Here is a 55,775-nt window from a genome sequence, read left to right as displayed (position 1 = left end):
ATTGCAGCACTTGAAGGAAGGCGACGAGATCATCATCAGCAAAAAACCGACAGGCACCCTGGTGCTTGACGATTTGAAGCCGGGCAAGCACCTGTACCTGCTCAGCACCGGTACTGGCCTTGCTCCGTTCATGAGCGTGATCCAGGACCCGGAAACCTACGAGCGTTTCGAAAAAGTGATCCTGTGCCACGGCGTGCGTTACGTCAATGAAGTCGCCTACCGCGAATTCATCACCGAGCACCTGCCGCAGAACGAGTTCTTCGGCGAAGCCCTGCGTGACAAGTTGATCTACTACCCAACCGTGACCCGCGAGCCGTTCGAAAATGAAGGCCGCCTGACCGACCTGATGCGCAGCGGCAAGCTGTTCACCGACATCGGCCTGCCTCCGATCAACCCCGAGGACGACCGCGCCATGCTGTGCGGCAGCCCAAGCATGTTGGACGAGACCAGCGAAGTGCTGAACAGCTTCGGCCTGAAAGTTTCGCCGCGCATGCGTGAGCCGGGTGACTACTTGATCGAGCGTGCGTTCGTCGAGAAGTGACCTCGGGTCACTTGTAGGAGCGAGCTTGCTCGCGAAGGTCGTCAACGATAACGCTGGCGTCCTGGACTAACTCGGTGAGTTTGCGTTTTTCGCGAGCGAGCTCGCTCCTACAGAGAATGCATTCGCAAAAAAGCCCGCGCAGCCTTCACAGGCCGCGCGGGCTTTTTCGTGTGTGCGAGTTACTGAGCTGGAAGCACTTCCAGCACACAAATCAGCCCAGCCTCGGGATAGTGCCAACGCACATCCACATCCCAGAACTGCGCGCCATACTCCCGCTCAGGCCCAGGCGTCTGATACGCCGGCCGTGGATCTTGCGCCAAACACTGCTCAATCAGCGCCACCAACGGCTCATCCAGCCGCTGGGCGTGGCTTTGTGCCTGGTGCAGTGCGGTCTTGAGCCACTGCACGGGAATCAACGTGGGCGCGCCACTGGCCATGTCATTGGTTGCGGTATCGATGATGTCGGCGTACGGCACATACGGCTTGATATCCAGCACCGGCGTGCCATCGAGCAGGTCAATTCCGGAAATCCACAGCTTGCCAGGCTCGACCTTGTCCAGCTTCACCACCGACTGGCCGATGCCATTGGGCCGGTGCGTCGCACGGGTGGCAAACACGCCCATGGACGTATTGCCACCCAGGCGCGGCGGGCGCACTTTCAGGCGTGGCTTGTCTTCCAGGGCCTGGTGGAACAGAAACAGCAGCCACACATGGCTGACCTGCTCCAGACCCTGCACGGCCTCACCGCCGTCAAACGGCGCCACCAGTTCCAGCACACCACGGGCGGCGGGCGCCAGTTGCGGTTGGCGCGGGATAGCGAACTTCTCCTTGAAACAGGAGCGCACGAAACCAACGGGCGAGACGTTGTAGCTCATGGCTTAGGTACGCACCCGCAGCGTCAGGCCCTTGAGGAAATTGCGCAGCAATTGGTCGCCGCACGTACGGTAGTTGGTGTGGCCAAACTTGCGGAACAACGCGCTCAGTTCCGGCTTGGATACCGGGAACTCTGCAGCCTTGAGAATTGCGTGCATGTCGTCTTCTTTCAGTTCGAAGGCCACGCGCAGTTTCTTGAGGATGATGTTGTTGGTCACCGGCGTTTCGATCGGCTGAGGCGGGCGGCTTTCGTCCTTGCCACGCTTGAAGATCACCAGGCCATCAAGGAAGTGCGCCATGACGTCGTCCGGGCAGAACACGAAGCCTTCTTCCTCATCTTTCTTGAGGTACGTGAGCAGGTCTTCGTTGGTCACGTCCATGCCGCCGAGCTTGATGATCTCGACCATCTTGTTGTCGCTGATGTCGAGCATGTAGCGCACGCTGCGCAGTACGTCGTTGTGAATCATGGTGGGCAATCCTGGTATTGAACGGGGGACACCGCCGAATCAGGCGGTATCTAAAAAAAGGGGCAGCGGCTTAGAACTTCTCTTTGCCGGACAGGTAGCGCCATTGGCCGACCGGCACTTTGCCGATGGACACGCCGCCGATGCGGATGCGACGAATAGCGATGACCTTCAGGCCAACCGCTTCGCAGAACAGTGCAATCACGCCCGGCTGCGGGTTTTTCATCGCAAAGCGCAGGCGGTTTTCGTTCTGCCAGCTGGCTTTGACTGCCGGCAGTTCCTTGCCTTTGTAAGTCAGGCCATGGTTGAGGCGGTTGAGGCCATGGGCAACCATGTCGCCTTCGACTTCCACCACGTATTCCTGCTCGATCTTGGCGGCATCGGCGGTCAACTTGCGCAGAATCTTCCAGTCCTGGGTAAACACCAGCAGGCCGCTGGCCTTGGGCTGCAGGTCGGCGCTGGCGGTCAGGCGCAGGAAGTGGCCCTTGAGCGGGCGCTTGCCGAAGCGGTGTTCTTCGGACAGCGTCTCGGCGCTGATCGTGGCCAGGGCGGTTTCGGCGTCCACGCCGGCAGGAGCGTGCATCAGGATGGTCACCGGCTCCGGCGCGGTGGCCTTGGCTTCGGGGTCGAGTTCGACCTTTTGGGTGGTGACCTTGAACTGCGGCTCGTCGATCACTTCACCGTCCACCGAGACCCAGCCGCCTTCGATAAACAGCTCAGCCTCCCGACGGGAGCAACCGACCAGTTCGATAAGGCGTTTGGAGAGGCGTATGGGGTCAGTCATGACAAGGGCCGTAACAAAAGGGGGCGGCTATTGTACCTGTGTGGGGCCGGTTAATCCCGGCTCCATTTCAATTAGCCCTGGCGAGCTTGTTGCTGCGCCTGGCGCAAACGCATGTGCAGCAACGGATAAGGTTGCCCCAGGCCATCCTGTTCCGTACGTCCGATCACCTCGAACCCTTGCTTGAAGTAAAAGCCCAGCGCTTGTGGGTTCTGTTCGTTGACGTCCAGCTCATCGGCATTCATGTGTTCGATGGCGTATTTCAACAATTGTCGGCCAAGCCCCTGGCCCCGATGCGGCGGGTCGATAAACAGCATCTCCACCTTGCCCGCCGCCACGCCGGCAAACCCGGTAATGCGCTGGCGCAGGTCCTTGGTGCAGATCAACATCACGCAATCGAGGTAGCGGGTCAGCACCAGGTTTTTGAGCAACAGGATGTAGCTGTCCGGCAAAAAGTCATGGGTCGCCCTTACCGAGGCCTCCCAAATCCGCGCCAACTCGGTGTAGTCGCTGGTTTTAGGTGTGTGGATAACCGAATGCTGACGCATGCCCGCTGCCCCTTGCCGATGATGATTGGCGTTGATGGGCAAAACGATAGACGTAAAAAAGCCCCGCTTCTTGTCCAGAGGCGGGGCTTTTTGAATCTTTACAGATTTAGTCGCGCTTTTCGGCCCACAAGTCGTACTCGTCGGCGTCTGTCACGGTGCACCAGACCTTGTCACCTGGCTTCAAACCGCTGGCATCGTCGATAAACACGTTACCGTCGATCTCCGGCGCGTCGAAGAAGCAACGGCCAACCGCGCCTTGCTCGTCGACTTCGTCGATCAGCACTTCGATTTCCTTGCCGATGCGCAGTTGCAGGCGCGCCGAGCTGATGGCCTGCTGGTGCGCCATGAAACGCTCCCAACGGTCCTGCTTGACGTCATCCGGTACCACGGCCAGGTCCAACAGGTTGGCGGGGGCGCCTTCAACCGGCGAGTACTGGAAGCAGCCGACGCGGTCCAGTTGGGCTTCGGTGAGCCAGTCCAGCAGGTACTGGAAGTCTTCTTCGGTTTCGCCAGGGAAACCCACGATGAAGGTGGAGCGGATGATCAGTTCCGGGCAGATCTCGCGCCAGTTCTTGATGCGCGCCAGGGTCTTGTCTTCGAACGCCGGGCGTTTCATCGCCTTGAGCACTTTCGGGCTGGCGTGCTGGAACGGGATGTCCAGGTACGGCAGGATCTTGCCGGCGGCCATCAACGGGATCAGCTCATCAACGTGCGGGTACGGGTAAACGTAGTGCAGGCGCACCCACACACCCAGGCTGCTCAGGGCTTCGCAGAGTTCGGTCATGCGGGTTTTCACCGGCGCGCCGTTCCAGAAGCCGGTGCGGTATTTCACATCGACGCCATAGGCGCTGGTGTCCTGGGAGATCACCAACAGTTCCTTCACGCCGGATTTGACCAGGCGCTGGGCCTCGTCCAGCACATCGCCGACCGGGCGGCTGACCAGCTTGCCGCGCATCGACGGGATGATGCAGAAGCTGCAGCTGTGGTTGCAGCCTTCGGAAATCTTCAGGTACGCGTAGTGACGCGGGGTCAGCTTGATGCCTTGGGGCGGCACCAGGTCGATCAGCGGGTTGTGATCCTGACGCGGCGGCACCACTTCGTGCACGGCATTGACCACCTGCTCGTACTGCTGCGGACCGGTCACCGCCAGCACGCTCGGGTGCACGTTGCGGATATTGCCTTCTTCCACACCCATGCAGCCGGTCACGATGACCTTGCCGTTTTCCTTGATGGCTTCGCCGATCACTTCCAGGGATTCGGCCTTGGCCGAGTCGATGAAGCCACAGGTGTTGACCACCACCACGTCCGCGTCCTGGTAAGTGGACACGACGTCGTAACCTTCCATACGCAGTTGCGTAAGGATGCGCTCGGAATCGACGAGTGCCTTCGGGCACCCCAGGGAAACAAAGCCAACCTTGGGGTTGGCTTTTGCGATGGTGGTGGACATGTCTAACCTCGGTATTGAATGACGCCGCCAGTCGGGCACGACAAGGCGGTAGACGGGCACTTGGTGTGCCTCTGATCAAAAAGTGCGCAATTCTAGCGACGGGCAACGCACTTGACCAGCTTTATGCGGGGAAATGCGACGAGTGCTGCGCTATGCTTCGCGCCGTTGCACACGGGTAGAACCCCGAGGTCAATAAAACGTCTGTTACGAGAAGTAAAACAGCGCATGCTAGGTTCAACTCAGAAGCGCTGTTTATAAAAGACCTCAGGTCAAAAGGCAGGAGTGGTTGATGGGTCAGGCAAGTAGTCCGGCGGCAGGCGCCGAGCATTCCACCGCGAAGCCGATTGGCATGCTGGTGGCAGCGGTCGGGGTGGTTTACGGTGATATCGGGACCAGCCCGCTCTATACCCTCAAAGAGGTGTTCAACGGCGGGTATGGGGTGCAGGTCAACCATGACGGCGTCTTGGGGATTCTGGCGCTGATCTTTTGGTCGCTGATCTGGGTCGTGTCGATCAAATACATGCTGTTTGTGCTGCGTGCCGACAACCAGGGCGAAGGCGGCATCATGGCCCTGACGGCGTTGGCGCGACGGGCGGCGGGGGAGCGCAAGAAGTTGCGCAGCTTCCTGGTGGTGTGCGGCCTGTGCGGGGCCGCGCTGTTCTACGGTGACAGCATGATCACCCCGGCGATTTCCGTGCTGTCGGCCGTTGAAGGCCTGGAGCTGGCGTTTGACGGCCTGGAGAAATGGGTCGTGCCCATCGCCCTGGTGGTGCTGGTGGCGCTGTTCCTGATCCAAAAACACGGCACCGACCAGATCGGCAAGCTGTTCGGGCCCGTCATGGTGACCTGGTTCCTGGTGCTCGGTGGCCTGGGCGTATACGGCATCACCCTGCATCCTGAAGTGCTCAGCGCCATGAACCCGATGTGGGCTGTGCGCTTTTTCGAGGCACATCCGGGCATTGGCGTGGCCATCCTCGGGGCGGTGGTGCTGGCACTGACCGGCGCCGAAGCGCTGTACGCCGACATGGGCCACTTCGGCCGCAAACCCATTGCCCGTGCCTGGTTCATCCTGGTGCTGCCGGCGCTGGTGCTCAACTATTTTGGCCAGGGCGCGATGCTGCTGGGCGACCCGGAAGCGGCACGCAACCCGTTCTACCTGCTGGCACCGAGTTGGGCACTGATCCCGCTGGTGGTGTTGTCCACCCTGGCCACGGTGATCGCGTCCCAGGCGGTCATCTCCGGCGCGTTCTCCCTGACCCGCCAGGCGATCCAGCTGGGTTACATCCCGCGTATGCATATCCAGCACACCTCCAGTGCCGAGCAGGGCCAGATCTATATCGGTGCGGTGAACTGGTCGCTGATGGTCGGCGTGATTTTGCTGGTGCTGGGCTTCGAGTCGTCCAACGCCCTGGCCTCGGCGTACGGCGTAGCGGTGACCGGGACCATGCTGATGACCACCATCCTGGTGTCGGCGGTGATGCTGCTGCTGTGGAAATGGCCACCGATACTGGCGGTGCCGGTGTTGGTCTGCTGCCTGTTGGTGGACGGCCTGTACTTTGCCGCCAACGTGCCCAAGATCATCCAGGGCGGTGCCTTCCCGGTGCTGGCGGGGATTGTGTTGTTTGTGCTGATGACCACCTGGAAACGCGGCAAGCAATTGCTGGTGGAGCGCCTCGACGAAGGCGGCCTGCCGCTGCCGATCTTTATCGGCAGTATTCGCGTGCAACCGCCCCATCGCGTGCAGGGCACGGCGGTGTTCCTCACGGCGCGCCCGGATGCAGTGCCCCACGCGCTGTTGCACAACCTGCTGCATAACCAGGTGCTGCACGAGCAAGTGGTGCTGCTGACAGTGGTCTACGAAGACATCCCGCGGGTGCCGGCTGCGCGGCGTTTCGAGGTGGACGCCTTCGGTGACGGCTTCTTCCGGGTCATCCTGCATTTCGGTTTTACCGACGAGCCGGATGTGCCCGAAGCGCTGAAATTGTGCCACTTGGATGACCTGGACTTCAGCCCGATGCGCACCACCTATTTTCTCAGTCGCGAGACGGTGATTGCTTCGCGCATCAAGGGTATGGCGCGCTGGCGCGAAAGCCTGTTCGCCTTCATGTTGAAGAACGCCAACGGCAACCTGCGCTTCTTCAAACTCCCGGTAAACCGGGTGATCGAGCTGGGCACCCAGGTCGAAATGTAAGCGCTGGCAGCACGGGAGCCGGCAATCGGCTCCCGCTTTGCGTCTGAACCCTGTGCAATCGGGCGTTGTCGACTAGGCTCTGTAGGAGCGAGCGTGCTCGCGAAAAACGTCAACGGTAACGCGTAAATCCTGGATGGACGCGGCGACATTGAGGCCTTCGCGAGCAAGCTCGCTCCTACAGAAGTGCCCACAGAACCCAGAAGAGGTGCGCCATGAGTCAGCTGCTCGAACCCTATACCCTGCGCCAATTGACCCTGCTCAACCGCATTGCGGTGTCGCCCATGTGCCAGTACTCCGCTGAAGAAGGCCTGGCCAATGACTGGCACCTGGTGCACCTCGGCAGCCGTGCCGTGGGCGGTGCCGGGCTGATTTTCACCGAAGCCACCGCCGTGACCGCCGATGGCCGCATCACCGCCCAGGACCTGGGACTGTGGCACGACGCCCAGATCGAACCGCTGCAACGCATCACCCGTTTTATCGCCGCCCAGGGCGCAGTGGCCGGGATCCAGTTGGCCCACGCCGGGCGCAAGGCCAGCACCCATCGGCCATGGATCGGCAAGCATGGCAGCGTCAAGGTGCAAGACGGCGGCTGGACCCCGGTAGGCCCCTCACCGATTGCCTTCGACCCCCAGCACACCCAGCCCAAACCCTTGGACGAAGGCCAGATCCAGCAAGTGATCGCCGACTTTGTCGCCGCGGCCAAGCGCGCGTTGACCGCCGGGTTTGAGGTGGTCGAGATCCACGCCGCCCACGGCTATTTGCTGCATCAATTCCTTTCGCCCATCAGTAACCAGCGCCAGGACCAGTACGGTGGCTCGTTTGAAAACCGTATCCGTCTCGTGCTGCAGGTGACCAAGGCCGTGCGTGACGTCTGGCCGCAAGAGCTGCCGCTGTTTGTGCGCGTCTCCGCCACCGACTGGGTCGAAGACGGCTGGAACCCCGATGAAACCGTGGAACTGGCGCGCCGCCTGAAGGACCTTGGCGTGGACCTGATCGATGTGTCCTCCGGTGGCACCGCCGCCAATGCCGAGATCCCCACCGGCCCGGGTTACCAGACCCGCTTCGCCGAGCGCGTGCGCAAGGAGTCCGGCATCGCCACCGGCACCGTCGGCATGATCACAGAGCCCGCCCAGGCCGAGCACATCCTGCGTACTTGCCAGGCCGATATCATCTTCCTGGCCCGTGAGCTGCTGCGTGATCCGTACTGGCCCTTGCACGCCGACGATGACTTGGGCGGGCGCAAGGCAATATGGCCGGCGCAGTACCAGCGCGCCACCCATCGTGACCAGCCGATCCATGAGTCTGACCTGAGGGATTGAGCCCACAGGGCGCAGCACCCGAACCCACCCTGACCCGGTGGGTTTTTTTACGCCCATAGGGTGGGATATGCCTGTAGGTCTTTGTTACCGCGATAGTTTTTTAAGTGAATACTCTAAAAAAATCCCACAGGTGGCGAGATAGTTTCTACGCTTAGGGTAAGTCTGATTTCTGGCCCAGGGAGTCAGTCTGTTTGTCCACGGAGGCATTGCGCTTCACGGGAGGCAGGTGATGGGCACAAGGAGTGTTTGATTGATATCAGGAGTAGCAGTCCATGACCAAGTCCTATGGTGTGGCGGGTGCAGTGGCGTCATTTCTCACCCGCAGGTTGTCTTTGCGTGGTCGCAGGTTGAGTTTGGAAGAGGCGGAGTTGGTGGAGCAGTACCGTGCGTTGACCGAGAGTGATCAGGTGGCGATGCGGTATTTGATTGGGGCAATGAAGAGTGTGTCGCGGTTTTAGAGGCAGGGCTGGACAATGTGGGAGAGGGCAAGCCCCCTCCCATATTGAATCTTAGGTGTACTTGCGCTGTTCGGGGGCTGGCGGGAAGTACTGATACAACCAGGTTTCACTCAGCGTGCGGTCCTGGGTACGGATGAACAGCCGCAGCTCCACCGGCTCCACGCTGTCGCTGGTGGGGTACCAGTCAAACAGGATGCGGTAGCCCTTGATGTTGTCGAGCACCAGCACGCTGAAATCCTTCACCTGGCCGTGGGAGCAGGTCACCACCGGCTCGATCCCGGTGCCGGCCGGCAGTCGGTCCAGGCCACCGCCCTTGAAGTCCACGGCAAAACGACGGGCCCACACCTCGGGGTAATGCTCCCCCGGTGCCCAGCCTTCGGTAAAACCGCCCATGCCGGAGCGGGTCGCATCCACCTGCGCCAACGGCGTGCTCACCGGCGGCAATGCGCTCCAGTACAACTTGTAGCCATAGTTGAGCGAGTCGCCGGCGGCCACGGGTTTCTTCGGGGTCCAGAAGGCCACGATGTTGTCCAGGGTTTCGCCGGTGGTAGGGATTTCCAGCAAATCGATGGAGCCTTCGCCCCAGGCGGTGGTGGGTTCGACCCACAGGCTTGGGCGCTTGCTGTACCAGTCCACCGTGTCCTGGTAGCTGGCGAACTCATGGTCGGTCTGCACCAGGCCGAAGCCCTTCGGGTCTTTGTCGGCAAACGCGTTGAACTGCAATTTGGCCGGGTTGTTCAGCGGACGGCAGATCCATTCGCCATTGCCGCGCCACATGGCCAGGCGGTCCGAGTCATGGATTTGCGGGTGGATGGTGTCGCACATGCGGCGCTCATGGGTGCCACAGCTGAACATGCTGGTCATCGGTGCGATGCCCAGTTGTTCGATGGTGGTGCGCGCATTGATATGGGCATCGATGGCCATCACCACTTGGCTGGCCTGGCAGTCGATATCGAAGCGATAGGCGCCAGTGGCGCTTGGCGAGTCGAGCAAGGCATAGACCACGAAGCGGGTGGCGTCCTTGTCCGGGGTTTCGAACCAGAACTGGGTGAAATCGGGGAACTCCTCGCGTTTTTTCGCGTAGGTATCGATGGCCAGGCCACGGGCCGAAAGGCCGTATTGGCCTGTGGCGTCCACTGCGCGGAAGTAACTGGCGCCGAGGAACGACAGCACGTCATGGCGATCCAGCTCCGGGGCCTTGAACAGCTTGAAGCCAGAAAACCCCAGGTCGCCGGTCAACTGCTTGGTGTCTACCGTGGTTTTTTCATAGTTGAACAGCGAAGGACGAAAGTGCACCTCGCGGGATGCGCGGGTCTTGGGGTCGACACTGTGCATGCGCACCGGCGTCTTGAAGCCCATGCCGACGTGGAAGAACTGCACATCCAACTGACCGTTCAATTCTTTCCACAGCGAATGCTGGCCGTCATAGCCGATGGCATTGAAATTCTGCGGGGTCATGGTCGCCAGGGTCGGTGGCAGTACCTGCTTGGTGTCTTTATAGGCGGTCCCGGCCAGTTGCTTGGCCTGGGCCTTCAGCGTTTCAAAATCGAACGACACGGCCTTGCCATCGGCTGCGCGGTTCCCGGCCCACGCCTGCGCAGCGAGCAGACCGCTGGCCGATAAACCGGTGTAAGCCGCAATGGCCATGGACGCTTTGAGCAAATTCCTGCGGTGCATAGAGACAACCTGTCGTGAGCAAATCCCGCGCCGTTCCTGGCACGTACTGGATAAGAAATTACGGTTCGGACATGCCTTCGGCCAAACGCAACGGACAATAAACAGACGCCGGATAGCTTAAGCGGTTCGATGACGTAGGAAAAATGATTGATAGCGGGGTGATGGCGCTGCATATGAAACAAGACGTTTCCGGCTACTGGTAGGAACACGGTATCTATTAAATGTGAAGATCCAATGTGGGAGCGAGCTTGCTCGCTCCCACATACAGCAGTTCTGCGCTGTGTCAGTGCTTGAACATGACGTGCCGCACGGTGGTGTAATCCTCCAACCCATACATCGACATATCCTTGCCATACCCTGACAGTTTCTGACCGCCGTGTGGCATTTCACTGACCAGCATGAAGTGGGTGTTCACCCAGGTGCAGCCGTACTGCAACCGCGCCGCCAATCGATGGGCACGGCCTACATCAGCGGTCCATACCGATGACGCCAGCCCGTAGTCCGAATCGTTGGCCCAGCCCAGCACCTGCGCTTCATCGCTGAATTGGGTCACCGACACCACCGGCCCGAACACCTCGCGACGCACAATCTCATCGTCCTGTTGCGCATCGGCCAGCACGGTTGGCTCAAAGAAGAATCCATCGCCCGCCACCGCCTTGCCACCCGTTACCAGCCGGATATGCGGCTGCGCCACGGCACGTTCCACAAACCCCGCCACGCGGTCACGGTGTTGCGCGGTAATCAGCGGGCCCAACTCGGTGTTTGGGTCGTCCTGCAAGCCGTACTTGAGGGTGGAAACTGCCGCGCCAAGCTTTTCGACAAATGCGTCATAGATATCGGCCTGGGCATAAATCCGACACGCCGCCGTGCAATCCTGCCCGGCGTTGTAGAAACCAAAGGTGCGAATGCCTTCAACGGCCGCGTCGATATCCGCATCATTGAAGATGATCACCGGCGCCTTGCCGCCCAGTTCCATGTGCAGACGCTTCACGCTGTCGGCGGTGTTGGAAATGATATTCGCGCCAGTGGCGATAGAGCCGGTCAGCGACACCATGCGCACTTTAGGGTGGTTCACCAGCGGGCTACCCACGCTGGGGCCACGGCCGAACACCAGGTTGAGTACACCCGCCGGGAAAATCTCCGACGCCAACTCCACCAAGCGCATCGCGGTCAGCGGGGTTTGTTCCGACGGCTTGAGCACCACGGTATTACCGGCGGCCAAGGCGGGTGCGATTTTCCAGGCGACCATCATCAAGGGGTAGTTCCACGGCGCAATCGAGGCGATCACACCCACCGGATCACGACGGATCATCGACGTATGCCCCGGCAAGTATTCGCCACCGGCCGAACCACTCATGCAGCGGCTGGCGCCGGCAAAGAAGCGGAACACGTCGGCAATTGCCGGGATCTCATCGTTCAGCGCTGCGCTGTAGGGCTTGCCGCAGTTATCCGACTCCAACCTGGCCAGTTCTTCGCTGTGGGCTTCGATCGCGTCTGCCAGTTTCAACAGTAGCAGCGAGCGATCCTTGGGCGCCGTTTGCGACCAGCTTTCGAACGCCGCATCCGCAGCACGCACGGCGGCATCCACCTGGGCTTCGCTGGCCTCGTTGATGTGTACGATCACTTGGCCCAACGAGGGGTTCAACACCGGCTGGGCCGCGCCTTCGCCGGCCACCAACTGGCCGTTGATCAGCAATTGGGTTTGCATGGTTCAGCTCTCCTCTGAGCGACTGTTTACCCCTGACGAAACCGGATCTGCATGTGGGTTCCTCCAGTGGCATCGTTATTTACCACCACTGCCCGCCACGCTTTCACCACCGCGTGTCAGGTAGTAGGCACCGAGAATCGGGAACATCGTCACCCCCATCACCAGCATGGCGACCACGTTGGTGACAGGCACATCCCGAGGGCGACTCAACTGGTTGAGCAGCCACAGCGGCAAGGTGCGCTCGTGACCGGCCGTGAAGGTGGTCACGATGATTTCGTCGAACGACAGCGCAAAGGCGAGCATGCCGCCGGCCAGCAGCGCCGAGCCCAGGTTGGGCAGGATGATGTAACGGAAGGTCTGCCAGCCGTCGGCGCCCAGGTCCATCGAGGCTTCGATGAGGCTGTGGGAAGTGCGGCGCAGGCGGGCGATGACGTTGTTGTAGACGATCACCACGCAGAAGGTGGCGTGGCCGACGATGATAGTGAACATGCCAGGCTCGATGCCCAGCGTCTTGAAGGTTGCCAGCAAGGCGATGCCGGTGATGATCCCCGGCAGCGCAATGGGCAGGATCAGCATCAGCGATACGCCTTGCTTGCCGAAGAATTCACGCCGATACAACGCCGCCGAGGCCAGCGTGCCAAGCACCATGGCGATCAGCGTGGCGATGGCTGCGATCTGCACTGACAGCTTGATCGCCTCCAGTACGTCCGGCCGCGCAAAGGCCACGCTGAACCACTTCAAGGTGAAACCCTGGGGCGGAAAGCTGAACGCGGCTTCCTCGGTGTTGAAGGCGTAGAGGAAGATAATCAGGATCGGGAAGTGCAAAAACACCAACCCGCCCCAGGCGGCCATGCGCAAGCCGATTGATGCTTTTTCAGAGTGCATCGAAAGCCCCCAGGCGTTTGACGATGGACAGGTAAATCGCGATCAGCACGATGGGCACCAGGGTGAACGCCGCCGCCATCGGCATGTTGCCAATAGCGCCTTGCTGGGCGTACACCATGCCGCCGATGAAGTACCCAGGCGGGCCCACCAGTTGCGGCACGATGAAGTCCCCCAGGGTCAGCGAGAAGGTGAAGATGGAGCCGGCGGCAATCCCCGGCACCGACAACGGCAGAATCACGTACATGAAGGTCTGGCGCGGCTTGGCCCCCAGGTCTGCCGAGGCTTGCAGCAACGATGGCGGCAACCGTTCCAGGGACGCCTGGATCGGCAGAATCATGAAGGGCAGCCAGATATACACGAACACCATGAACCGCCCCAAATGCGAGGTGCTCAAGGTGCTGCCGCCCACGCCGGGAATGCCCAGCACCCACTGCAACACCGGTTCCAGCCCCAAGTGCTGTACGAACCACTGTGCCACCCCGCCCTTGGCCAGCAACAAGGTCCAGGCATACGCCTTGACGATGTAGCTGGCCCACATTGGCATCATCACCGCGATGTAGAAAAACGCCTTGGTCTTGCCCGTGGTGTAGCGCGCCATGTAGTAGGCAATGGGGAACGCCACGATAGCACTGGCGATAGACACCGTGATCGCCATGCCCAGGGTGCGCTGGATGATGTCGAAGTTCGACGGCTGGAACAGCGCGGCAAAGTTGGCCAGGGTCAGGCCCGGGGTGACCGCCATGGTGAAGTCATCGAAGGTGTAGAAGCCTTGCCACAGCAGGGTCAGCAACGAACCCAGGTAGATCGCGCCGAACCAGAGCAGCGGCGGTACCAGCAGCATCGCCAGGTACAGGTTGGGCTTGCGGTACAGCAGGTTGGAAAACCTGCGCATCGGCGCCAGGGAAAGGGAAGGGCTCATGTCACACCTCGCCAGTGCTGTCGCTCAGCGGTGTCATGGCTTCCCGCGTCCAGCGAGCGGTGATCGCCTGGCCGACCTGGTGGTGGCTAGTGGTAGCCAGCCACTGGTTGTTGGCCTCGCTGATATTCAGCATCTGGCCGTTTTCCAGTTTCAGCTCGTAGCGGGTGGCACTGCCCTGGTATTGGATGTCATGCAGTACGCCGCTGATTTGCACTTCGCTGGCGCCCAGTGGGCCTTGGGCAAAGCGCACATGCTCGGGGCGGATCGAGAAGGGATGCGGGTGACCGCTGAGGCGCCGGGCCAGTTCGCCGCGAATCACGTTGGAGGTGCCGACGAACTCGGCGACAAACACCGTGGCGGGCTTCATGTACAGGTTGCGCGGGGTGTCGACCTGCTCGATACGGCCCTTGTTGAACACCGCCACACGGTCAGACATCGACAACGCTTCGGTCTGGTCGTGGGTCACGAAAACAAAGGTGATGCCCAGTTGGCGCTGCAGCTTTTTCAGCTCGCTCTGCATCTGCTCACGCAACTTGAGGTCGAGGGCGCCCAGGGGTTCATCCAGCAGCAACACCCGTGGGCGATTGACCAATGCGCGAGCCAGGGCCACGCGCTGGCGCTGGCCGCCGGAGAGCTGCACCGGCTTGCGCTCGCCGTAGCCGGCCAGGGCGACCATGGCCAAGGCCTCTTCGGCACGATTATGCCGTTCGGTCTTGGCCACGCCCTTGACCTTCAGGCCATAGGCAACGTTGTCGCGCACATTCATGTGGGGGAACAGCGCGTAGTCCTGGAACACCGTGTTCACATCGCGCTGATACGGCGGCAAGCCGGCAGCTTCGGCGCCATGGATGCGGATCGAGCCTGCGCTGGGCTGCTCGAACCCGGCAATCAGGCGCAGGCAAGTGGTCTTGCCCGAGCCGGAAGGGCCGAGCAGGGAAAAGAACTCGCCGTCCTGGATATCGATGGAAACCCGGTCCACGGCTTTGACGTCGCCGAAGTGACGGCTGACGAGAGTGAATTGGACTGCAAGCGTCATGGTGCGGAGCTCCGAAAAAGCAGGGGCCTGGTGGCTGAAGTTGACTCGGTCCAAATGTGGGAGCGGGCTTGCTCGCGAATGCGGTACATCAGACACATATGTGTCAACTGACACACCGCATTCGCGAGCAAGCCCGCTCCCACATTGGATTCAGGTCGCCAGTGACACCTCAGCGCCCGCCCATGATCGCAATGTAGTCCTGGGTCCAACGGCTATACGGCACAAACTTGCCGCCTTCAGCCTGTGGGGTTTTCCAGAAGGCGATCTGGTCGAACTGGTCAAAACCATTGGTCTTGCAGCCTTCGGCTCCGAGCAACTCACTTTCCTTGCAGGCCGCTGGCACCGCCGGCAATGAACCGAACCATGCCGCCACATCCCCCTGGACCTTGGGCTGCAGTGACCAGTCCATCCACTTGTAAGCGCAGTTGGGGTGCTTGGCATCGGTGTGCAACATGGTGGTGTCGGCCCAGCCGGTGGCGCCTTCCTTGGGGATGGTCGAAGCGATCGGCTGTTTCTCGTTCTGCAAGCCGTTGACCTGGTACGGCCAGGCGCTGGAGGCCACCACGCCTTCGTTTTTGAAATCACTCATTTGCACGGTGGTGTCGTGCCAGTAGCGGTGGATCAACGGTTGCTGGGCGCGCAACAGGTCGAGCACGGCCTTGTACTGAGTTTCGGTCAATTCATAGGGGCTCTGGATGCCCAGTTCCGGCTTGGCGCTCTTGAGGTACAGCGCCGCATCGGCAATGTAGATCGGGCCGTCATAGGCCTGCACGCGGCCTTTGTTCGGCTTGCCGTCCGGCAGGTTTTGCGCCTCGAACAGCACGTTCCAGCTGGTGGGCGCAGTCTTGAACACTTCGGTGTTGTACATCAATACGTTCGGACCCCACTGGTACGGGGTGCCGTAGGTTTGCTGGCCGGCCACGTACCACGGCGCGTCCTTGAGGCGTGGGTCCAGAGACTTCCAGTTGGGGATCAGCGCGGTATTGATCGGTTGCACGCGCTTGCCGCCGATCAAGCGCAGCGACGCATCACCCGATGCGGTCACCAGGTCATAACCGCCCTTGGCCATCAGGCTGACCATTTCGTCCGAGGTGGCGGCGGTTTTCACATTCACTTTGCAGCCGGTTTCCTTCTCGAAACCGGTCACCCAGTCGTAGGCCTTGTCGCTTTCGCCGCGCTCGATATAGCCGGGCCAGGCGACGATATCCAACTGGCCTTCGCCGGCGCCTACCGCCTTGAGCGGTTCGGCGGCCTGCAGGCTGGCGCTGGCCAGCAGCGCGGTGGTCAAGGCGCTGAGCAGTGCGGTCGTGTGCGCGGACATGGGGGTTCCCTCTTCTTTAGTTATGGTCGGGGCAGTTTTTAAGTGGTGATGCTTCAGCTTAGTAGCTGTTTTAAAAAAGCTCGCGCTGGCGCCGTAACGCATGGCGTTACATCTGGAAGCACTATAGATCAGGGCTTTTTGGCACTTAGTTTTACGCTGGGGGCCTATTGGTCCTACGAACACAAGTGCCTGGAGGCTGCGAATGAATACCCGTGGATTGCTCGATCAATTGCTCAAATCTGGCCAGGACATGCTGCAAAACAAGGCTGGCGGCCAGCGTAAATCGGACGACAAAGGTGCGTTGGGCGGTTTGCTCGGTGGCGGCGGCCTGGGCAGCCTGCTCGGCGGCGCGGGCGGCGGTGCTCTGGCGGCGGGGGCCATGGGCCTGCTGCTGGGCAACAAAAAAGCGCGCAAGTTCGGCGGCAAGGCCCTGACCTATGGCGGCCTGGCGGCATTGGGTGTCATTGCCTACAAGGCTTATGGCAACTGGCAGGCGCAACAGGCCAATGCGCCAAAAGGCGAGCCACAAACCATCGACCGCCTGCCGCCGGCCCAGGTTGAACAACACAGCCAGGCCATCCTCAAGGCGCTGGTCGCTGCCGCCAAGGCCGATGGGCATGTGGACGAGCGCGAGCGCACCCTGATCGAAGGCGAATTTACCAAGCTCGATAACGACCGCGAACTGCAAAGCTGGCTGCACACTGAACTCCACAAACCCCTCGACCCCGCTGACGTAGCCCGCGCCGCCGGCACCCCGGAAATGGCTGCCGAGATGTACATCGCCAGCGTGATGTTGGTGGATGAAGAAAACTTTATGGAAAAGGCCTACCTCGACGAACTGGCGCGTCAGCTCAAGCTAGAGCCGGGCCTGAAGGCCGAGCTCGAAAAGCAGGTACGCCTGAACGCCTGAATACCGGTTGTACCTCGGGCAAAATGTGGGAGGGGGCTTGCCCCCGATGGCAGTGTTTCAGCCCCTTTACAGGTGACTGACACACTGCCATCGGGAGCAAGCCCCCTCCCACATTTGCATTGCATGAGCACTTCATCAAAAGCCATTGATTAATGAGGGCTTATGCTCAGCTATACTCCCCCTCATTTGAATGGCCCTTCGAGGAATTACTGTGAAGAACTGGACCTTGCGCCAACGGATCTTGGCAAGTTTTGCGGTCATTATCGCCATCATGCTGTTAATGGTTGTGGTCTCCTATTCACGGTTGCTGAAGATCGAAACCAGCGAAGTCGCGGTCCGTGACGACGCGGTGCCGGGGGTTTACCTCAGTTCCATGATCCGCAGTGCGTGGGTCGACAGTTACCTGCAAACCCTCGAATTACTGGGCCTGCGCGAAGACAAGCAGCTCAGCGATGCCGACAGGGCCGAGTTCAAGTCCTTCGAGGCGCGCATCCTGCAGCAGATGGACAACTACGAAAAAACCATCGCCAGCGGCACTGATCGTACCGAGTTCGACAAATTCGAAGCCCTGCACCAGGCCTACAACAAAAGCTTGTCTGCGGTGCTCGACAGCCTGCAACGTGGCGACCTGGCCGCCGCGCGTAAAGAGCTTGATACCCAGCTCACGCCGACCTGGACCGCAGGCCGCATGAAGCTCAATGACATCATCACCGAAAACAAGAACGTCGCCGATCGTGCGACCAATGCCATCGATGACGCCGTTTCGGCGGCGAAAATCAGCATGTTTCTGTCCCTGGTCGTAGCGATCCTGGCTGCCGGCCTGTGTGGCTTGCTGCTGATGCGCGCAATCATGGCGCCGATGCAACGCATCGTTGAAATCCTCGAAACCATGCGCGGCGGCGACCTGAGCAAGCGCTTGAACCTGGAGCGCAAGGACGAATTCAATGCGGTGGAAACCGGCTTCAACGACATGATGACCGAGCTTACGGCCCTAGTGTCCCAGGCCCAGCGCTCATCGGTGCAGGTCACCACCTCGGTGACCGAGATTGCAGCCACGTCCAAGCAGCAACAGGCCACCGCCACCGAAACCGCGGCGACCACCACCGAGATCGGCGCCACGTCCCGCGAGATCGCCGCCACCTCCAAGGACCTGGTGCGCACCATGACCGAAGTGTCCACCGCCGCCGACCAGGCTTCGGTAGCCGCCGGCTCCGGCCAGCAAGGCCTGGCGCGCATGGAAGAAACCATGCACTCGGTGATGGGCGCCGCCGACCTGGTCAACGCCAAGCTGGCGATCCTCAATGAGAAGGCCGGCAATATCAACCAGGTGGTGGTGACCATCGTCAAGGTCGCCGACCAGACCAACCTGCTGTCGCTCAACGCGGCCATCGAGGCCGAAAAGGCCGGTGAATACGGGCGCGGTTTTGCCGTGGTTGCCACCGAAGTCCGTCGCCTGGCCGACCAGACCGCCGTGGCCACCTACGACATTGAGCAGATGGTGCGCGAGATCCAGTCGGCGGTGTCGGCGGGCGTGATGGGCATGGACAAGTTCTCCGAAGAAGTACGCCGGGGCATGTTCGAAGTGCAGCAAGTGGGCGAGCAGCTGTCGCAAATCATCCACCAGGTACAGGCGCTGGCGCCGCGGGTGTTGATGGTCAACGAAGGCATGCAGGCCCAGGCCACCGGTGCCGAGCAGATCAACCACGCGCTGGTGCAGTTGGGTGATGCCAGCAGCCAGACCGTGGAGTCGCTGCGCCAGGCCAGTTTTGCCATTGATGAACTGAGCCAGGTTGCGGTCGGTCTGCGCAGCGGCGTGTCGCGTTTCAAAGTCTGATGAGCGACCTCGCGGCTAAACGCGGCGCCGTCCCGGCAGCGAAAAAGGCGTTGTTCCTGGTGTTCCACATCGGCAGCGAACGCTACGCCCTCAAGGCCACCGAAGTGGCCGAGGTGCTGCCGCGCCTGCCGCTCAAGCCCATCGCCCATGCGCCCGTGTGGGTGGCGGGCATCTTTGCCCACCGGGGTGCGCTGGTGCCGGTGATCGACCTGAGTGCCCTGACCTTCGGCGCCCCGGCCCAGGCCCGGACCAGCACGCGGCTGGTGCTGGTCAGCTACCAACCCCAGCCGTGGAGCGAAGCACGCTGGCTGGGGTTGATCCTTGAACAAGCCACCGACACCCTGCGTTGCGACCCGGCCGAATTCCAACCTTATGGCCTGGATAACCGCCAGGCGCCCTACCTGGGGCCGGTGCGCGAAGATGCGCTGGGCCTGATGCAGTGGATCGGCGTGAACGACCTGCTCACCGATGACGTGCGTGCCCTGTTGTTTTCAGCCGAGTTGAGCGTATGAGCAACGACCCGCGTTTCTTTGCCTTCCTCAAGGAGCGCATCGGCCTGGACGTGGCTTCGGTGGGAGAGGCCATCATCGAACGTGCCGTGCGCCAGCGCATCCACGCCACCCCAGGGCAGACGCCGGGTGAATACTGGCAGTTGCTGCAAAGCTCCCAGGATGAGCAGCAGGCGCTGATCGAAGCGGTGATCGTGCCCGAGACCTGGTTTTTCCGTTATCCCGAATCCTTCGTGACCCTGGCCAAGTTGGCCAAGGCGCGGCTGATCGAACTCAAGCAAATGCGTGCACTGCGCATCCTCAGCCTGCCGTGCTCTACGGGTGAGGAACCTTATTCGATCGCCATGGCCCTGCTGGACGCGGGCCTCGCGCCGCACCAGTTCAAGGTGCTGGGGCTGGATGTCAGCCCGTTGTCGGTGGAACGTGCGCGCCGTGGGGTGTATGGCAAAAACTCGTTTCGTGGTGGGGATATCGCCTTTCGTGACCGGCACTTCGTTGAATATGGCGACGGTTTCCATATGGCCGACCGCGTGCGTGAACAGGTGCGCCTGCAAGTGGGCAACCTGCTCGACCCGACGCTGCTGGCCAATGAAGCCAGCTACGACTTCGTGTTTTGCCGCAACTTGCTGATCTACTTCGACCAGCCGACCCAGAAGCAAGTGTTCGAAGTGCTCAAGGGCCTGACCCACGTCGACGGCGTGCTGTTTATCGGCCCCGCCGAGGGCAGCCTGCTGGGGCGCCATGGCATGCGTTCGATTGGCGTGCCGCAGTCGTTCGCGTACAGCCGCCAGGGTTCGCCACAAGCGCCTGAGCCGGTGTACGTGCCGGTGCCCATGCCGCCCCCTGTGCGCACGGCGGCATCGGTGCCGGTCAAGCCGCGTCCATTCAGCACGGTCAGCGCGCAGGTGGTGCCGATCAAGGCGCCGTCCTCCGATGCCGATACCTTGCTCAGTCGCATCGCCACGCTGGCCAACGAAGGCAAGAGCGCCGAGGCCCGTGCCGCATGCGAGCACTATTTGAACAGCCACCCGCCGGCCGCCCAGGTGTTCTACTGGCTGGGGCTGCTCAGCGATGTGGATGGCAGCGCCCTGCAAGCCCAGGGGTTTTACCGCAAAGCCTTGTACCTGGAACCGCAGCACCCGCAGGCCCTGATGCACCTGGCCGCGTTGCTCGAATCCCAGGGCGACAGTGCGGGGGCGCGCCGCTTGCAGGCACGCGCCGCCCGGAGTGAGCGAGCAGACAGTGAGTCCAAACGATGAGTAGCACTGAGGCGCTCAATACCGCAGGCCTGGACCTGACCCTGGCCGACACCCAAGCCATCGACGACTGCTGGAACCGCATCGGCATCCATGGCGACAAATCGTGCCCATTGCTGGTGGACCATATTCATTGCCGCAACTGCTCGGTGTATTCCGCGGCCGCCACGCGCCTGCTGGACCGCTATGCCTTGCAGCAGGACGACCACCGCCCTCGCGCTGCCGTCGAGCGTGGCGAGGAAGTGGTCACTCGTTCACTGTTGATGTTCCGCCTGGGCGAGGAGTGGCTGGGCATCGCCACCCGCTGTCTGGTGGAGGTGGCGCCGCTGCAACCGATCCACTCCCTGCCGCACCAGCGTTCCCGCGCCTTGCTGGGCGTGGCCAATGTGCGTGGCGCGCTGGTGGCGTGCCTGTCGCTGGTGGAGCTGCTAGGCCTGGATGCCACCCACAATGGCAACACTGGCGGGCGCATCATGCCGCGCATGCTGATCATCGCCGCCCAGGACGGCCCGGTGGTGGTGCCGGTGGATGAAGTCGACGGCATCCACGCCATCGATGAGCGTACCTTGAAGGCCGCGTCGGTGTCCGGCACGCAGGCCAGTGCACGCTATACCCAGGGCGTGTTGCAGTGGAAAGGCCGCAGCCTGCGTTGGCTGGACGAGGCGCAATTGTTGTCTGCCGTGACCCGGAGCCTTACATGACCCCCGACCAGATGCGCGATGCCTCGCTGCTGGAACTGTTCAGCCTGGAAGCCGACGCACAGACCCAGGTACTGAGCGCGGGCCTGCTGGCCCTGGAGCGCAACCCGACCCAGGCCGACCAGCTCGAAGCCTGCATGCGCGCCGCCCACTCGCTCAAGGGCGCGGCGCGGATTGTCGGGGTGGACGCTGGGGTCAGCGTGTCCCATGTGATGGAAGACTGCCTGGTCAGTGCCCAGGAAAGCCGCCTGTACCTGCAGCCCGAGCATATCGATGCGCTGCTGCAAGGCACCGACCTGCTGATGCGCATCGCCACCCCCGGCAACACCGTAGGCCCAGCGGATGTCGAGGCCTATGTGGCGCTGATGGAGCGCTTGCTCGATCCGTCCCAGGCGCCGGTTGTTAGCGTGGCGCCGCCCGTTGCACCGCAGCGGGCCCCGGTGGTCGAGGAGCTGCCACCGGAGCCGGAGCCCGCGCCGCCGGTCGTCGCCGAACCGCAACGCCAGAACAAACGCATGACCGAAGGCGGTGAACGCGTGCTGCGCGTGACCGCCGAACGCCTGAACAGCCTGTTGGACCTGTCGAGCAAGTCCCTGGTGGAAACCCAGCGGCTCAAGCCGTACCTGGCCAGCCTGCAACGCTTGAAGCGCATGCAAAGCCAAGGCGTACGCGCCCTGGACACCCTGGACGGCCAGCTCAAGACCCTGGACCTGAACCTCGAAGCCCAGGAAGCCCTGGCCGATACCCGTCGCCTGCTCGCCGAAGCCCAGGCCCTGCTGGCGGAAAAAACCGCCGAGCTCGATGAGTTCGGCTGGCAGGCCGGGCAGCGTGCCCAAGTGCTTTACGACACCGCATTGGCCTGCCGCATGCGCCCGTTTGCCGATGTGCTGGCCGGGCAAGTGCGCATGGTGCGCGACCTGGGCCGCAGCCTGGGCAAGCAGGTACGCCTGGAGATCGAGGGCGAAAAGACCCAGGTCGACCGCGACGTACTGGAAAAGCTTGAAGCGCCGCTCACCCATCTGCTGCGCAATGCGGTCGACCATGGCATTGAAATGCCTGAGCAACGCATGCTCGCCGGCAAGCCCGCCGAAGGCTTGATCCGTCTGCGCGCTTCCCACCAGGCCGGTTTGCTGGTGCTGGAATTGAGTGACGACGGCAATGGTGTCGACCTGGAGCGCCTGCGCGGCACCATCGTCGACCGGCACTTGTCGCCGCTGGAAACCGCCCAGCGCCTGAGCGAGGAGGAGTTGCTGACGTTCCTGTTCCTGCCGGGGTTCAGCCTGCGGGACAAGGTTACTGAAGTGTCCGGGCGTGGCGTCGGCCTGGATGCGGTGCAGCACATGGTGCGCCAACTGCGCGGCGCGGTGGTGCTGGAGCAGACGGCGGGGCAGGGCAGCCGTTTCCACCTGGAAGTACCCTTGACCCTGTCGGTGGTGCGCAGCCTGGTGGTGGAGGTGGGCGAGGAAGCCTACGCGTTCCCGCTGGCCCATATCGAACGCATGTGCGACCTGGCGCCAGACGACATCGTGCAACTGGAAGGTCGCCAGCACTTCTGGCACGAAGGCCGGCATGTCGGCCTGGTCGCCGCCAGCCAGTTGTTGCAGCGCCCGCCTGGGCAGAACAACGACGAAACCTTGAAAGTGGTGGTGATCCGCGAGCGCGATGCGGTCTACGGGATTGCCGTAGAACGCTTTATCGGCGAGCGCACCCTGGTGGTGCTGCCGCTGGATGATCGCCTGGGCAAGGTCCAGGATATTTCCGCCGGTGCCCTGCTGGACGATGGCTCGGTGGTGCTGATTGTCGATGTGGAAGACATGCTGCGCTCGGTGGACAAACTGCTCAACACCGGCCGCCTGGAACGCATCGCCCGGCGCAGCCAGCAGACCAGCGAAGCGCCGCGCAAACGGGTGCTGGTGGTGGATGACTCGCTCACCGTGCGTGAGCTGCAACGCAAATTGCTGCTCAATCGGGGTTACGAAGTGGCGGTGGCGGTGGATGGCATGGACGGCTGGAACGCGTTGCGCTCCGAAGACTTTGACCTGTTGATCACTGATATTGATATGCCTCGCATGGACGGTATTGAATTGGTCACACTTTTGCGTCGTGATAGTCGCCTGCAATCGTTGCCGGTGATGGTGGTGTCCTACAAAGACCGTGAAGAAGACCGACGCCGTGGCCTGGATGCCGGCGCCGACTATTATTTAGCCAAAGCCAGTTTCCACGATGACGCCCTGTTGGACGCCGTGGTGGAACTGATCGGAGGCGCGCGGGCATGAGGATTGCAATCGTCAATGATATGCCCCTGGCGGTGGAGGCCTTGCGCCGTGCCTTGAGTTTCGAGCCCGCGCATCAGGTGGTGTGGGTGGCCAGCAATGGCCTGGAAGCCGTGCAGCGCTGCGCGGAATTGACGCCCGACCTGATCCTGATGGACCTGATCATGCCGGTGATGGACGGCGTGGAAGCCACGCGCCAGATCATGGCTGAGACGCCGTGCGCTATCGTCATCGTGACCGTCGACCGTCAGGCCAACGTCAGTCGCGTCTTCGAAGCCATGGGCCATGGTGCCCTGGATGTGGTGGACACGCCGCCTCTGGGCGTGGGCAACCCCAAGGATGCGGCGGCGCCGCTGCTGCGCAAGATCCTCAACATCGGCTGGCTGATTGGCCAGCGTGGCAGCCGTGTACGCGCCGAAACCGCGCCCCCGCGCATCACCGGCAAGCGCGAGAGCTTAGTGGCCATCGGCTCTTCGGCCGGCGGCCCGGCGGCCCTGGAAATCCTGCTCAAGGGCTTGCCCCAAGACTTTCCCGCCGCCATTGTGCTGGTGCAGCATGTGGACCAGGTGTTCGCCGCCGGCATGGCCGAGTGGCTGAGCAGTGCCTCGGGCCTGCCGGTGCGCCTGGCCCGCGAGGGGGAGGCGCCGCAAAGCGGCGTGGTGCTGCTGGCCGGCACCAATCACCACATTCGGCTATTGAAAAATGGCACGCTCGCCTATACCGCAGAGCCGGTGAATGAAATTTACCGGCCTTCGATCGATGTGTTTTTTGAAAGCGTGGCCAGCCACTGGAATGGCGACGCCGTCGGCGTATTGCTGACCGGCATGGGTCGCGATGGGGCCCAGGGCCTCAAGTTGCTGCGAGAACAAGGTTATTTGACCATCGCCCAGGATCAGCACAGCTGTGCGGTGTATGGCATGCCCAAAGCGGCGGCGGCAATTGATGCTGCTGTTGAAATTCGCCCACTGGATAGAATTGCGCCCCGATTGCTGGAGGTATTTTCAAAATGATGTTTACCCTCCGCGGTGTTGGCTTGCAGGTAGTAATTCAGGTGATTGCACATGAATGATTTACAGATCGACGACATCAAGACCGACGAAAACGCCGCCATGGTGCTGCTGGTCGACGACCAGGCCATGATCGGCGAAGCCGTGCGACGCGGCCTGGCCCACGAAGAAAACATCGACTTCCACTTTTGCGCCGACCCGCACCAGGCGATTGCCCAGGCCATCCGCATCAAACCGACGGTGATCCTGCAAGACCTGGTAATGCCTGGCCTTGATGGCCTGACCCTGGTGCGCGAATACCGCAACCACCCGGCCACGCAGAACATCCCGATCATCGTGCTCTCCACCAAGGAAGACCCGCTGATCAAGAGCGCGGCGTTCTCGGCCGGGGCCAACGACTACCTGGTCAAGCTGCCAGACAACATCGAACTGGTAGCGCGCATTCGCTATCACTCGCGTTCCTACATGACCCTGCTGCAGCGCGATGCAGCCTACCGTGCGCTGCGGGTCAGCCAGCAGCAGCTGCTGGATACCAACCTGGTGCTGCAGCGGCTGATGAACTCCGACGGCCTCACCGGGCTGTCCAACCGCCGGCACTTCGACGAATACCTGGAACTGGAATGGCGCCGCGCCATGCGTGACCAGACCCAGCTGTCGCTGCTGATGATCGACGTGGACTTCTTCAAGACCTACAACGACAGCTTCGGTCACGTCGAAGGCGACGAAGCCTTGCGCAAAGTCGCCGACACCATTCGCGAAGCCAGCAGCCGCCCTTCGGACCTGCCGGCGCGCTACGGCGGCGAAGAGTTTGCGCTGGTGCTGCCAAATACGTCGCCCGGTGGTGCGCGGCTGGTGGCCGAGAAGCTGCGCATGGCGGTTGCCGCGCTGAAAATCCCCCATATCGCCCCGGCGGAAGGGGCAAGCCTGACGGTCAGCATTGGTTTGTCGACCATGACGCCGCAGCAGGGCACGGATTGTCGGCAGCTGATATTGGCGGCGGACAAGGGGTTGTATACGGCCAAGCATAATGGGCGCAATCAGGTGGGGATCGAATAACCAGGGGTCAGCGCGAATCCAACGGTGGGAGGGGGCTTTTGTGGGAGGGGGCCTGCCCCCGATAGCGGTAGGTCAGCCGCCTGATGTTTGGCTGACACACTGTCATCGGGGGCAAGCCCCCTCCCACATTTGAATTTCATTGGTCTTGAGATCGTATGCAAACCCCCGCCTTTTCGCCAAGCGGGCTGCCGCTCCCCCCCGTTTGCCGTTATACTCGCCGGCTTTCAAAAGTTCGCCAACGAGTGCTGCCCGCCATGGAAATCAACCCGATCCTTAACACCATCAAGGACCTGTCCGAGCGCTCCGAAACTATTCGGGGGTATCTTTGACTACGATCAAAAGCATGAGCGTCTGACCGAGGTCAACCGCGAGCTTGAAGATCCGGCTGTCTGGAACAAACCTGAATACGCCCAGGAACTGGGGCGCGAGCGCGCTGCGCTGGCGCAGATCGTCGACACCCTCGACGAGCTGAACACCGGTCTGGCCGATTGCCGTGACCTGCTGGACATGGCCGTCGAAGAAGACGACGAAGGCGCAGTGGGCGATGTCGTCGCCGAGCTGGCCCGTCTCGAGGAAAACCTCGCCAAACTCGAATTCCGCCGTATGTTCAGCCATGAAATGGACCCGAACAACGCCTACCTGGACATCCAGGCCGGTTCCGGCGGCACCGAGGCCCAGGACTGGGCCAACATCCTGCTGCGCATGTACCTGCGCTGGGCGGATAAACGCGGTTTCGACGCCACCATCATGGAACTGTCGGCCGGTGAAGTGGCCGGTATCAAGGGCGCGACCGTGCACATCAAGGGTGAATACGCCTTTGGTTGGCTGCGTACCGAGATCGGCGTGCACCGCCTGGTGCGTAAAAGCCCGTTCGACTCCGGCAACCGTCGCCACACCTCGTTCTCTGCCGTGTTCGTCTCCCCCGAGATCGACGACAAGGTGGAAATCGAGATCAACCCTGCCGACCTGCGCATCGACACCTACCGCTCCTCCGGTGCCGGTGGCCAGCACGTAAACACCACCGACTCGGCCGTACGTATCACCCACGTACCGACCAACACCGTGGTCAGCTGCCAGAACGAACGTTCCCAGCACGCCAACAAGGACACCGCCATGAAAATGCTGCGGGCCAAGTTGTACGAGCAGGAAATGCAGAAGCGCAACGCGGCTTCCCAGGCGCTGGAAGACACCAAGTCGGATATCGGCTGGGGTCACCAGATCCGTTCTTATGTGCTCGATGCCTCGCGGATCAAGGATCTGCGCACTAACATCGAACGCAGCGACTGCGACAAGGTGCTCGACGGCGATATCGACGAATACCTCGAAGCCAGCCTGAAATCAGGCCTGTAACACATGCTATGCGGGATTGGCTGATACCCCCGATCCCTGTGGGAGCGGGCTTGCCCGCGATCCCCAGCCGAAGGCTGGGGCAACGAACCTGATGGAAAATTTAAAGACATGAGCGACCAACAACTCGACCCGCAAGCCCTGCAACAGGAAGAAAACTCCCTGATCGCCCTGCGCAAGGAAAAGCTTGCTGCCGAGCGCGCCAAGGGCAATGCCTTCCCGAATGACTTCCGTCGCGAAAACTACTGCGATGCGCTGCAAAAGCAGTACGCGGACAAGACCAAGGAAGAGCTGGCAGAGGCTGCGATCCCGGTCAAGGTGGCAGGTCGCATCATGCTCAACCGTGGCTCGTTCATGGTGATCCAGGACATGACCGGGCGCATCCAGGTCTACGTCAACCGCAAGACCCTGCCTGAAGAAACCCTGGCCTCGGTGAAAACCTGGGACATGGGCGACATCATCGCCGCCGAAGGCACCCTGGCCCGTTCCGGCAAGGGCGACCTGTACGTTGAAATGACCAACGTGCGCCTGCTGACCAAATCCCTGCGCCCGCTGCCCGACAAGCACCACGGCCTGACCGACACCGAGCAGCGCTACCGCCAGCGCTACGTCGACCTGATCGTCAACGAAGACGTGCGCCACACCTTCCGTGTGCGTTCGCAAGTGATCGCCCACATCCGCACCTTCCTGATGCAGCGTGACTTCCTGGAAGTGGAAACCCCGATGCTGCAAACCATTCCTGGTGGTGCCGCAGCCAAGCCGTTCGAAACCCACCACAACGCGCTGGACATGGAAATGTTCCTGCGTATCGCGCCGGAGCTGTACCTCAAGCGCCTGGTGGTTGGCGGCTTCGAAAAAGTGTTCGAGATCAACCGCAACTTCCGTAACGAAGGCGTTTCGACCCGTCACAACCCAGAATTCACTATGTTGGAGTTCTACCAGGCCTACGCCGACTACGAAGACAACATGGACCTGACCGAAGAACTGTTCCGCGAGCTGGCGCAGTTGGTCCTGGGCAGCACCGACGTGCCGTACGGCGACAAGGTGTTCCACTTCGGCGAGCCGTTCGTGCGCCTGTCGGTGTTCGACTCGATCCTCAAGTACAACCCTGAGTTGACCGCTGACGACCTGAACGACATCGACAAGGCCCGCGCCATCGCCAAGAAAGCCGGCGCCAAGGTGCTGGGCTTCGAAGGCCTGGGCAAATTGCAGGTGATGATTTTCGAAGAACTGGTGGAGCACAAGCTGGAACAGCCGCACTTCATTACCCAGTACCCGTTCGAAGTGTCGCCGCTGGCCCGTCGCAACGATGACAACCCGAACGTCACTGACCGTTTCGAGCTGTTCATCGGCGGCCGTGAAATCGCCAACGCCTACTCCGAGCTTAACGACGCGGAAGACCAGGCCGAGCGCTTTATGGCCCAGGTGGCTGACAAGGACGCCGGTGACGACGAAGCCATGCACTACGACGCAGACTTCGTTCGCGCCCTGGAATACGGCATGCCGCCAACCGCCGGTGAAGGTATCGGCATCGACCGCCTGGTGATGCTGCTGACCAACTCGCCGTCGATCCGCGACGTGATCTTGTTCCCGCACATGCGGCCACAAGCGTAAGCGTAGCGAAATCCGAAGCCGCCTTTTATAAGGCGGCTTTTTTATGTGGCGTTATTAAGCGTCAAGCAAACAGCGCCAGGTTTTGATCTTTTCAAGGATGTGTGTCGTGAACCGCGTAATCGCTCAGGAAGGCGCCGCCGGCATTGCCGCTGCCGTGGTTGAAAGCGTCCAGTACCAGGGCCGCAAGGCCAGTCGTCGGGGCAGCGAGCAGCGCAGGCAAGACATTCTCGATGCAGCCATGCGCATCGTGGTGCGCGATGGGGTGCGTGCCGTACGCCATCGGGCCGTGGCAGCGGAAGCGGGGGTGCCGCTGTCGGCCACCACCTATTACTTCAAGGACATCGATGACCTGCTCACCGATACCTTCGCCCAATACGTCGAACGCAGCGCCGCGTTCATGGGCAAGTTCTGGGTGCGCAATGAAGGGCTGCTACGGGAGATGGTCGCCTACGGTGATGGCAGCCCGCAGTCGCGGTCCCAACTGGCCGACGACATTGCACGGCTCACCGCGGACTACGTCTTGCGTCAATTGACCAACCGCCGTGAATACCTGATGGCTGAACAGGCCTTTCGCCAGGAGGCCCTGCTGAACCCCCGCCTGGCGGAATTGGTGCGCTCCCACCAGCAGATCCTGTTGCAGGGCACGGGGCAGTTTTTCCAGGTGTTGGGCTCTCGTGAGCCACAACAGGATGCCAAAGTGTTGACGGCGATAATCAGTCGGATGGAATATCAGGGCCTGCTGGGCGGCGCAGAGCCACTGACCGGTGAAGAGATGCTTGAGATTCTCAAGCGTTACATGCATTTGGTGTTGGCTTCGGTGTAGCTATTTACTGCATCTGCTTTGTGTGGGAGCGGTCCCGCCTATATCACCGTGGAGTTCATGATGAAAACCTGGCGTGTTCTAGCAATCGCCTTATCGTTCCTGCTATTGAGCGGTTGCCTGGTGACCTTCAAGAACCCACTGCCCGCCCATGAAGCCGCGCCAAAAGGTTTATTGGGCCAATGGTCGAGCAAAAACGCCTGGGGCGAGCCACTCAACCTGCACATCACCCGCGCCGGTGACCAGCGTTACAAAGCAGTGAGCTACCCTACAGCCAAGCCCGGCCAGCGTGACGAGTACCTGTTTACGGTGTCGCGCCATGGCAGTCGTTGGTATTTTTCGGCGCCATTGCCGGCCAGATTCGGCGGGCAATTCATCCTTGGCGGCTTCGAATTCAACGAACAACACGAATTGGTGGTCTACAACCTGGACCTGGACGCGATCCACCAGGCCCTCAACCAGAACCACTTGCACGGCAGCGCCGTGGAAACCGTCGAAGGCGACGGCATAGCGGTGGACAGCCCCATGGACCAGGTATTTGCCTACCTGGATGACCCGGCCAATGCCGATGTGTTTGTGGAAGCCGTGCGCTACCAGCGTGCGGGCAAATAACGTTTAAAGAGGAAGCACCGGGTGGACGATTACCAGCAGACGATACGCACCTTGTCTGATCGCATTGTGCTGGCGCAAACACCGATTCGCGTCCTCGACGCCGTGAAGTGGGACGAGAACATCCGTCAGGGGTTCCTCAAGGCCAAGGGCAAGGAAATGCCCGCCGTCAACCGCGACTATTACCTCAACCGGCCATTGTCGTTCGATTCCAGCGCGGTGAAGCTGGAGTTCCAGAACATCGAGCGCGACATCACCCGACGCCTCGGTCAGTTCAGCCCGGTGGGGCAGATCATGCGCCGCATGTGCAAGGAATACCGCATGGTGGTGCGCATGCTCGAAGCGCGCGGCACCGAGGATTTCGGCCTGATCTCCCAGGAACTGTACGGCGCCGCCTCCGATGCGTTCCATGCCGGCGACCCCACACTGGCCGACCTGGGCCTGATGCTCTCCGACTACTTGAACAACATCGACGGCCGTGGCGACTTGAAAGACGAGGCCAAGACCCTCACCGCCAAGGACGCCGTGGCCCTGCTGCAAACCCGCCTGAACAAGGTGTTTGGCGAGGCTGAAGAAACCATTCGCGTGTTCGAGTCCGACGGTATCGTTGCCGACGCAGCGGCGGGCGCCGACTACATCAAGATCCGCGCCGACGCGATGTTCAACGACCGCGACGTACGTGCCCTGGAAGTGCATGAAGGCCTGGTGCACGTTGGCACCACCCTTAATGGCCAGAACCAGCCGATCTGTACTTTCCTGTCCAAGGGCCCGCCGTCGTCCACCGTGACTCAGGAAGGCCTGGCGATCCTGATGGAGATCATCACCTTCGCCTCCTACCCCAGCCGCCTGCGCAAACTCACCAACCGCACCCGTGCCATCCACATGGTGGAGGAGGGCGCCGACTTCCTGCAGGTGTTCGAGTTCTTCCGCGAGCAAGGCTTTGAGATGGCCGAAAGCTACGGCAACGCCAGCCGCGTATTCAGAGGCTCGGTGCCGACCGGTCTGCCGTTTACCAAGGATTTGTCCTATCTCAAGGGCTTTATCATGGTCTACAACTACATCCAGTTGGCCGTGCGCAAAGGCAAGTTGGAGCAGGTGCCGCTGCTGTTCTGCGGCAAGACCACCTTGGAAGACATGCGCACCTTGCGCCAACTGGTGGACGAAGGCCTGGTGGTGCCGCCCAAGTACCTGCCGGAGCAGTTTCGCGACATGAACGCGTTGGCGGCGTGGATGTGCTTCTCCAACTTCCTCAACCACCTGAGCCTGGATCGGATCGAGGCGGATTACTCCAATATCCTGTAGGGGATATGACTGAGGAAACGGGATTAGAAAAGTGGGAGGTTTGTGTGGGAGGGGGCTTGCTCCCGATTGCAGTGCGTCAGTCAATTAATATGTTTCTGACCCACCTCAATCGGGAGCAAGCCCCCTCCCACATTTGGATCTCCATAGGTTTGGATATTTCGAGTCAATCAAGAGGCTTCAACGGATGAGAATCCTCGGCATTCTGTGCCTGCTACTGACTTTGAACGGCTGCAGCTCCCTGCTGTTCTACCCCGAACCGGGGCTGCCCTTCACCCCGGAAAAGGCCCGCCTGGCCTATCGCGACATCACCCTCACCACCGCCGACGGGGTAAAGCTCCACGCCTGGTGGCTGCCCGCAAAACCCGGCGTGCCGATCAAAGGCACGGTGCTGCACCTGCACGGCAATGGCGGCAACCTGGCCTGGCACCTGGGTGGAAGCTGGTGGTTGCCCGAGCAGGGCTATCAAGTGCTGCTGCTGGACTATCGCGGCTATGGCCTGTCCGAAGGCAAGCCCTCGTTGCTGGCGATCTACCAGGACATCGACGCAGCGTTCAGTTGGATCGACAAGGCCCCCGACACCCAGCACCAACCTTTGATCGTCCTCGGCCAAAGCCTGGGCGGCGCATTGGCCGTGCATTACCTGGCCGAGCACCCGCAGCGCCAGGCTCAGCTCAAGGCCTTGGTACTGGATGGCGTGCCCGCCAGTTATCGTGACGTAGGACAATTTGCCCTCAGCACCTCCTGGTTAACATGGCCGTTCCAGGTGCCCCTGTCCTGGCTGGTGCCGGACGGCGACAGTGCGATCCGCGCCATGCCCCAATTGACCGGTGTGCCGAAACTGCTGTTCCACAGCCTGGATGACCCGATTGTGCCGCTGGCCAATGGCATCCGCCTGTACCAGGCCGCACCACCGCCCAGGGTGTTGCAACTGACCCGTGGCGGCCATGTGCAGACGTTTGCCGACAAGACCTGGCAAACCGTGATGCTGCGCTATCTGGACGACCCGCAGCACTTCAACGGCCTGCGCCGCCTGGGTGAGATTGCGAACTACCCCACTCCTAACGTTGATTCATCAGAGAGCCCGCAATGAGCGAAGAACGCAACATGATCCCGCTGATCCTCACCGGCATCGGCACCATCATCGGCACCGTCGGTTGCCTGTGGTTCTACGGTTACCTGCACTTCGCCAAGCCGGACGACGCGCTGCTGCTCAGTGACTTCACCATGCTCAAGACCGTGCCCGGAGAGGATTACAAAATCTCACTGACCCCCGCCGCACAGGTCGCGCAGTGTGTCGATGGCGTGTTGGTGATGTTTGATACCGAACAAAAAGGCCTCAGCGGCGTGCTGGTGAACAACAAGAAACAGGCCGTGCGTTGCCTGGGCCAGGAGACACCGCAACTGCAGCAGTAGGAAGACACCTTGAATCGCGCCGATTCTTCATTCGGTGCGTGTCAGTTGTGCGCCAGACCGGAACCAATTCGACTCGCTCGCCACAGATTCTGGACTGATCGGTGTCGTTGATCGGTTCACTTTTCAATCAGGTCTGGAGTCAGAATTTATGGACGCAATCAGCGGTTTTTCGGCGATGAGCAGCTTGGGCAATTTTGGCAATGCCTCCCAGCAGGGCGGCGGCGCAGATGCGCTCATGAAGCAGATCGCCGATTTGCAGAAGCAACTTCAAGCCAAAGGCACAGAGGGCTCCGGCGGCGCCCAGGGTTCAGGGGGCGCAGAGGACATCATGGAGTTGATCAAGAAATTAATGGAGCAGCTCACCCAGGCGGCTCAAAGTGGCCAGGGCGCGCAGGCTGGCGATCAAGGGGAGAGCGGTCAGATCACCATGGTTGCAGCCCAGAGCAAAGGCTCCATTAGCTTCTAAGTAAAACCCACCCAAAAAAGAACCCCCGCCATTGGGCGGGGGTCTTTTTTATTGCATCAAACCATCAGTTGGCAACGGACGAGCGTGGCGCAACTGGCTGGTTGTCGTTGGAGATAGTCACTTCAACGCGGCGGTTCATGGCACGGCCCGAAACGCTGCCGTTATCGGCAACCGGGTATTCCTTGCCGTAACCCTGGGTCACGATGCGCGAGATATCCACCCCTTGCTGCGCCAGTGCACGTTGCACAGAGGCCGCACGGCGCTCGGACAGGCTCTGGTTGTACGCGTCGGAACCGGTGCTGTCGGTGTAGCCTTCGACGATCACTTTACGGTCTGGGTTGTCGCGCAGGAACTGCGCCAGCTTGGTGATATTCACCAGGCCGCTGGATTTGAGGTCAGACTTGTTGGTGGCAAACAGCACGTCACCGAAGGTCACCAGGGTGCCGCGATCGGTCTGCTTGGCGTTCAGGCTGTCTTGCAGTTGCTTGATCTGCGCATCACGGGCTTCGAGCAGGGCGCGAGCACGTTCGTCACCGGCGTTTTTCAGCTTGGCTTCGGATTCGCGCAGCACGATGGTGTCTTTGGCCACTTCAACGCGCTGGTTGGTCAGGTAGGCCAGTTGGTCAACTTTCTTCTGGTCTTCATTGTCGCGGAAAGCCTTGTCGGCCTTGTCCAGCCATTCGCTGGCGTCCTTGGTTTCCAGCGCCGCAACCTTGGTGGCTTGCGGGTTGGCTTGCAGGGCCGAGTAGTTGGTCCGTGCGTTTTCCAGGTTCGCGTTTGGCGGGGTGGAGCAAGCTGCCAGGGCAACGCTCATCGCCAGCAGGGCAGGGATCATCAATTGTTTACGCATAGTCGTGTCGTCCTTTCAATTCGATATCGGGTGCAATGCAGTCAGTGGCGGCGGTTTACGGCTGTTTGATCACAGCGGGGCGCATGCCTTCCTGACGCAGCTCCTGAACAGCTTTCTGGGAGTCCTTCACAGCCTGTTCAGCCTTGGCCGCCTGAGACTTGCGCTCTGCAACGCGGGCGTCCCATTCGGCTTGCTCGGCAAGGCGACGGGCTTCGTCGTAGTTCTTGTCGTGCATGGCGATTTCGGCTTGTTTGAGCTTGTCCTGGGCCGACTTCATCTCTACGGCAGCGTACTCGGTGCCGCCGGCGCTCACGGCGCTGTTCACGGCAGACTGGGTCACGGCGTACTGCTCGGTCGGCGGGTTGCCGGCGCAGCCCGCCAGGACGAAGCTGGTGCCGATTGCCAGCGCGGCCAATTTGAGCCCGCGCAGGTGGTTAAACGAGGATTTGGCAGTGCTGGTCTTCATCGTCTTCAACTCCATTGGATAACTCCTGAAAAACTTCAACATCCATCTTGGGAGGTCGGTTGCGGGCCCGGCGGATAAGGCACATGACGCCTGTTCAAACGGCCGTTCCAAGTGATGGCTTACTGGCTGTGACCGGAGGCTTTTTTGAATAGTTCAGAGAAGATGGCGATTTGCCTAAAAAAATATCTGACTGAATGGTCAGCGTAAAAAACTTGGAACTTCTGCGTTGCGCAGGGGTACACCGGGCCTATGCAAGGCCCGGAATACAAGGGGTTTGACGGGAGGTGTCAGTGTTTCGGTTTGTCGGCACTGGCCGACAAATCATGCAGATAGCGACGGGACAAGGTCAGGAAACGCGGGGTAGGGCCCACGTCTTCATACAGCGGATCGCCCTCTTCATCGGTGGCCACCACCTGCTGGCCCTTGATGTAGGGAAAGCTGGCTTCCAGCTCTTCCAGGGCGGCGCCAATCAGCTCGCCGAGCAGTTCCTCGGTGCTGCGCTTGGGGTACATCTCGGCAATGGCCGCCAGCCGTGCGGCGGACTCTACATCCAAATGGATGGCGTACTCGGTCTTGGTCAAGCGACCCTTGGCGTTCTCTTCCCAATGCTGGGCCAGTTCTCGAATTTTCATGGCAACCTCAATAAAGCCTGCGGTGGCAGGCGGTGATGAGTGACCAGCCGCTCGCATGGATAAACACGGGCGACTCAAGTGTTGAGACTAGCTGCAACTCACAAGGTTTAAAGTCTTGTCATAAAACGATGCTGGCGGCACTCTGGCAAACCTGCGCGTCCCGGATTTCTGGCTGGAGATTGGCTGATGAGTGATATCGATGCACGCTTGCGTGAGGACGTTCACCTGCTGGGTGAACTGTTGGGTAATACGATTCGAGAGCAGTACGGTGATGAGTTTCTCGACAAGATCGAGCAGATCCGCAAAGGCGCCAAGGCCGACCGCCACGGTGCTGGCGACGAGCTGAGCGCCAGCCTCAATACGTTGCAGGAAGACGAACTGCTGCCGGTGGCCCGGGCCTTCAACCAGTTCCTCAACCTGGCCAACATTGCCGAGCAATACCAACTGATCCACCGGCGCGATGAATCCCAGCCGGCGCCGTTCGAGGCTCGTGTGTTACCCGAGTTGCTGGCGCGCTTGCAGCGCGAAGGCCACAGCAACGAGTCCCTGGCCCGCCAGTTGGGGCGCCTGGAGATCGAACTGGTCCTCACCGCCCACCCCACCGAAGTGGCGCGGCGCACCCTGATCCAGAAGTACGATGCCATCGCTGCCCAATTGGCGCTGCAGGATCACCGCGACTTGACGAGCGCCGAGCGCGAGCAGATTCGCGAGCGCCTGCAACGCCTGATTGCCGAAGCCTGGCACACCGAAGAAATCCGCCGCACCCGACCAACCCCGGTGGATGAAGCCAAATGGGGCTTTGCGGTGATCGAGCACTCGCTGTGGCACGCCATCCCCAATTACCTGCGCAAGGCCGACCAGGCCCTGCACGCCGCCACCGGCCTGCGCCTGCCGCTTGAGGCGGCGCCGATTCGCTTCGCCTCGTGGATGGGCGGCGACCGAGACGGCAACCCGAATGTCACCGCGCCGGTCACCCGCGAAGTACTGCTGCTGGCGCGTTGGATGGCGGCCGACCTGTACCTGCGGGACATCGACCACCTGGCGTCCGAGCTGTCGATGCAACAGGCCAGTCCGGCCTTGCAGGCCAAGGTCGGTGACAGCGTCGAACCTTACCGCGCGCTGCTCAAGCAACTGCGTGAACGTCTGCGCGCCACGCGCCAATGGGCGCACACCGCACTGAGCAGCAGCACCCCGGCGTCCGCTGAGGTGCTGCAGAACAACCGCGACCTGCTGGACCCGCTGGAGCTGTGCTACCAGTCCCTGCATGAATGCGGCATGGGCGTGATCGCCGATGGCCCGTTGCTCGACTGCTTGCGCCGTGCGGTGACCTTCGGCCTGTTCCTGGTACGCCTGGATGTACGCCAGGATTCCAGCCGCCATTCGGCGGCCATGACCGAGATCACCGATTACCTGGGCCTTGGGCGTTACGAAGACTGGAATGAGGAGATGCGCATCAGCTTCCTCATGAAGGAGCTGGCCAACCGTCGACCGTTGTTGCCGGGGTATTTCAAGCCGTCGGCCGATACCGCAGAAGTGTTGAACACCTGCAAGGAAATCGCCGCCGCGCCGGCCGCATCCTTGGGCTCTTACGTCATCTCGATGGCGGGTGCCGCGTCAGACGTGCTCGCCGTGCAATTGCTGCTTAAAGAGTCAGGGGTGCTGCGGCCAATGCGCGTGGTGCCGTTGTTCGAAACCCTGGCCGACCTGGACAACGCCGGCCCCGTGATCGAACAGCTGTTGCTGCTGCCGGGCTACCGCGCCCGGCTGCAAGGCCCGCAGGAAGTGATGATCGGCTATTCCGACTCGGCCAAGGACGCCGGCACCACCGCCGCCGCCTGGGCGCAATACCGGGCGCAGGAACGCCTGGTGGATATCTGCCGCGAACAACAGGTGGAACTGCTGCTGTTCCACGGTCGCGGGGGCACGGTTGGTCGTGGCGGCGGCCCGGCCCATGCGGCGATTCTGTCGCAGCCGCCGGGCTCGGTGGCGGGGCGCTTTCGTACCACCGAACAGGGCGAGATGATCCGCTTCAAGTTCGGCCTGCCGGATATCGCCGAGCAGAACCTCAACCTCTATCTGGCAGCGGTGCTGGAAGCCACCTTGCTGCCGCCGCCACCACCCGAGCCGGCCTGGCGCCATTTGATGGATGAATTGGCCGCAGACGGTGTGAGCGCTTATCGCGCCGTGGTGCGGGAAAATCCGCAGTTCGTCGAGTACTTCCGCCAGTCCACCCCAGAGCAGGAGTTGGGCCGTTTGCCCCTGGGCAGTCGCCCGGCCAAGCGCCGTGCCGGCGGGATTGAAAGCCTGCGGGCCATCCCGTGGATCTTCGGCTGGACCCAGACCCGCTTGATGTTGCCCGCCTGGCTCGGTTGGGAAGCGGCCTTGAGCAAGGCCCTGGAGCGCGGCGAGGGCGATTTGCTGGGGCAGATGCGTGAGCAGTGGCCGTTCTTCCGCACGCGCATCGACATGTTGGAAATGGTGCTGGCCAAGGCCGATGCCGATATAGCGCAGTTGTATGACGAACGCCTGGTGCAGCCAGACCTGCTGCCATTGGGTGCGCACTTGCGCGACCTATTGTCGCAGGCGTGCCGTGTGGTGCTTGGCCTGACCGGCCAGTCGCAGTTGCTGGCCCACAGCCCGGACACCCTGGAGTTCATCCGCTTGCGCAACACCTACCTCGACCCGCTGCACTTGTTGCAGGCCGAGTTGCTGGCGCGCTCGCGTCAACAGGAAGCAGCGCAGGACAGCCCTCTGGAACAGGCGCTGCTGGTGTCCGTGGCCGGTATTGCGGCGGGTTTGCGCAACACCGGCTAGCATTTTTTTGCGTGTACTCAAGGGCTTGCAGGCAAACCACAACGGCCGCCCCGAAACGGGCGGCCGAAGTTTGAGTGCTCGGGTTGCACTCAGGCACACCCTACCTTTGAAGCAGGTGCGGCGGGGTTCCTGCGACTTTTGGCGGCTTGTATGGATAGGGCCCGCTGTGTATCTTGATCAGCCTTTGGCCGTTTGATCGGTCTGGAACCACATTATTTTTACGCGATTGGCCCCACGCGGCGAATCCGAGCGTCATCTCTATAAAAATTGAGGAGCACATCAATGCGCGTCATTCTGCTGGGAGCTCCCGGGGCCGGTAAAGGTACTCAGGCAAAGTTCATCACTGAAAAATTCGGCATTCCACAAATCTCCACCGGCGACATGCTGCGTGCAGCAGTCAAGGCCGGCACCGAGCTGGGCCTGATCGCCAAAAGCGTAATGGACAGCGGCGGCCTGGTGTCCGATGACTTGATCATCAACCTGGTCAAAGAGCGCATCAGCCAGGAAGACTGCAAGAACGGTTTCCTGTTCGACGGCTTCCCGCGCACCATTCCCCAGGCTGAAGCCCTGGTCAAAGCTGGCGTCGAGCTGGACGCAGTGGTTGAAATCGCGGTTGAAGACGAAGAGATCGTGCAGCGTATTGCCGGTCGTCGCGTTCACGAAGCCTCGGGTCGCGTGTACCACACCGTCTACAACCCGCCAAAAGTTGAAGGCAAGGACGATGTGACCGGCGAAGAGCTGGTGCAGCGTAAAGACGACACCGAAGAAACCGTGCGTCATCGCCTGTCGGTCTACCATTCCCAGACCAAGCCGCTGGTGGACTTCTACCAGAAGCTGTCGGCTGCACAAGGCAAGCCCAAGTACAGCCACATCCCTGGCGTGGGTTCGGTAGAAGCGATCACGGCCAAGGTGCTGCAAGCACTGAGCTGATCCTTCGACTGGCTACACCTATAACGGCCCGCTTGCGGGCCGTTGTTGTTTATACTGGCGCACTTTTTTTCGACTTGGACACCTACACCGATGAGCACCCTGCTGGCCCTGGACACCGCGACTGAAGCTTGCTCCGTTGCCCTGCTGCATGATGGCAAGGTCACGAGCCACTACGAGGTGATCCCGCGCCTGCATGCGCAGAAGCTGTTGCCGATGATCAAGCAGTTGCTGGAAGACGCAGGCATTACCTTGGCGGCGGTAGATGCCATCGCCTTTGGCCGTGGTCCGGGCGCCTTTACTGGCGTGCGCATCGCCATCGGCGTGGTGCAGGGCCTGGCGTTTGCGCTGGAGCGCCCGGTGTTGCCGGTGTCCAACCTGGCGGTACTGGCCCAGCGCGCGTTGCGCGAGCACGGCGCCCATCAGGTGGCTGCGGCTATCGATGCGCGCATGGATGAAGTCTATTGGGGCTGCTACCGCGAAACCGCGGGCGAAATGCGCCTGGTGGGTGTTGAAGCCGTGCAACCGCCCGAGGCTTCGGTATTGCCGCAGGGTGCCAGCGGTGACTGGTTTGGTGCTGGCACCGGCTGGGGGTATGGCGAGCGCATCGCTGTGCCGTTGATTGGCCAGGATGCAGCGATGTTGCCCCACGCCGAGGACCTGCTGGCGTTGGCCCGCTTCGCTTTCGAGCGGGGCGAGGCCATTGCGGCCGATCAGGCTGCGCCCGTGTATCTACGCGATAAAGTCGCGCAGACAAAGGCTGAACGCGGGATTATTTGACGCCAAAAATGCAGGTATTTTCTGACAAAAATCGCCAATCGTCAGAATTTGCCCCGTCTTTTAAACCTTTTGCCAATATTGTGTTCTAGTTATCACCAGAGCATTTGCGCGCTACGGATTGCGCCACTAAAATGCCATCACTGATACCGAGTTCGCTAGCATGCGCATAGACGGCTTTTCCTCACATTCTTATCCCATCAAGCGTAAGCCACGTAAGGCCAACGCCACGGTGGACGACTCCGTCGAGGATTCGCCGGACTTCATCGAAGTCCAGTCCGATGCCCAGGCCAATACTCAAGCCCGTATCAGTGGTCTTCCGGCCCGTCAGCAAGACATGGTCTTCCCGCGCTCCATGAGTAAAAGCGTTGCCACCGCCCTGGCCAGCTACCTGACCACCGCCGGCTTTGTCGAATGGGATATGGAAGTGCTGGGCCTCGACATTCACATCTGATGCGCCTGCCTTATTTCGTCGGCTGCCCGTCCTGGAGTGAAAACGCCTGGCGCGAGTACCTTTACCCGGCCGACGCCCGTTCCAGCGACTACCTCGCGCTCTATTCCCAGGTTTTCAACGCCGTTGAAGGCAATACCACCTTCTACGCCCGGCCTTCGGTGGCCACGGTGCAGCGTTGGGCCGAGATCATGCCGCAAGACTTTCGCTTTACCGCCAAGTTTCCCGGTGACATCAGCCATGCGGGCGATCTGCGCGAGCAATTGCCCGCAGCAGAGAGTTTTGTGGGTTTGATGAGCCCGCTGGGGGAGCGTGTCTCGCCCTTGTGGTTGCAACTGTCGGCGAGTTTTTCACCGCAGCGCCTGGGCGAACTGGCCGGTTTTATCGATGGGCTTGAGCGGCCGCTGGCGGTTGAGGTGCGCCATCCTGAATTCTTCGCCAAGGGTGACGCCGAGCGCCGGTTCAACCGCTTGCTGCGCGACCGGGGCGTTGAGCGGATCTGCTTGGACTCGCGGCCCCTGTTCAGCTGCACGTCCACCTCGGCGGCAGTGCTGCATGCCCAATCGAAGAAGCCCAAGGTGCCTCCACGCCCCGCAGCACTGACGCTGTTTCCCCAAGTGCGCTTTATCGGCCATCCCGAACTGGAGGCCAATGACCCGTTCCTGATGCCTTGGGTGGAAAAAGTCGCCGGGTGGATCGAAGAGGGCCGCACCCCCTACGTGTTCCTGCACACCTCGGACAACCGCCTGGCAGCCCAACTGGCCTTGCGCTTTCACGAGCGATTGATGGCCCGCCTGCCAGGCCTGCCGCCGCTGCCGACTTTGGATCGGCAACCCGCCGTGGAGCAACTGGGGTTACTCTAGGGCTCCGTTTTTCGCCAGGAGCCCGACATGGATGCCCAAACCCTTCGCGCCGAAACTTTCAAGGCCCTGCACGAGCGTGACCGTGCCTTCGTGATGCCCAACCCGTGGGATGCAGGCTCCGCCGTCATGCTGGCCAGCCTGGGTTTTGAAGCCTTGGCCACCACCAGTGCGGGTTATGCGTTCAGCCTGGGGCGGCCGGATGCGGAGGGGGCGCTGTCGCTGGATGACACGCTGGTCAATGCGTCGATGATCGCCCAGGCCACTGCGTTGCCGGTGGCCGCAGATCTGGAAAACGGCTTCAGCGATACCCCCGAAGGCTGCGCCCATACGATCTTGCGCGCGGCAGCGACCGGCATCGTCGGCGGCTCCATTGAGGACGCCACCGGCATTGCCATTGACCCGATCTACCCGTTTGATTTGTCGGTCGCGCGTGTAGAAGCCGCCGTGGCCGCTGCCCGCAGCTTGCCATTCCCCTTCACCCTGACCGCCCGCGCGGAAAACCTGCTGCATGGGCGCCTGGATTTGCCCGACACCATCCGCCGCCTGCAGGCCTACGCCGAAGCCGGTGCCGACGTGCTGTACGCACCGGGCCTGCGCAGCGCCGAGGAAATACTGGCGGTGGTCAAGGCGGTGGCGCCAAAACCGGTGAACGTGTTGATGTCCGGCGGCTTGAACCTCAGCGTGGTGCAACTCAATGAAATGGGCGTGCGGCGCATCAGTGTTGGCTCAGCCATGGCGCTGGCGGCATATGGTGAGTTCTATCGCGCGGCGCAGGAAGTGTATGCGTTGGGCACCTTTACCTTCACTGAACGCAAGATGCCGTTCAGCCAGGCCAATCAGTTTTTCAAGGACTAGCAGTGCGCTTTTTCAAAGTTTTAGGTGTGTTGCTGTTACTGGCGGGGGCGTTGGCGATGGGCGTATGGCGTGGCTGGGTGCCGTTAGCGCCTGAGTGGAACCCCTGGGCGCCGCTGGATGTGCGCGCAACCCCCAACCTGCTGACGCGTTACAAGCTGGGCCGTCTACAGGATGATCCGGCGCTGTGCGACCAGGTGCTGAAGACCTCCGGGCTGCGCGTCAGCCATCAAGCCGATTCCCCGGCCGATGCCGCCTGCCCATTGCGCAATACGTTGCGCGTGCAAGGCGCAGACGTTGGCCTAAGTAGCAGCTTTCTGGCCAGTTGCCCGCTGGCCGTGGCCTTTGCGTTGTTCGAGCGTCATAGCCTGCAACCGGCGGCTCAAGCGATATTCGGCCAGGCTGTGACGCGGGTCGATCACCTGGGCAGCTTTGCCTGCCGCACTGTGTATAACCGCGCGGGGGGTAGGCTCAGCCAGCACGCGTCGGCCAATGCCCTGGACATCGCCGGCTTTCGCCTGGCGGACGGGCGCAGCATCAGCGTGCTCAAGGATTGGCCGGGGGAGGGGGCGAATGCGCGGTTTCTGCGACAGGTCCGGGACAGCGCCTGCGATAATTTCAACGTGGTGTTGAGCCCGGATTACAACGCCGCGCACCGTAACCATTTCCATCTGGATATGGGGCGTTGGTGGGTGTGTCGCTGAGCGTCAGGCGGCCAGGCGCAGGTTTTGGGTGACCAGCGGGCGCGCCCAGAAGTAATCGAAGTCCAGGGCTTTCTGTTGCGCTACCAGCTCTTCGGTGGGGTAGGGTTCGGCGGCCGGTGGCAACAGGTCCAATTCGAACTCGGCAATCGGCAAGTGCAGCGGGCGCGGCTCTGGTGCCGGGCCAGGTTCTGGTAATGGTTGGCCGGCGGTCAGCACAATAGGACGGACCCAACCGCTTTCGAAGTTCTGCTGGCGCTGTTGGGCGACGATTTCGTCGTCCGGGAACGGCTCTGCAGCCGGTGGCAGCAGTTCGGTCTCGAATTCGGCAATCGGCAGGAACAGCGGCTCGGGTGGGGCGATTTCGGTGTCTTTGACGTCGCACTCACGCTGGGTGAGGATCTGCGCGAGCAGGTCGGCGCCGGCGCTGGGTTCGACCGCCGGGTCCAACGGTGCCGCCGCCTGGGTGGCGAGCGCGCCCGGCGTATCCCCCAGCTGCTCGGCCAACGCGCGGGCGAAGAAGTCCTGCCACACATGACTCACCCCGGCCAGCGCTTGGGTATTGCGCAGGCCGTAGTGGTTGTGGGTCGGCAGTACACCGATGGTTAGGGGAAGAATGTCTGACATTTTTCTCGGTCGACGCTCAGCTCTGGCAAAATGCCTGACTGTTTTTTTTATCGGCCGATGTTGGCCGATCCTTAATATTTTTGAGCGTAGCGATTGATGAGCGAACAACCAGCGGCCAGCCGCATCCAGGTCGAGGCCTTGGGCGAAGGTTTTCAAGCCCGCGCCGAGCAATGGGCCCAGGCGCTCGGCCTGCCCCTACACCTCACGGAGGCGGACTTTTCCCTGCAGGTTGGCGAGCATGGCCTACAGCTGCAACAGCTAGGGCCTGACGCACCAGGGCCGGTGCGCGTGGACTTTGTCGAAGGCGGCGCGGCTCATCGGCGTTTGTACGGCGGTGGCAGTGGGCAGATGATCGCCAAGGCCGTGGGCATCGCCCAAGGCGTGCGCCCACGGGTGCTGGACGCTACGGCGGGGTTGGGCAAGGATGCGTTCGTGCTGGCCAGCCTGGGGTGTGAGATGAGCCTGATCGAACGCCAACCGCTGATTGGCGCCTTGCTCGAAGACGGCCTGGCCCGTGGCGCGGATGATTTTGAAGTGGCACCCATCGTGGCACGCATGAAGCTGCTCAAGGGCAACTCCATCGAGGTGATGCGCAACTGGGAGGGCGAGCCGCCGCAGGTGATCTACCTGGACCCGATGTTCCCACACCGTGAGAAAACCGCCCTGGTGAAGAAGGAAATGCGCCTGTTCCGGCCATTGGTGGGCGATGACCCGGATGCGCCGGCGTTGTTGGCGGCGGCGTTGGCGTTGGCCAGTCACCGGGTGGTGGTCAAGCGCCCGCGCAAGGCGCCGTGTATTGAAGGGCCCAAGCCGAGCCATGCGTTGGATGGCAAGTCCAGTCGGTATGACATTTACCCTAAGAAAGCGCTCAAGGGCTGAGTCTTCAGTGACCTTGAGGGCCTCTTCGCGAGCAAGCCCGCTCCCACATTTGACCGAGTTCCAACTTTGGAATGCGACCAATGTGGGAGCGGGCTTGCTCGCGAAAGCGTCCGCCCAGGCAGCACATGGCTTCAGGCCCGATAAGCCCGCATAAACAACCCCACCACATCCTGCACATGCGCCTCGGCGGCTTCATCACTCAGTTGCCCGCCACAGCCATACAACAAACAAAAATTCGCCGTGCCCTTGAGCAGGCAAAAGAAGTGCTCGGCCGCCGTAAACGGCTTGTCGATGCTCAAGGCGCCGCTCTGGTGGATCTTGCTCAGCAAGCGCTCCATGCCTTGCAGCATGCGCATCGGGCCGGCTTCGAAGAAGATCTGTGAGAGTTTCACGTCCTGATTGCCGGTGGTCATCATCAGGCGATGCAGGTTCACCGACTCCTCGCTGTTGATCAGCCGATGGAACCCCCGCGCGATATTCAGCAATACCGTTTCTACAGGCATGCCCGGCGGCAGTTCGAAATACATCACCGGCAGTTGTTCCTCGCACGTCGCCACCACGGCGGCGGTGAACAAGGTTTCTTTGTCGGTGAAGTGGCTGTAGACGGTCAGCTTCGACACGCCCGCTTCCAGTGCCACCGCGTCCATGCTGGTGCTGGCATAGCCATTACTCAAAAACAGGATTTTCGCTGCTTCGAGGATTGCCTGGCGTTTTGCCATGTCCTTGGGACGCCCAGGGCTATTGGTGTTTACAGGATTGTCGGACATTGTGATGTTTATTACTGGACTGGTGAGTTTGGTATTAATAACATACTGGCCAGTATAATTATTCCTAGCTCCATTAGCGAAAGGTCCTTCAGCATGCGCAGCACTTTCCTGCCCTTTGCGTTGCCTGTCAGCCTGGCGTTCCTTCTGTCCGCGTGCGGCCATGAAGAAGCGGCCCAGACCACCGTCCGCCCGGCCATGGTGGTGCAACCGCAGCCATCGGCGCAGTCGGCCGACAGCTACCCCGGCGAAGTGCGTGCCCGCTATGAGCCGGACCTGGCCTTCCGTATTGGCGGCAAAGTCAGCAAGCGCCTGGTGGAGGAGGGCGAGCGGGTCAAGGCCAACCAGCCGCTGGCCGAGTTGGACCCTCAGGACGTGCGCCTGCAACTGGAAGCCACCCGTGCCCAAGTGGCCGCCGCCGAGGCCAACCTGAGCCTGGTGCGCGCCGAGCGTGACCGTTACAAGACCCTGCTGGACCGTCAGATGGTCAGCCGTTCCCAGTACGACAATTCCGAAAACCTCTACCGATCCGGCGAAGCGCGTCTTAAGCAAATCAAGGCTGAGTTCGATGTGGCCAGCAACCAGGCCGGCTATGCGGTGTTGCGCGCCCCCCAGGATGGCGTAGTGGCCAAGCGTGCAGTGGAAGTCGGCCAGGTGGTGTCCGCCGGCCAGACCGTATTCACCCTGGCCACCGATGGCGAGCGCGAAGTGCTGATCAGCTTGCCGGAGCAAGGCTTTGGCCGCTTCAAGATCGGCCAGCCGGTGGCCGTGGAACTGTGGAGCCAGCCGGATCAGCGTTTCAGCGGGCGCATTCGGGAGCTGTCGCCCGCAGCCGATCCGAAGTCGCGAACCTTTGCCGCTCGCGTGGCGTTCACCGGCGGCAAAGTGCCCGCCGAACTGGGTCAGAGTGCCCGAGTTTTCATACAAGCCGATGGCGTGATTCCACTGTCGGTGCCGCTGTCTGCCCTCAGTGCGGAAAACGGTGCTTCCTACGTCTGGCGGGTGCAGCCGGACAACACCCTTAAGCGCACCCCCGTGCGTATTGGTGCGTTTGGCGAGAAAACCGTGCCGGTGCTGGAAGGCTTGGCCCCCGACGACTGGGTGATTGCCGCCGGTGTGCACGTACTCCATGAGGGCCAGCAAGTGCGCCCGGTGGATCGCTCCAACCGAGTGGTGAATCTGGCGGCCAAGGAGTAGTCCCCGATGGGTTTCAATCTTTCCGAATGGGCGCTGCGTAATCGCCAGATCGTACTGTTCCTGATGATCCTGCTGGCCGTGGTCGGCACGCTGTCCTATACCAAGCTGGGGCAAAGCGAAGACCCGCCGTTTACCTTCAAGGCCATGGTGATCAAGACCAACTGGCCTGGCGCCACGGCCCAGGAAGTCTCGCGCCAGGTCACCGAGCGCATCGAAAAGAAGCTGATGGAGACAGGCGAGTACGAACGCATCGTCTCGTTCTCGCGCCCCGGTGAATCCCAGGTCACCTTCATGGCCCGCGACTCCATGCACTCGGCGCAGATCCCCGAGTTGTGGTACCAGGTACGCAAGAAAATCAGTGACATCCGCCAGACCTTGCCGCCGGATATCCAAGGGCCGTTTTTCAACGATGAGTTCGGCACCACCTTCGGCAATATCTACGCGCTGACCGGCGACGGTTTCGACTACGCCGTGCTCAAGGACTACGCCGACCGCATCCAGATTCAACTGCAACGCGTACCGGATGTGGGCAAGGTCGAGCTGCTTGGCCTACAGGACGAGAAGATCTGGATCGAACTGTCCAACCTCAAGCTGGCCACCCTCGGCTTGCCCCTGGCGGCGGTGCAGCAGGCGTTGCAGGAACAGAACGCGGTGTCCACGGCGGGCTTCTTCGAAACCCCCACCGAGCGTGTGCAACTGCGGGTATCGGGTAACTTCAAGACGGTGGAAGAGATCCGCAATTTCCCGATCCGCGTCGGCGACCGCACCTTCCGTATCGGCGATGTGGCCGATATCCACCGTGGTTTCAACGACCCGCCTGCACCACGCATGCGCTATATGGGCGCGGACGCCATCGGACTGGCCGTGGCCATGCGTGACGGTGGTGACATCCTGGTGCTGGGCAAGGCGCTGGAAGGCGAATTCGCACGTTTGCAAAAGAACCTTCCGGCCGGCATGGAGCTGCGCAAGGTCTCTGACCAACCAGCGGCGGTGAAAACCAGCGTCGGCGAATTCGTCCAGGTGTTGGCCGAAGCATTGGCCATCGTATTGCTGGTGAGTTTCTTCTCCCTCGGCGTGCGCACCGGCATGGTGGTGGCCCTGGCCATTCCGCTGGTGCTGGCGATGACCTTTGCCACCATGTATTACCTGGGCATCGGCCTGCACAAGATCTCCCTCGGCGCACTGGTCCTGGCCTTGGGCCTGCTGGTGGACGACGCGATCATCGCCGTGGAGATGATGGCGATCAAAATGGAGCAGGGTTACGACCGGCTCAAGGCCGCCAGCTACGCCTGGACCAGCACCGCATTCCCCATGCTCACCGGTACGCTGATCACCGCCGCGGGCTTTCTACCCATTGCCACCGCTCAGTCGAGCACCGGTGAATACACCCGTTCGATCTTCCAGGTGGTCACCATCGCGCTGCTGGCCTCGTGGGTCGCTGCGGTGGTGTTTGTACCGTACCTGGGGGAAAAACTCCTGCCGGACCTGGCCAAGATTCATGCCGCCAAACACGGCGCGGATGGCCCGGATCCCTACGGCACGCCTTTCTATCAGCGTGTAAGACGTTTGGTGGAATGGTGCGTGAATCGGCGCAAAACCGTGATCGTGCTGACCCTGCTGCTGTTTATCGGCGCGGTGGCGCTGTTCCGCTTTGTGCCGCAGCAGTTCTTCCCGGCCTCTGGCCGACTGGAGCTGATGGTTGACCTGAAACTGGCCGAAGGCACCTCCCTGAGCAACACGGCCGAGCAGGTCAAGCGCCTGGAAGCCTTGCTCAAGGAGCACGCCGGTATCGACAACTACGTGGCCTACGTGGGCACCGGTTCGCCGCGCTTCTACCTGCCATTGGATCAGCAATTGCCCGCCGCCAGCTTCGCCCAGTTCGTGGTGTTGGCCAAAACCATCGAGGAGCGTGAAAGCCTGCGCACCTGGCTGATCGAGACCCTTAACGAACAATTCCCGGACCTGCGTTCGCGGGTCACACGCCTGGAAAACGGCCCGCCCGTGGGTTACCCGGTGCAGTTTCGCGTGACCGGCGAGCACATCGAGGAGGTCCGCGCCCTGGCGCGCAAAGTGGCGGCCAAGGTTCGCGAAAACACCCATGTGGTCAACGTGCACCTGGATTGGGAAGAACCCAGCAAGATCGTTTACTTGAATATCGACCAGGACCGTGCCCGCGCCCTGGGCGTCAGCACTGCCAACCTGTCGAAATTCCTGCAGAGTTCGTTGACTGGCTCCAGCGTGAGCCAGTACCGCGAGGACAACGAGTTGATCGAAATCCTCCTGCGCGGCACCGTGCATGAGCGTACCGAACTGTCGCTGCTGCCAAGCCTGGCGGTGCCTACCGACAACGGCAAAAGTGTGGCGCTGTCGCAGATCGCCACCCTCGAATACGGCTTTGAAGAAGGCATTATCTGGCACCGCAATCGCCTGCCCACGGTCACCGTGCGTGCGGATATCTATGGCAAGGAACAACCGGCGACCCTGGTCCAGCAGATCCTGCCGACCCTTGAAGGCGTGCGCGCAGAACTGCCTGACGGCTACCTGCTGGAAGTCGGCGGCACGGTGGAAGACTCTGCCCGAGGCCAGAACTCGGTAAAAGCCGGGGTGCCGTTGTTTATCGTGGTGGTGCTGACCTTGCTGATGCTGCAACTGCGCAGTTTCTCACGCACGGCGATGGTGTTTCTGACGGCCCCCTTGGGCTTGATCGGCGTGACACTGTTCCTGCTGGTGTTCCGCCAGCCCTTCGGTTTTGTGGCCATGTTGGGCACCATCGCGCTGTCGGGGATGATCATGCGTAACTCGGTGATCCTGGTGGACCAGATCGAACAAGACATCAAGGCCGGCCTGGCCCCGTGGCAGGCAATCATCGAAGCCACCGTGCGCCGCTTCCGCCCGATCGTGCTGACCGCACTGGCGGCGGTGCTGGCGATGATCCCGCTGTCACGCAGCGTGTTCTTCGGGCCAATGGCGGTGGCGATCATGGGCGGGTTGATTGTGGCGACGGCCTTGACCCTATTGTTCCTGCCGGCCCTGTATGCTGCGTGGTTCCGAGTGAGGAAGGACGTCGCGTAATCATGTTGGCCACTGTTTCAGCCTTGATGTTGTTGTTGCTTGCCCCTGGCCCGACCAACACCCTGCTGTTTCGCGCAGGGGTGTTGTTCGGCTTGCGGGCGTCGTGGAAGCTGGCGTTTGTCGAGTGCCTGGCCTACCTGCTGCAGGTCTCGGTGTGGGGCGTGGCGTTGTTGTACCTGGCGGCCTATTCGCCGTGGGCGTTGAAGGCCACGCAGTTGGCGGCGGCTTGTTACCTGCTGTACGTCTCGTACAAGCTCTGGCAGCGCAAGAACAGCTCTATCGAACCTGGTCGCGATCGTTTCTGCGGTCTGTATTTCTTCTGGCTGACGGTGATGAACCCCAAGGGGTTGCTGATCGTGTCGTTTATCGCACCGGTCGGCGCCTTTGCCACGCTGCCAGGTTATGCCGGGTTCATGACGACGTTGGCGCTGGTGGTGATCCCGGTGGGGGCGGCGTGGATTGTGCTGGGCAGTCGCTTCGAAGGAATACAGAAGGCCTGGCTGACGCCCTTGAAGATCAACCGCGCGACGTCGATTGCCATTGGGTGCTTTGCCACGTTGATGGTGGGACGGTTGGCAGAGTCGGTATTGCACTAGATCGCTCCCCGTTGCAGGGAGCGATCCGTTCAAGGCTTACAGCGCCCCAAACACCTTCTTCGCCAAACTGGTGGCCGCCGCCGCCGGGTTCTTGCGAATGGTTTCTTCCTGCTGCGCGATCATCTTGAACAGGCCATCCAGCGCCTGTTCGGTCACGTAGTTCTCCACGTTGGCGCTCTTGGCGTCCACCGCACCAAAGGCCGCTGCCTTGCCGGCCAGGGCGTTGTACTGCTGGGCCACGCCGACCTTGTCGGTGGCAGCTTTGACGATAGGCAGGAACTTGGCGCGGATTTCTTCGCGGCTGCTCTTGTTCAGGTACTGGGTGGCCGAGTCCTGGCCGCCGCTGAGGATGCCCTTGGCGTCGGTCACGCTCATGTTTTTAACGGCATTCACCAGGATCGGCTGGGCCTGGGTCACGGCGGTTTCAGCCGCTTTGTTCATGCTGGTTTCCAGCTGGGTGACCTGGTCGCCCATGCCGAACATTTTCAGCTTGTCTGCCACTTTGCCCAGTTTGCCGGGCAGGCCGATCTTCACTTCTGGGTTGTTGCTGAAACCACCTGGAACGCCCAGCTGTTTGACGGCGATCTGCGCACCTTGGGTCAGGGCGTCCTTGAGGCCGCCGCTGGCGTCGCCCTGGGACAGGCTGCTCAAGTCCAGGGCCATGGCGTTGGCGCCCAGCATCAGGCCGGCGAACAGGGCAGTAAAACGAAGGGAGTTACGGAGCATGGACGCTTCCTTATTAATCAAAATCAGTGGGCCACAGCATCAACGCGCACGCGCAACGGTTGTGGATCCTGGCCATTGAGCTGCACAGCGTGCCGTTCGGTGGTGATAAACAGTAGCTCGCCATCCACTTCGATGCGAGCACTCACCGAATAACTGTGGCCGGGTTTGACCTGGGCGGGGTCGTAGCTCAGGTGAAACGGCAGCGGCACCTGGCCTTTGACCGGGCCTTTCTGTTCGGCCAGGGTCACCGCCGGCGCGTCGGCCAGGGAGACATCTTGCAGGCTGACGCTCAAGACGGCGCTCGGTGGCAAGGCGATGCGTTGACGGTAGAACACTTCGCCATCAAGGCTGGCCTGGGGCGCGGGCGTCATGGATTGGCAGGCTCCGAGCAGGGCGGTCAGGCCCAGTAGGACGATCTTTTTCATGGTGCAGCTCCTTGTAAACGGCGCCGCAAACCCTCGGCGCCTTATTCAATCTAGCGGCTTTCTTGGGTTTCAACCGGCTCGTCATCAACCCGGTGCAGCGCGACCTGGCGAATCGACAGGCGAATTTCTGCCGGCAGCACGCGCTTGGCGGCGCCTTCGGCCAGCTCGCCCAGCAGGTCGTGATAGCTCAGTTTGCCGGCCTCGTCGCGGCGCAGCACATCTTGCTCCAGCAACGTCTGGATGAAATGTCGGAAAAGGCTCTTGTCGAAGAACTCCGGCGCGTTCAGGCCATGCAGGATCGACAGGCGCTGGGCCATGATCGTGCACAGGTCTTCCAACTCCTCGGCGCTGATGCTGTTCTGGCCGCTGTTGAGCAGCAGCGAGATGGCCATGTAGAAGCGTTGCAGGGTCTGGGCGATGCTCTTGGACAGCAGAGTCAGCAGTACAAAGTGCCGCGAACTCGGTGCCGGGCGCAGGTACACGTTGTTCTCGAAACGCAGCAGGCCCTGTTCGACGAAGGCTTCCAGCCACTGGTCGACCACGGTGTCCAGTTCGTCCAGGTTCCAGCGGATAAACAGCTCCGATTGCAGGTACGGGTACAGGGCGTGGGTGTAGCGCAGGATCTGTTCGCGGCTCATGCGCGAGCTGCTCTGGAAGAAGCTCGCCAACAGCGCAGGCAGGGCGAAGATATGCAGCACGTTGTTGCGGTAGTAGGTCATCAGGACGGCATTCTGCTCGTCCAGATACAGGATCTTGCCCAGGGCGTCACTTTGCTCCGAGAGCAGGTCCATGTCCTTGACATGCTTGATCAGCGCCAGGCCATCACCTTCGGGCAGTGTGGTGTGGGGCGAGTAGGGCACGCGGCGCAGCAGCGCCAGGTACAGGTCCAACTGGCGCGCCATGGCTTGTTCGTCCAGGGCCAGGCGGGTGGTGGACAGCAGCGCCAGGGCCACCAGGTTGACCGGGTTCACGGCGGCGGCTTCGTTCAGGTGGCGGGCCACCTGTTCGCCCAGGCGGTTGGTGGTTTCGTTGAGCCACGCCGGTTTGTAGTTCGGGCCCAGCTCCTGGGCGCGCCAGTCCGGTTGCTCGGCATCGAGGAACTCGGCCAGCTTGATCGGCTCGCCGAAGTTGACGGCCACCTGGCCAAAGCGCTGCTTGAGCGCGCCAACCACTTTGAAAATATCGAAGATCGACTCTTTCTTCTTGCTCGCGCCCCGCAGTTCGCCGAGGTAGGTACGGCCTTCAAGTACGCGTTCGTAGCCGATGTACACCGGCACGAACACGATGGGCATGCGCGAGGAGCGCAAGAAACTGCGCAGGGTAATCGCCAGCATGCCGGTCTTGGGTTGCAGCATGCGCCCGGTGCGCGAGCGTCCGCCTTCGACGAAGTACTCCACCGGGAACCCCTTGGTAAACAGGGTATGCAGGTATTCGTTGAACACCGAGGTGTACAGCGGGTTGCCCTTGAAGGTGCGGCGCATGAAAAACGCACCGCCACGGCGCAGCAGGCTGCCGATCACTGGCATGTTCAGGTTGATGCCGGCGGCGATGTGCGGTGGGGTCAGGCCGTTCTTGAACAGCAGGTAGGACAGCAGCAAGTAGTCGATATGGCTGCGGTGGCAAGGCACGTAGATCACCTCATAGCCCTGGGCAACCTTTTGCACGCCTTCGATGTTATTGACCTTGATGCCGTCGTAGATCTTGTTCCAGAACCAGCTCAGCACCACCTCCAGGAAGCGGATGGCGGTGTAGGTGTAGTCCGAGGCGATCTCGTTGCCGTAGCGCAGGGCCTGGGCCTTGGCTTTTTCCGGGCTGATCTTTTCCCGTTCGGCCTCATCGGCAATGGCCTGGCGCACCAGCGGCATATTGACCAGGCCTTTGACCAAGTTGCGACGGTGGGACAGGTCGGGGCCGATCACGGCGGTTTTCAGGTTACGAAAGTGCACCCGCAGGATGCGCTGGGCCATGCGCACGGTGCGTTCGTGACCTTTATTGTGCTCGATCAATTCACGCAGGTTGATAGGCGCGGAGAATTGCACACGGGTCTTGCGGCCGAGAATCAGGATGCTCAGCAAGCGGCGCAGGCGCCCGGTGACCGCCCAGCTGTCGGCGAACAGCAGCTTCCACGGGCTCGACTCGCTTTCCGGCGACTGGCCCCAGAACACGCTGACGGGAATGATTTGTGCATTCTCTTCGGCGTGTTCGGTCAGTGTGTTGACCAGGCGGGTCAGGGTCGGCGGCGCGCCGCGCTTGTCTTGGCGGCCGAGCCAGTCCGGTTCCGGCGTGAGGTAGAAGAACGCCGCCGGTTCCATCAACGGGCCTACCGACACCGGCAGCACCGGGCGTGGCAGGCCGGCCTTGGTGCACTCGGCGTCGACCACGGCCAATTCGGTGAGGGAGGGCGATTGCAGGACGTAGAACACCGGCCGGCTGCGGTCCAGGTTAAGGGTAAGGGACGACTGGTTGATCGTCTCCGAGCGAACCCAGAGGTACAACAGTCGGCGCAAGGTGCCAAACACCAGACGGCGGAACGGGGAGCGGGTCATAGGCGTGCTGCTTCAAGTGGTTGAAACCGAGCAGGTGCTCGGGCGGGTAGTGTGCCGTATTCGCCGAAAATCGGCAAAAAAGCAGCGAAGTAAACTTGAGTTGAACGTTTTTGAGCCTGTCATATACTCGGCAGTTCAATGCGGCACTCAACAATAAAAATGCATGTGGGAGTAAGACAGATGGCAACGCGTGAAACCGGCAATGTGAAGTGGTTCAACGATGCAAAGGGCTATGGCTTTATTCAGCGCGATGATGGCAAGGATGTGTTTGTGCACTACCGCGCCATTCGCGGTGACGGCCACCGTTCATTGGCCGAGGGCCAGCAGGTGGAGTACGCCGTGGTGACCGGCGAGAAGGGTTTGCAGGCGGAGGATGTGGTGGGTCTCTAACCCGGGCTTTTGTTACACCACGGAACCCATGTGGGAGCGGGCTTGCTCGCGAATGCGGTGAATCAGTCAGTAAATCAGGTGACTGACACACCGCATTCGCGAGCAAGCCCGCTCCCACATTTGATGGGGTTCACAATTCAGGGTTTACGCCGTTTTCCAGGTGATCTGCTCTTCACCGTCTGCGCTGATGCGGATCCAGGTGTCGGCGCTTTCCTCACCTTCTTCCTCAACCCACGTCCCCGGCGCACACCGCACTTCCACGTTCAGCGCAGCAAACGCGGCGCGGGCGCAGGCGATGTCGTCGTCCCAGGGGGTCTGGTCGCTTTCCAGGTACAGGCTGTTCCACTTGCCGACCGCTTTAGGCAGCCAGGTGACGGGCACGGTGCCGGCCTTGCACTTGTAGGTCTGACCCTTCTGGACCCAGTCGCTGCATGGGCCCAGTGCGTCGCCCAGCCAGGCGGCAATGGCACGGTGGTCGACGTCGGCGTCCTTGAGGTAAATCTCGATATCGGGTTGGCGCATGGATGTTCCTCGTTGCGGGATTTTAAAAATCCATTCGCGGAAAAGTCGGTTATTGAAGCACGAAATAGTCGTAACGCATCGACACGGTGACCAGCAGCGGCTCGGCCGCCTCGATCACTTGAGCGCGGCGCTCTGCGCTGGCGCGCCAGCCGTGGGGCGTCATCGCCAGCAGGTTGGCGCGGTCGTCAGGCTTTTCCAGGCTCAGCGTGAATTCCAGGGTTTCACTGTGAGCCAGGCTCATGCCGTCGGGCACCAGGGCCAGGTGCTTGTCGTCGGTGTACTCGCGTACTTCGTCGTACAGGCGCTCGCGCAGCTCCATCAGGTGGCCGCGGGTGGGGCCGACTTTCATCAAGCCCCCGCCAGGGCTGAGCAGGCGCTTGGCCTCCTCCCAGTCCAACGGGCTGAACACACTGGCCAGGAACTGGCAGCTGGCATCGGCCAACGGTACGCGGGCCATGCTGGCGATCAACCACGTCAGGTTCGGGTTGCGTTTGCACGCACGCTTGACCGCTTCCTTGGAGATATCCAGCGCATAGCCATCGGCGTGGGGCAGGGCGTCGGCGATTTGCGCGGTGTAGTAACCCTCGCCACAACCGATATCCACCCAGCGCTGCGGGGCGCGTTCAGCGGCCAGTTCGGCCAGGCGCCTGGCCACCGGGGCGTAGTGCCCGGCGTTGAGAAAGTCGCGACGCGCCTCCACCATTGCCAGGTTGTCGCCAGGGTCGCGGCTGTTCTTGTGCTGCACCGGCAACAGGTTCAGGTAACCCTGGCGCGCACGGTCGAAGCGATGCCCGGCCGGGCACGCCACGCCATTGTCCACCGCGTTGAGCGGGGCGCTGCAAATGGGGCAGGCGAGCATCAGGCGAGCAACTTGATCAGGGTCTGGTAGTAGATTTCGGTCAGCACGTCGAGGTCGCTGGCCAGAATACGCTCGTTGACCTGGTGGATGGTCGCGTTGACCGGACCCAACTCAACCACCTGGGTACCCAGGGTGGCGATGAAGCGCCCATCGGAGGTGCCACCACTGGTGGACGCCTGGGTTTCGCGACCGGTAATCGCCTTGATGCTGGCGGAGACCGCATCCAGCAATGCGCCCGGCTCGGTGAGGAACGGCAGGCCCGACAGCGCCCATTCTACGTGCCAGTCCAGGCCATGCTTGTCGAGGATCGCCGCAACGCGCTGTTGCAGGCCTTCGACGGTGGATTCGGTAGAGAAACGGAAGTTGAACACCGCCGTCAGGTCACCGGGAATCACATTGGTGGCACCCGTGCCGGAATTGAGGTTAGAAATCTGGAAGCTGGTAGGTGGGAAGAACGCATTGCCGTTGTCCCAGTGCTCGGCCGCCAGTTCCGCCAGGGCCGGAGCGGCCAGGTGGATCGGGTTTTTTGCCAGGTGCGGGTAGGCCACATGGCCCTG

General features: G+C 61.5%; 54 protein-coding genes (1 of these 54 running past the window's edge). 32 read left to right on the top strand and 22 right to left on the bottom strand.

The features are described from left to right. Positions 1-541, top strand: the 3' portion of a protein-coding gene (gene fpr, locus DYL59_RS23510; RefSeq protein ID WP_003231344.1) for a ferredoxin-NADP reductase. 239 nt of this gene lie to the left of the window's left edge; 541 of the gene's 780 nt are visible here — the last part of the coding sequence; its start codon lies off the left edge, out of view; its stop codon occupies positions 539-541. Positions 542-720: 179 nt separating this feature from the next. Here the strand turns inward: fpr and tsaA are convergent, their stop codons facing one another. From tsaA to rimO, 5 genes are all read right to left on the bottom strand, one after another. Then, positions 721-1,416 carry a tRNA (N6-threonylcarbamoyladenosine(37)-N6)-methyltransferase TrmO gene (gene tsaA, locus DYL59_RS23505; protein WP_135291323.1) on the bottom strand — a complete coding sequence of 232 codons (696 nt, stop codon included), beginning with the start codon at positions 1,414-1,416 and terminating at the stop codon, positions 721-723. 3 nt (positions 1,417-1,419) lie between these two features. Beyond that, the gene (locus DYL59_RS23500; RefSeq protein WP_135291322.1) at positions 1,420-1,881 is read right to left on the bottom strand and encodes a YehS family protein; all 462 of its coding nucleotides are present in this window, start codon (positions 1,879-1,881) and stop codon (positions 1,420-1,422) included. A 70-nt stretch (positions 1,882-1,951) separates the two neighbouring features. Next, on the bottom strand, positions 1,952-2,662 hold the full coding sequence (locus DYL59_RS23495) for an rRNA pseudouridine synthase (protein ID WP_135291321.1): 711 nt from the start codon (positions 2,660-2,662) through the stop codon (positions 1,952-1,954). 71 nt (positions 2,663-2,733) lie between these two features. After that, a complete protein-coding gene (locus tag DYL59_RS23490) occupies positions 2,734-3,207 on the bottom strand; it encodes a GNAT family N-acetyltransferase (protein WP_135291320.1) in 474 nt (157 codons plus the stop codon). A 106-nt stretch (positions 3,208-3,313) separates the two neighbouring features. Beyond that, positions 3,314-4,654 (bottom strand): 30S ribosomal protein S12 methylthiotransferase RimO, encoded by a 1,341-nt coding sequence (rimO, locus tag DYL59_RS23485; RefSeq protein ID WP_003231334.1) that lies wholly within the window; start codon positions 4,652-4,654, stop codon positions 3,314-3,316. Between the two features lie 289 nt (positions 4,655-4,943). Between rimO and DYL59_RS23480 the strand changes: the two genes are divergently transcribed. The 3 genes from DYL59_RS23480 to DYL59_RS23470 all read left to right on the top strand — a co-directional run bounded on the left by DYL59_RS23480 (position 4,944) and on the right by DYL59_RS23470 (position 8,622). Beyond that, positions 4,944-6,845 (top strand): potassium transporter Kup, encoded by a 1,902-nt coding sequence (locus DYL59_RS23480; protein ID WP_135291319.1) that lies wholly within the window; start codon positions 4,944-4,946, stop codon positions 6,843-6,845. A gap of 212 nt (positions 6,846-7,057) precedes the next feature. Continuing rightward, positions 7,058-8,164 carry an NADH:flavin oxidoreductase/NADH oxidase gene (locus tag DYL59_RS23475; protein WP_135291318.1) on the top strand — a complete coding sequence of 369 codons (1,107 nt, stop codon included), beginning with the start codon at positions 7,058-7,060 and terminating at the stop codon, positions 8,162-8,164. A 272-nt stretch (positions 8,165-8,436) separates the two neighbouring features. Continuing rightward, positions 8,437-8,622 carry a hypothetical protein gene (locus DYL59_RS23470; RefSeq protein WP_135291317.1) on the top strand — a complete coding sequence of 62 codons (186 nt, stop codon included), beginning with the start codon at positions 8,437-8,439 and terminating at the stop codon, positions 8,620-8,622. Positions 8,623-8,673: 51 nt separating this feature from the next. Here the strand turns inward: DYL59_RS23470 and DYL59_RS23465 are convergent, their stop codons facing one another. The 6 genes from DYL59_RS23465 to ydcS all read right to left on the bottom strand — a co-directional run bounded on the left by DYL59_RS23465 (position 8,674) and on the right by ydcS (position 16,168). After that, on the bottom strand, positions 8,674-10,299 hold the full coding sequence (locus DYL59_RS23465) for a glucan biosynthesis protein D (RefSeq protein WP_135291316.1): 1,626 nt from the start codon (positions 10,297-10,299) through the stop codon (positions 8,674-8,676). Positions 10,300-10,582: 283 nt separating this feature from the next. Continuing rightward, positions 10,583-12,007, bottom strand: a complete 1,425-nt coding sequence (locus DYL59_RS23460; RefSeq protein WP_135291315.1) for a gamma-aminobutyraldehyde dehydrogenase — start codon at positions 12,005-12,007, stop codon at positions 10,583-10,585. Between the two features lie 75 nt (positions 12,008-12,082). Beyond that, positions 12,083-12,892: an ABC transporter permease gene (locus tag DYL59_RS23455; RefSeq protein WP_135291314.1), complete on the bottom strand. Its 810-nt coding sequence runs from the start codon at positions 12,890-12,892 to the stop codon at positions 12,083-12,085. Next, positions 12,882-13,811 (bottom strand): ABC transporter permease, encoded by a 930-nt coding sequence (locus DYL59_RS23450; protein ID WP_135291313.1) that lies wholly within the window; start codon positions 13,809-13,811, stop codon positions 12,882-12,884. Before DYL59_RS23450 ends, DYL59_RS23455 begins: the two co-directional genes overlap by 11 nt. Before the next feature lies 1 nt (position 13,812). Further along, on the bottom strand, positions 13,813-14,847 hold the full coding sequence (locus tag DYL59_RS23445) for an ABC transporter ATP-binding protein (protein WP_135291312.1): 1,035 nt from the start codon (positions 14,845-14,847) through the stop codon (positions 13,813-13,815). Positions 14,848-15,016: 169 nt separating this feature from the next. After that, positions 15,017-16,168, bottom strand: coding sequence for a putative ABC transporter substrate-binding protein YdcS (ydcS, locus tag DYL59_RS23440; RefSeq protein WP_135291311.1), 1,152 nt, complete (start codon positions 16,166-16,168; stop codon positions 15,017-15,019). 202 nt (positions 16,169-16,370) lie between these two features. Here ydcS and DYL59_RS23435 point away from each other — a divergent pair, with 202 nt between their 5' ends. From DYL59_RS23435 to DYL59_RS23360, 16 genes are all read left to right on the top strand, one after another. Beyond that, positions 16,371-17,078 (top strand): tellurite resistance TerB family protein, encoded by a 708-nt coding sequence (locus DYL59_RS23435; RefSeq protein WP_135291310.1) that lies wholly within the window; start codon positions 16,371-16,373, stop codon positions 17,076-17,078. Positions 17,079-17,268: 190 nt separating this feature from the next. Continuing rightward, on the top strand, positions 17,269-18,912 hold the full coding sequence (locus tag DYL59_RS23430; RefSeq protein ID WP_420359301.1) for a methyl-accepting chemotaxis protein: 1,644 nt from the start codon (positions 17,269-17,271) through the stop codon (positions 18,910-18,912). After that, positions 18,912-19,424: a chemotaxis protein CheW gene (locus DYL59_RS23425; protein WP_135291308.1), complete on the top strand. Its 513-nt coding sequence runs from the start codon at positions 18,912-18,914 to the stop codon at positions 19,422-19,424. The genes DYL59_RS23430 and DYL59_RS23425 overlap by 1 nt, the downstream gene beginning before the upstream one ends. Further along, on the top strand, positions 19,421-20,680 hold the full coding sequence (locus DYL59_RS23420; protein ID WP_135291307.1) for a CheR family methyltransferase: 1,260 nt from the start codon (positions 19,421-19,423) through the stop codon (positions 20,678-20,680). Before DYL59_RS23425 ends, DYL59_RS23420 begins: the two co-directional genes overlap by 4 nt. Next, complete coding sequence (locus DYL59_RS23415; protein WP_135291306.1) at positions 20,677-21,378, top strand: chemotaxis protein CheW; 702 nt, start codon at positions 20,677-20,679, stop codon at positions 21,376-21,378. Before DYL59_RS23420 ends, DYL59_RS23415 begins: the two co-directional genes overlap by 4 nt. Next, the gene (locus tag DYL59_RS23410; RefSeq protein ID WP_135291305.1) at positions 21,375-23,651 is read left to right on the top strand and encodes a hybrid sensor histidine kinase/response regulator; all 2,277 of its coding nucleotides are present in this window, start codon (positions 21,375-21,377) and stop codon (positions 23,649-23,651) included. The genes DYL59_RS23415 and DYL59_RS23410 overlap by 4 nt, the downstream gene beginning before the upstream one ends. Then, entirely contained in the window at positions 23,648-24,658 is a 1,011-nt protein-coding gene (gene cheB / locus DYL59_RS23405) for a chemotaxis response regulator protein-glutamate methylesterase (protein WP_135291304.1), read from the top strand. Before DYL59_RS23410 ends, cheB begins: the two co-directional genes overlap by 4 nt. Positions 24,659-24,709: 51 nt before the next feature. Beyond that, positions 24,710-25,711: a diguanylate cyclase gene (locus tag DYL59_RS23400; protein WP_135291303.1), complete on the top strand. Its 1,002-nt coding sequence runs from the start codon at positions 24,710-24,712 to the stop codon at positions 25,709-25,711. A gap of 254 nt (positions 25,712-25,965) precedes the next feature. Continuing rightward, positions 25,966-27,061, top strand: a protein-coding gene (gene prfB / locus DYL59_RS23395) for a peptide chain release factor 2 (RefSeq protein WP_122487826.1) whose coding sequence is annotated in 2 segments (ribosomal slippage) — positions 25,966-26,037 and positions 26,039-27,061 — 1,095 coding nt in all. Because the reading frame shifts where the segments join, the coding sequence is not laid out codon by codon here. Between the two features lie 108 nt (positions 27,062-27,169). Further along, positions 27,170-28,672, top strand: coding sequence for a lysine--tRNA ligase (gene lysS / locus DYL59_RS23390; protein ID WP_135291302.1), 1,503 nt, complete (start codon positions 27,170-27,172; stop codon positions 28,670-28,672). 106 nt (positions 28,673-28,778) lie between these two features. Continuing rightward, complete coding sequence (locus DYL59_RS23385) at positions 28,779-29,495, top strand: TetR/AcrR family transcriptional regulator (RefSeq protein ID WP_135291301.1); 717 nt, start codon at positions 28,779-28,781, stop codon at positions 29,493-29,495. Between the two features lie 60 nt (positions 29,496-29,555). Continuing rightward, positions 29,556-30,104, top strand: a complete 549-nt coding sequence (locus DYL59_RS23380) for a hypothetical protein (RefSeq protein WP_135291300.1) — start codon at positions 29,556-29,558, stop codon at positions 30,102-30,104. A gap of 21 nt (positions 30,105-30,125) precedes the next feature. Then, positions 30,126-31,403 carry a flavohemoglobin expression-modulating QEGLA motif protein gene (locus tag DYL59_RS23375; RefSeq protein ID WP_078047176.1) on the top strand — a complete coding sequence of 426 codons (1,278 nt, stop codon included), beginning with the start codon at positions 30,126-30,128 and terminating at the stop codon, positions 31,401-31,403. Between the two features lie 184 nt (positions 31,404-31,587). Continuing rightward, positions 31,588-32,493, top strand: a complete 906-nt coding sequence (locus DYL59_RS23370) for an alpha/beta hydrolase (protein WP_135291299.1) — start codon at positions 31,588-31,590, stop codon at positions 32,491-32,493. After that, positions 32,490-32,816, top strand: a complete 327-nt coding sequence (locus tag DYL59_RS23365; protein ID WP_135291298.1) for a PA3694 family proteiin — start codon at positions 32,490-32,492, stop codon at positions 32,814-32,816. Before DYL59_RS23370 ends, DYL59_RS23365 begins: the two co-directional genes overlap by 4 nt. Positions 32,817-32,964: 148 nt before the next feature. Next, a complete protein-coding gene (locus DYL59_RS23360) occupies positions 32,965-33,282 on the top strand; it encodes a hypothetical protein (RefSeq protein ID WP_135291297.1) in 318 nt (105 codons plus the stop codon). Positions 33,283-33,346: 64 nt separating this feature from the next. On the opposite strand, the gene lptF is transcribed toward DYL59_RS23360, so the two are convergent. The 3 genes from lptF to DYL59_RS23345 form a co-directional block, all read right to left on the bottom strand. Then, the gene (gene lptF, locus DYL59_RS23355) at positions 33,347-34,132 is read right to left on the bottom strand and encodes a lipotoxin F family OmpA-related lipoprotein LptF (protein WP_135291296.1); all 786 of its coding nucleotides are present in this window, start codon (positions 34,130-34,132) and stop codon (positions 33,347-33,349) included. Between the two features lie 55 nt (positions 34,133-34,187). Beyond that, positions 34,188-34,598 carry a DUF4398 domain-containing protein gene (locus tag DYL59_RS23350; protein WP_185707453.1) on the bottom strand — a complete coding sequence of 137 codons (411 nt, stop codon included), beginning with the start codon at positions 34,596-34,598 and terminating at the stop codon, positions 34,188-34,190. A gap of 287 nt (positions 34,599-34,885) precedes the next feature. After that, positions 34,886-35,230, bottom strand: coding sequence for a pilin assembly protein (locus tag DYL59_RS23345; RefSeq protein WP_135291295.1), 345 nt, complete (start codon positions 35,228-35,230; stop codon positions 34,886-34,888). A gap of 186 nt (positions 35,231-35,416) precedes the next feature. On the opposite strand from DYL59_RS23345, the gene ppc reads away from it, so the two are divergent. The 7 genes from ppc to DYL59_RS23310 all read left to right on the top strand — a co-directional run bounded on the left by ppc (position 35,417) and on the right by DYL59_RS23310 (position 42,618). After that, a complete protein-coding gene (gene ppc / locus DYL59_RS23340; protein ID WP_135291294.1) occupies positions 35,417-38,044 on the top strand; it encodes a phosphoenolpyruvate carboxylase in 2,628 nt (875 codons plus the stop codon). 282 nt (positions 38,045-38,326) lie between these two features. Further along, entirely contained in the window at positions 38,327-38,974 is a 648-nt protein-coding gene (gene adk / locus DYL59_RS23335; protein WP_135291293.1) for an adenylate kinase, read from the top strand. A gap of 90 nt (positions 38,975-39,064) precedes the next feature. After that, positions 39,065-39,751, top strand: coding sequence for a tRNA (adenosine(37)-N6)-threonylcarbamoyltransferase complex dimerization subunit type 1 TsaB (gene tsaB / locus DYL59_RS23330; protein ID WP_135291292.1), 687 nt, complete (start codon positions 39,065-39,067; stop codon positions 39,749-39,751). 160 nt (positions 39,752-39,911) lie between these two features. Continuing rightward, positions 39,912-40,202: a hypothetical protein gene (locus DYL59_RS23325; RefSeq protein ID WP_135291291.1), complete on the top strand. Its 291-nt coding sequence runs from the start codon at positions 39,912-39,914 to the stop codon at positions 40,200-40,202. Beyond that, the gene (locus DYL59_RS23320; RefSeq protein ID WP_135291290.1) at positions 40,202-41,062 is read left to right on the top strand and encodes a DUF72 domain-containing protein; all 861 of its coding nucleotides are present in this window, start codon (positions 40,202-40,204) and stop codon (positions 41,060-41,062) included. The genes DYL59_RS23325 and DYL59_RS23320 overlap by 1 nt, the downstream gene beginning before the upstream one ends. A gap of 27 nt (positions 41,063-41,089) precedes the next feature. Beyond that, positions 41,090-41,917: an isocitrate lyase/PEP mutase family protein gene (locus DYL59_RS23315; RefSeq protein WP_135291289.1), complete on the top strand. Its 828-nt coding sequence runs from the start codon at positions 41,090-41,092 to the stop codon at positions 41,915-41,917. Positions 41,918-41,919: 2 nt separating this feature from the next. After that, positions 41,920-42,618, top strand: a complete 699-nt coding sequence (locus tag DYL59_RS23310) for an extensin-like domain-containing protein (RefSeq protein ID WP_135291288.1) — start codon at positions 41,920-41,922, stop codon at positions 42,616-42,618. 3 nt (positions 42,619-42,621) lie between these two features. Here DYL59_RS23310 and DYL59_RS23305 read toward each other — a convergent pair whose 3' ends face one another. Further along, on the bottom strand, positions 42,622-43,242 hold the full coding sequence (locus DYL59_RS23305; protein WP_135291287.1) for an energy transducer TonB: 621 nt from the start codon (positions 43,240-43,242) through the stop codon (positions 42,622-42,624). A 96-nt stretch (positions 43,243-43,338) separates the two neighbouring features. Between DYL59_RS23305 and DYL59_RS23300 the strand changes: the two genes are divergently transcribed. Then, a complete protein-coding gene (locus DYL59_RS23300; protein WP_135291286.1) occupies positions 43,339-44,121 on the top strand; it encodes a class I SAM-dependent methyltransferase in 783 nt (260 codons plus the stop codon). A gap of 131 nt (positions 44,122-44,252) precedes the next feature. On the opposite strand, the gene DYL59_RS23295 is transcribed toward DYL59_RS23300, so the two are convergent. Then, entirely contained in the window at positions 44,253-44,888 is a 636-nt protein-coding gene (locus DYL59_RS23295) for a TetR/AcrR family transcriptional regulator (protein WP_135291285.1), read from the bottom strand. Positions 44,889-44,981: 93 nt separating this feature from the next. On the opposite strand from DYL59_RS23295, the gene DYL59_RS23290 reads away from it, so the two are divergent. Genes DYL59_RS23290 through DYL59_RS23280 form a run of 3 tightly spaced genes read left to right on the top strand, consistent with a single transcriptional unit; the run spans position 44,982 to position 49,750 of the window. Continuing rightward, positions 44,982-46,082 (top strand): efflux RND transporter periplasmic adaptor subunit, encoded by a 1,101-nt coding sequence (locus DYL59_RS23290; RefSeq protein WP_135291284.1) that lies wholly within the window; start codon positions 44,982-44,984, stop codon positions 46,080-46,082. A gap of 6 nt (positions 46,083-46,088) precedes the next feature. Continuing rightward, the gene (locus DYL59_RS23285) at positions 46,089-49,154 is read left to right on the top strand and encodes an efflux RND transporter permease subunit (RefSeq protein WP_135291283.1); all 3,066 of its coding nucleotides are present in this window, start codon (positions 46,089-46,091) and stop codon (positions 49,152-49,154) included. 2 nt (positions 49,155-49,156) lie between these two features. After that, positions 49,157-49,750 carry a LysE family translocator gene (locus tag DYL59_RS23280; protein WP_135291282.1) on the top strand — a complete coding sequence of 198 codons (594 nt, stop codon included), beginning with the start codon at positions 49,157-49,159 and terminating at the stop codon, positions 49,748-49,750. Between the two features lie 36 nt (positions 49,751-49,786). On the opposite strand, the gene DYL59_RS23275 is transcribed toward DYL59_RS23280, so the two are convergent. From DYL59_RS23275 to plsB, 3 genes are read right to left on the bottom strand one after another with little or no spacing between them, the layout of a single operon-like run. After that, entirely contained in the window at positions 49,787-50,476 is a 690-nt protein-coding gene (locus DYL59_RS23275) for a DUF4197 domain-containing protein (RefSeq protein WP_135291281.1), read from the bottom strand. 23 nt (positions 50,477-50,499) lie between these two features. After that, complete coding sequence (locus DYL59_RS23270) at positions 50,500-50,901, bottom strand: YbaY family lipoprotein (protein WP_135291280.1); 402 nt, start codon at positions 50,899-50,901, stop codon at positions 50,500-50,502. A 50-nt stretch (positions 50,902-50,951) separates the two neighbouring features. After that, a complete protein-coding gene (gene plsB / locus DYL59_RS23265) occupies positions 50,952-53,447 on the bottom strand; it encodes a glycerol-3-phosphate 1-O-acyltransferase PlsB (RefSeq protein ID WP_135291279.1) in 2,496 nt (831 codons plus the stop codon). Positions 53,448-53,627: 180 nt separating this feature from the next. Between plsB and DYL59_RS23260 the strand changes: the two genes are divergently transcribed. After that, complete coding sequence (locus DYL59_RS23260; protein ID WP_017738302.1) at positions 53,628-53,837, top strand: cold-shock protein; 210 nt, start codon at positions 53,628-53,630, stop codon at positions 53,835-53,837. A 144-nt stretch (positions 53,838-53,981) separates the two neighbouring features. On the opposite strand, the gene DYL59_RS23255 is transcribed toward DYL59_RS23260, so the two are convergent. The 3 genes from DYL59_RS23255 to DYL59_RS23245 form a co-directional block, all read right to left on the bottom strand. Beyond that, on the bottom strand, positions 53,982-54,359 hold the full coding sequence (locus tag DYL59_RS23255; RefSeq protein WP_135291278.1) for a hypothetical protein: 378 nt from the start codon (positions 54,357-54,359) through the stop codon (positions 53,982-53,984). 49 nt (positions 54,360-54,408) lie between these two features. Continuing rightward, positions 54,409-55,218 carry a putative RNA methyltransferase gene (locus tag DYL59_RS23250; protein ID WP_135291277.1) on the bottom strand — a complete coding sequence of 270 codons (810 nt, stop codon included), beginning with the start codon at positions 55,216-55,218 and terminating at the stop codon, positions 54,409-54,411. Next, positions 55,218-55,775: M20/M25/M40 family metallo-hydrolase (locus tag DYL59_RS23245; protein ID WP_135291276.1), on the bottom strand; the 558-nt coding region annotated here is incomplete at its 5' end. The genes DYL59_RS23245 and DYL59_RS23250, both read right to left, overlap by 1 nt.

Origin of the sequence: Pseudomonas kairouanensis (genome assembly GCF_004682055.1) — a bacterium.
In the GTDB taxonomy this organism is placed as follows: domain Bacteria; phylum Pseudomonadota; class Gammaproteobacteria; order Pseudomonadales; family Pseudomonadaceae; genus Aquipseudomonas; species Aquipseudomonas kairouanensis.
The sequence above is the reverse complement of the archived record's forward strand: the minus strand, read 5'-3'. Positions and strand labels throughout refer to the sequence as shown.

Excerpts from the sequence above, each read along its gene's own strand:
- DYL59_RS23275 (WP_135291281.1), bottom strand. The coding sequence starts at position 50,476 with ATGCTCCGTAACTCCCTTCGTTTTACTGCCCTGTTCGCCGGCCTGATG.
- ydcS (WP_135291311.1), bottom strand. The coding sequence starts at position 16,168 with ATGTCCGCGCACACGACCGCACTGCTCAGCGCCTTGACCACCGCGCTG.
- DYL59_RS23370 (WP_135291299.1), top strand. The coding sequence starts at position 31,588 with ATGAGAATCCTCGGCATTCTGTGCCTGCTACTGACTTTGAACGGCTGC.
- DYL59_RS23360 (WP_135291297.1), top strand. The coding sequence starts at position 32,965 with ATGGACGCAATCAGCGGTTTTTCGGCGATGAGCAGCTTGGGCAATTTT.
- lysS (WP_135291302.1), top strand. The coding sequence starts at position 27,170 with ATGAGCGACCAACAACTCGACCCGCAAGCCCTGCAACAGGAAGAAAAC.
- plsB (WP_135291279.1), bottom strand. The coding sequence starts at position 53,447 with ATGACCCGCTCCCCGTTCCGCCGTCTGGTGTTTGGCACCTTGCGCCGA.
- rimO (WP_003231334.1), bottom strand. The coding sequence starts at position 4,654 with ATGTCCACCACCATCGCAAAAGCCAACCCCAAGGTTGGCTTTGTTTCC.
- DYL59_RS23425 (WP_135291308.1), top strand. The coding sequence starts at position 18,912 with ATGAGCGACCTCGCGGCTAAACGCGGCGCCGTCCCGGCAGCGAAAAAG.
- DYL59_RS23500 (WP_135291322.1), bottom strand. The coding sequence starts at position 1,881 with ATGATTCACAACGACGTACTGCGCAGCGTGCGCTACATGCTCGACATC.
- DYL59_RS23305 (WP_135291287.1), bottom strand. The coding sequence starts at position 43,242 with ATGTCAGACATTCTTCCCCTAACCATCGGTGTACTGCCGACCCACAAC.
- DYL59_RS23470 (WP_135291317.1), top strand. The coding sequence starts at position 8,437 with ATGACCAAGTCCTATGGTGTGGCGGGTGCAGTGGCGTCATTTCTCACC.
- DYL59_RS23435 (WP_135291310.1), top strand. The coding sequence starts at position 16,371 with ATGAATACCCGTGGATTGCTCGATCAATTGCTCAAATCTGGCCAGGAC.
- DYL59_RS23445 (WP_135291312.1), bottom strand. The coding sequence starts at position 14,847 with ATGACGCTTGCAGTCCAATTCACTCTCGTCAGCCGTCACTTCGGCGAC.
- tsaA (WP_135291323.1), bottom strand. The coding sequence starts at position 1,416 with ATGAGCTACAACGTCTCGCCCGTTGGTTTCGTGCGCTCCTGTTTCAAG.
- DYL59_RS23475 (WP_135291318.1), top strand. The coding sequence starts at position 7,058 with ATGAGTCAGCTGCTCGAACCCTATACCCTGCGCCAATTGACCCTGCTC.
- DYL59_RS23420 (WP_135291307.1), top strand. The coding sequence starts at position 19,421 with ATGAGCAACGACCCGCGTTTCTTTGCCTTCCTCAAGGAGCGCATCGGC.
- DYL59_RS23455 (WP_135291314.1), bottom strand. The coding sequence starts at position 12,892 with ATGCACTCTGAAAAAGCATCAATCGGCTTGCGCATGGCCGCCTGGGGC.
- DYL59_RS23465 (WP_135291316.1), bottom strand. The coding sequence starts at position 10,299 with ATGCACCGCAGGAATTTGCTCAAAGCGTCCATGGCCATTGCGGCTTAC.
- DYL59_RS23495 (WP_135291321.1), bottom strand. The coding sequence starts at position 2,662 with ATGACTGACCCCATACGCCTCTCCAAACGCCTTATCGAACTGGTCGGT.
- DYL59_RS23270 (WP_135291280.1), bottom strand. The coding sequence starts at position 50,901 with ATGAAAAAGATCGTCCTACTGGGCCTGACCGCCCTGCTCGGAGCCTGC.
- cheB (WP_135291304.1), top strand. The coding sequence starts at position 23,648 with ATGAGGATTGCAATCGTCAATGATATGCCCCTGGCGGTGGAGGCCTTG.
- DYL59_RS23300 (WP_135291286.1), top strand. The coding sequence starts at position 43,339 with ATGAGCGAACAACCAGCGGCCAGCCGCATCCAGGTCGAGGCCTTGGGC.
- DYL59_RS23490 (WP_135291320.1), bottom strand. The coding sequence starts at position 3,207 with ATGCGTCAGCATTCGGTTATCCACACACCTAAAACCAGCGACTACACC.
- DYL59_RS23295 (WP_135291285.1), bottom strand. The coding sequence starts at position 44,888 with ATGTCCGACAATCCTGTAAACACCAATAGCCCTGGGCGTCCCAAGGAC.
- DYL59_RS23285 (WP_135291283.1), top strand. The coding sequence starts at position 46,089 with ATGGGTTTCAATCTTTCCGAATGGGCGCTGCGTAATCGCCAGATCGTA.
- DYL59_RS23255 (WP_135291278.1), bottom strand. The coding sequence starts at position 54,359 with ATGCGCCAACCCGATATCGAGATTTACCTCAAGGACGCCGACGTCGAC.
- tsaB (WP_135291292.1), top strand. The coding sequence starts at position 39,065 with ATGAGCACCCTGCTGGCCCTGGACACCGCGACTGAAGCTTGCTCCGTT.
- adk (WP_135291293.1), top strand. The coding sequence starts at position 38,327 with ATGCGCGTCATTCTGCTGGGAGCTCCCGGGGCCGGTAAAGGTACTCAG.
- DYL59_RS23450 (WP_135291313.1), bottom strand. The coding sequence starts at position 13,811 with ATGAGCCCTTCCCTTTCCCTGGCGCCGATGCGCAGGTTTTCCAACCTG.
- DYL59_RS23365 (WP_135291298.1), top strand. The coding sequence starts at position 32,490 with ATGAGCGAAGAACGCAACATGATCCCGCTGATCCTCACCGGCATCGGC.
- DYL59_RS23460 (WP_135291315.1), bottom strand. The coding sequence starts at position 12,007 with ATGCAAACCCAATTGCTGATCAACGGCCAGTTGGTGGCCGGCGAAGGC.
- DYL59_RS23260 (WP_017738302.1), top strand. The coding sequence starts at position 53,628 with ATGGCAACGCGTGAAACCGGCAATGTGAAGTGGTTCAACGATGCAAAG.
- DYL59_RS23415 (WP_135291306.1), top strand. The coding sequence starts at position 20,677 with ATGAGTAGCACTGAGGCGCTCAATACCGCAGGCCTGGACCTGACCCTG.
- lptF (WP_135291296.1), bottom strand. The coding sequence starts at position 34,132 with ATGCGTAAACAATTGATGATCCCTGCCCTGCTGGCGATGAGCGTTGCC.
- DYL59_RS23400 (WP_135291303.1), top strand. The coding sequence starts at position 24,710 with ATGAATGATTTACAGATCGACGACATCAAGACCGACGAAAACGCCGCC.
- DYL59_RS23430 (WP_420359301.1), top strand. The coding sequence starts at position 17,269 with ATGGCCCTTCGAGGAATTACTGTGAAGAACTGGACCTTGCGCCAACGG.
- DYL59_RS23380 (WP_135291300.1), top strand. The coding sequence starts at position 29,556 with ATGAAAACCTGGCGTGTTCTAGCAATCGCCTTATCGTTCCTGCTATTG.
- DYL59_RS23320 (WP_135291290.1), top strand. The coding sequence starts at position 40,202 with ATGCGCCTGCCTTATTTCGTCGGCTGCCCGTCCTGGAGTGAAAACGCC.
- DYL59_RS23315 (WP_135291289.1), top strand. The coding sequence starts at position 41,090 with ATGGATGCCCAAACCCTTCGCGCCGAAACTTTCAAGGCCCTGCACGAG.
- DYL59_RS23280 (WP_135291282.1), top strand. The coding sequence starts at position 49,157 with ATGTTGGCCACTGTTTCAGCCTTGATGTTGTTGTTGCTTGCCCCTGGC.
- DYL59_RS23325 (WP_135291291.1), top strand. The coding sequence starts at position 39,912 with ATGCGCATAGACGGCTTTTCCTCACATTCTTATCCCATCAAGCGTAAG.
- DYL59_RS23480 (WP_135291319.1), top strand. The coding sequence starts at position 4,944 with ATGGGTCAGGCAAGTAGTCCGGCGGCAGGCGCCGAGCATTCCACCGCG.
- DYL59_RS23250 (WP_135291277.1), bottom strand. The coding sequence starts at position 55,218 with ATGCTCGCCTGCCCCATTTGCAGCGCCCCGCTCAACGCGGTGGACAAT.
- DYL59_RS23345 (WP_135291295.1), bottom strand. The coding sequence starts at position 35,230 with ATGAAAATTCGAGAACTGGCCCAGCATTGGGAAGAGAACGCCAAGGGT.
- ppc (WP_135291294.1), top strand. The coding sequence starts at position 35,417 with ATGAGTGATATCGATGCACGCTTGCGTGAGGACGTTCACCTGCTGGGT.
- DYL59_RS23410 (WP_135291305.1), top strand. The coding sequence starts at position 21,375 with ATGACCCCCGACCAGATGCGCGATGCCTCGCTGCTGGAACTGTTCAGC.
- DYL59_RS23350 (WP_185707453.1), bottom strand. The coding sequence starts at position 34,598 with ATGAAGACCAGCACTGCCAAATCCTCGTTTAACCACCTGCGCGGGCTC.
- DYL59_RS23290 (WP_135291284.1), top strand. The coding sequence starts at position 44,982 with ATGCGCAGCACTTTCCTGCCCTTTGCGTTGCCTGTCAGCCTGGCGTTC.